The sequence below is a fragment of the Arthrobacter sp. ok362 genome (assembly GCF_900102785.1).
Classification (GTDB): Bacteria; Actinomycetota; Actinomycetes; order Actinomycetales; family Micrococcaceae; genus Arthrobacter.
Genome location: NZ_FNGC01000006.1, coordinates 197,477 through 254,061, shown reverse-complemented (window position 1 = coordinate 254,061; position 56,585 = coordinate 197,477). Strand labels below are relative to the sequence as shown.

At 63.8% G+C, this 56,585-nt stretch carries 52 protein-coding genes (1 of these 52 cut by a window edge); 15 read left to right on the top strand and 37 right to left on the bottom strand.

All coding sequences use genetic code 11. The features are described 5' to 3' along the window. The 7 genes from BLQ10_RS10370 to BLQ10_RS10340 all read right to left on the bottom strand — a co-directional run. A protein-coding gene (locus tag BLQ10_RS10370) for a helix-turn-helix domain-containing protein (RefSeq protein WP_091561472.1) crosses the window boundary here: on the bottom strand, positions 1-360 show its 5' portion. The gene continues 240 nt to the left of window position 1, outside the view; only the first 360 of its 600 coding nucleotides appear in the window; its start codon is at positions 358-360; its stop codon lies off the left edge, out of view. Positions 361-449: 89 nt separating this feature from the next. Next, positions 450-1,445 carry an ABC transporter permease gene (locus tag BLQ10_RS10365; protein ID WP_091561469.1) on the bottom strand — a complete coding sequence of 332 codons (996 nt, stop codon included), beginning with the start codon at positions 1,443-1,445 and terminating at the stop codon, positions 450-452. A 35-nt stretch (positions 1,446-1,480) separates the two neighbouring features. Further along, the gene (locus BLQ10_RS10360; RefSeq protein WP_091561466.1) at positions 1,481-2,980 is read right to left on the bottom strand and encodes a sugar ABC transporter ATP-binding protein; all 1,500 of its coding nucleotides are present in this window, start codon (positions 2,978-2,980) and stop codon (positions 1,481-1,483) included. After that, a complete protein-coding gene (locus tag BLQ10_RS10355; protein ID WP_091561464.1) occupies positions 2,977-4,632 on the bottom strand; it encodes an amidohydrolase in 1,656 nt (551 codons plus the stop codon). Before BLQ10_RS10355 ends, BLQ10_RS10360 begins: the two co-directional genes overlap by 4 nt. Then, positions 4,632-5,780, bottom strand: a complete 1,149-nt coding sequence (gene torT, locus BLQ10_RS10350) for a TMAO reductase system periplasmic protein TorT (RefSeq protein ID WP_091561460.1) — start codon at positions 5,778-5,780, stop codon at positions 4,632-4,634. The genes BLQ10_RS10355 and torT overlap by 1 nt, the downstream gene beginning before the upstream one ends. After that, positions 5,777-6,988 (bottom strand): FAD-dependent oxidoreductase, encoded by a 1,212-nt coding sequence (locus tag BLQ10_RS10345; protein ID WP_254785498.1) that lies wholly within the window; start codon positions 6,986-6,988, stop codon positions 5,777-5,779. The genes torT and BLQ10_RS10345 overlap by 4 nt, the downstream gene beginning before the upstream one ends. 1,028 nt (positions 6,989-8,016) lie before the next feature. Beyond that, a complete protein-coding gene (locus BLQ10_RS10340) occupies positions 8,017-8,238 on the bottom strand; it encodes a hypothetical protein (protein WP_091561459.1) in 222 nt (73 codons plus the stop codon). Between the two features lie 419 nt (positions 8,239-8,657). Here BLQ10_RS10340 and BLQ10_RS10335 point away from each other — a divergent pair, with 419 nt between their 5' ends. Together BLQ10_RS10335 and BLQ10_RS10330 are read left to right on the top strand one after the other, a co-directional pair. Further along, complete coding sequence (locus BLQ10_RS10335) at positions 8,658-9,182, top strand: WxL domain-containing protein (protein ID WP_091561456.1); 525 nt, start codon at positions 8,658-8,660, stop codon at positions 9,180-9,182. A gap of 121 nt (positions 9,183-9,303) precedes the next feature. After that, positions 9,304-10,362 carry a hypothetical protein gene (locus tag BLQ10_RS10330; RefSeq protein ID WP_091561453.1) on the top strand — a complete coding sequence of 353 codons (1,059 nt, stop codon included), beginning with the start codon at positions 9,304-9,306 and terminating at the stop codon, positions 10,360-10,362. A 649-nt stretch (positions 10,363-11,011) separates the two neighbouring features. On the opposite strand, the gene BLQ10_RS10325 is transcribed toward BLQ10_RS10330, so the two are convergent. After that, the gene (locus tag BLQ10_RS10325) at positions 11,012-11,914 is read right to left on the bottom strand and encodes an amidohydrolase family protein (protein ID WP_254785497.1); all 903 of its coding nucleotides are present in this window, start codon (positions 11,912-11,914) and stop codon (positions 11,012-11,014) included. Between the two features lie 597 nt (positions 11,915-12,511). Between BLQ10_RS10325 and BLQ10_RS22030 the strand changes: the two genes are divergently transcribed. Both BLQ10_RS22030 and BLQ10_RS10320 read left to right on the top strand, forming a co-directional pair. After that, on the top strand, positions 12,512-12,706 hold the full coding sequence (locus tag BLQ10_RS22030) for a hypothetical protein (RefSeq protein ID WP_139164214.1): 195 nt from the start codon (positions 12,512-12,514) through the stop codon (positions 12,704-12,706). A 476-nt stretch (positions 12,707-13,182) separates the two neighbouring features. Beyond that, positions 13,183-15,765 (top strand): ATP-dependent Clp protease ATP-binding subunit, encoded by a 2,583-nt coding sequence (locus BLQ10_RS10320; protein WP_091561448.1) that lies wholly within the window; start codon positions 13,183-13,185, stop codon positions 15,763-15,765. A gap of 545 nt (positions 15,766-16,310) precedes the next feature. Here the strand turns inward: BLQ10_RS10320 and BLQ10_RS10315 are convergent. The 12 genes from BLQ10_RS10315 to BLQ10_RS10260 form a co-directional block, all read right to left on the bottom strand. Then, positions 16,311-16,970 carry an SDR family oxidoreductase gene (locus BLQ10_RS10315; protein WP_091561446.1) on the bottom strand — a complete coding sequence of 220 codons (660 nt, stop codon included), beginning with the start codon at positions 16,968-16,970 and terminating at the stop codon, positions 16,311-16,313. A gap of 102 nt (positions 16,971-17,072) precedes the next feature. After that, positions 17,073-17,414: a hypothetical protein gene (locus tag BLQ10_RS22025; RefSeq protein WP_139164213.1), complete on the bottom strand. Its 342-nt coding sequence runs from the start codon at positions 17,412-17,414 to the stop codon at positions 17,073-17,075. 1,075 nt (positions 17,415-18,489) lie between these two features. Beyond that, the gene (locus BLQ10_RS10305) at positions 18,490-19,200 is read right to left on the bottom strand and encodes a GntR family transcriptional regulator (protein ID WP_091561441.1); all 711 of its coding nucleotides are present in this window, start codon (positions 19,198-19,200) and stop codon (positions 18,490-18,492) included. A gap of 457 nt (positions 19,201-19,657) precedes the next feature. Then, entirely contained in the window at positions 19,658-20,932 is a 1,275-nt protein-coding gene (locus BLQ10_RS10300; protein ID WP_091561440.1) for an NAD(P)/FAD-dependent oxidoreductase, read from the bottom strand. After that, a complete protein-coding gene (locus tag BLQ10_RS10295; protein WP_091561437.1) occupies positions 20,929-21,261 on the bottom strand; it encodes a 2Fe-2S iron-sulfur cluster-binding protein in 333 nt (110 codons plus the stop codon). Before BLQ10_RS10295 ends, BLQ10_RS10300 begins: the two co-directional genes overlap by 4 nt. A gap of 36 nt (positions 21,262-21,297) precedes the next feature. Next, positions 21,298-22,272 carry a phosphotriesterase family protein gene (locus tag BLQ10_RS10290; protein WP_091561435.1) on the bottom strand — a complete coding sequence of 325 codons (975 nt, stop codon included), beginning with the start codon at positions 22,270-22,272 and terminating at the stop codon, positions 21,298-21,300. A 33-nt stretch (positions 22,273-22,305) separates the two neighbouring features. Continuing rightward, positions 22,306-23,079 carry an HpcH/HpaI aldolase family protein gene (locus BLQ10_RS10285; RefSeq protein ID WP_091561433.1) on the bottom strand — a complete coding sequence of 258 codons (774 nt, stop codon included), beginning with the start codon at positions 23,077-23,079 and terminating at the stop codon, positions 22,306-22,308. Continuing rightward, positions 23,076-24,164: an amidohydrolase family protein gene (locus BLQ10_RS10280; RefSeq protein ID WP_091561430.1), complete on the bottom strand. Its 1,089-nt coding sequence runs from the start codon at positions 24,162-24,164 to the stop codon at positions 23,076-23,078. The genes BLQ10_RS10285 and BLQ10_RS10280 overlap by 4 nt, the downstream gene beginning before the upstream one ends. After that, positions 24,161-24,727 carry a Rieske (2Fe-2S) protein gene (locus tag BLQ10_RS10275; protein ID WP_091561426.1) on the bottom strand — a complete coding sequence of 189 codons (567 nt, stop codon included), beginning with the start codon at positions 24,725-24,727 and terminating at the stop codon, positions 24,161-24,163. The genes BLQ10_RS10280 and BLQ10_RS10275 overlap by 4 nt, the downstream gene beginning before the upstream one ends. Positions 24,728-24,745: 18 nt before the next feature. Continuing rightward, positions 24,746-25,954: an alpha-hydroxy acid oxidase gene (locus BLQ10_RS10270; RefSeq protein ID WP_175558566.1), complete on the bottom strand. Its 1,209-nt coding sequence runs from the start codon at positions 25,952-25,954 to the stop codon at positions 24,746-24,748. A gap of 5 nt (positions 25,955-25,959) precedes the next feature. After that, positions 25,960-27,120, bottom strand: a complete 1,161-nt coding sequence (locus BLQ10_RS10265; protein ID WP_091561421.1) for an amidohydrolase family protein — start codon at positions 27,118-27,120, stop codon at positions 25,960-25,962. 36 nt (positions 27,121-27,156) lie between these two features. Next, positions 27,157-28,506, bottom strand: a complete 1,350-nt coding sequence (locus tag BLQ10_RS10260; RefSeq protein ID WP_091561418.1) for an MFS transporter — start codon at positions 28,504-28,506, stop codon at positions 27,157-27,159. A gap of 319 nt (positions 28,507-28,825) precedes the next feature. On the opposite strand from BLQ10_RS10260, the gene BLQ10_RS23060 reads away from it, so the two are divergent. Together BLQ10_RS23060 and BLQ10_RS10250 are read left to right on the top strand one after the other, a co-directional pair. Further along, complete coding sequence (locus BLQ10_RS23060) at positions 28,826-29,029, top strand: hypothetical protein (protein WP_091561416.1); 204 nt, start codon at positions 28,826-28,828, stop codon at positions 29,027-29,029. Between the two features lie 221 nt (positions 29,030-29,250). Then, positions 29,251-29,955 (top strand): DUF6994 family protein, encoded by a 705-nt coding sequence (locus BLQ10_RS10250; RefSeq protein ID WP_091561414.1) that lies wholly within the window; start codon positions 29,251-29,253, stop codon positions 29,953-29,955. Positions 29,956-30,060: 105 nt separating this feature from the next. Here the strand turns inward: BLQ10_RS10250 and BLQ10_RS22015 are convergent, their stop codons facing one another. Beyond that, positions 30,061-30,258, bottom strand: coding sequence for a hypothetical protein (locus BLQ10_RS22015; protein WP_139164212.1), 198 nt, complete (start codon positions 30,256-30,258; stop codon positions 30,061-30,063). 4 nt (positions 30,259-30,262) lie between these two features. On the opposite strand from BLQ10_RS22015, the gene BLQ10_RS10245 reads away from it, so the two are divergent. Further along, the gene (locus BLQ10_RS10245; protein ID WP_175558565.1) at positions 30,263-30,715 is read left to right on the top strand and encodes an MFS transporter; all 453 of its coding nucleotides are present in this window, start codon (positions 30,263-30,265) and stop codon (positions 30,713-30,715) included. Between the two features lie 41 nt (positions 30,716-30,756). Here BLQ10_RS10245 and BLQ10_RS10240 read toward each other — a convergent pair whose 3' ends face one another. Together BLQ10_RS10240 and BLQ10_RS10235 are read right to left on the bottom strand one after the other, a co-directional pair. Then, on the bottom strand, positions 30,757-30,957 hold the full coding sequence (locus tag BLQ10_RS10240) for a hypothetical protein (RefSeq protein ID WP_091561411.1): 201 nt from the start codon (positions 30,955-30,957) through the stop codon (positions 30,757-30,759). Positions 30,958-31,185: 228 nt separating this feature from the next. After that, positions 31,186-31,566, bottom strand: a complete 381-nt coding sequence (locus tag BLQ10_RS10235) for a nucleoside 2-deoxyribosyltransferase domain-containing protein (RefSeq protein ID WP_139164211.1) — start codon at positions 31,564-31,566, stop codon at positions 31,186-31,188. 327 nt (positions 31,567-31,893) lie between these two features. On the opposite strand from BLQ10_RS10235, the gene BLQ10_RS10230 reads away from it, so the two are divergent. After that, entirely contained in the window at positions 31,894-32,481 is a 588-nt protein-coding gene (locus tag BLQ10_RS10230) for a hypothetical protein (protein ID WP_175558563.1), read from the top strand. Between the two features lie 268 nt (positions 32,482-32,749). After that, positions 32,750-33,301, top strand: coding sequence for an HNH endonuclease (locus BLQ10_RS22545; RefSeq protein ID WP_217635805.1), 552 nt, complete (start codon positions 32,750-32,752; stop codon positions 33,299-33,301). A 58-nt stretch (positions 33,302-33,359) separates the two neighbouring features. Here the strand turns inward: BLQ10_RS22545 and BLQ10_RS10220 are convergent, their stop codons facing one another. Beyond that, positions 33,360-33,725: an HIRAN domain-containing protein gene (locus BLQ10_RS10220; RefSeq protein WP_091561404.1), complete on the bottom strand. Its 366-nt coding sequence runs from the start codon at positions 33,723-33,725 to the stop codon at positions 33,360-33,362. 925 nt (positions 33,726-34,650) lie between these two features. Between BLQ10_RS10220 and BLQ10_RS23055 the strand changes: the two genes are divergently transcribed. Both BLQ10_RS23055 and BLQ10_RS10210 read left to right on the top strand, forming a co-directional pair. Then, positions 34,651-35,787: an HNH endonuclease gene (locus BLQ10_RS23055; protein WP_091561403.1), complete on the top strand. Its 1,137-nt coding sequence runs from the start codon at positions 34,651-34,653 to the stop codon at positions 35,785-35,787. Between the two features lie 632 nt (positions 35,788-36,419). Next, positions 36,420-37,100 carry a hypothetical protein gene (locus BLQ10_RS10210; protein WP_091561400.1) on the top strand — a complete coding sequence of 227 codons (681 nt, stop codon included), beginning with the start codon at positions 36,420-36,422 and terminating at the stop codon, positions 37,098-37,100. Positions 37,101-37,597: 497 nt separating this feature from the next. On the opposite strand, the gene nrdF is transcribed toward BLQ10_RS10210, so the two are convergent. The 7 genes from nrdF to BLQ10_RS10175 form a co-directional block, all read right to left on the bottom strand. Then, positions 37,598-38,572, bottom strand: coding sequence for a class 1b ribonucleoside-diphosphate reductase subunit beta (gene nrdF, locus BLQ10_RS10205; RefSeq protein ID WP_091561398.1), 975 nt, complete (start codon positions 38,570-38,572; stop codon positions 37,598-37,600). Positions 38,573-38,661: 89 nt separating this feature from the next. Next, complete coding sequence (nrdE, locus tag BLQ10_RS10200) at positions 38,662-40,782, bottom strand: class 1b ribonucleoside-diphosphate reductase subunit alpha (RefSeq protein ID WP_091561542.1); 2,121 nt, start codon at positions 40,780-40,782, stop codon at positions 38,662-38,664. Positions 40,783-40,859: 77 nt separating this feature from the next. After that, complete coding sequence (nrdI, locus tag BLQ10_RS10195) at positions 40,860-41,264, bottom strand: class Ib ribonucleoside-diphosphate reductase assembly flavoprotein NrdI (RefSeq protein ID WP_254785504.1); 405 nt, start codon at positions 41,262-41,264, stop codon at positions 40,860-40,862. A gap of 164 nt (positions 41,265-41,428) precedes the next feature. Next, positions 41,429-41,674, bottom strand: a complete 246-nt coding sequence (gene nrdH / locus BLQ10_RS10190; protein ID WP_018773329.1) for a glutaredoxin-like protein NrdH — start codon at positions 41,672-41,674, stop codon at positions 41,429-41,431. A gap of 395 nt (positions 41,675-42,069) precedes the next feature. Further along, entirely contained in the window at positions 42,070-43,494 is a 1,425-nt protein-coding gene (locus BLQ10_RS10185; RefSeq protein WP_217635806.1) for a class I SAM-dependent methyltransferase, read from the bottom strand. A gap of 2 nt (positions 43,495-43,496) precedes the next feature. Next, positions 43,497-44,273 (bottom strand): DUF1365 domain-containing protein, encoded by a 777-nt coding sequence (locus BLQ10_RS10180; protein WP_091561394.1) that lies wholly within the window; start codon positions 44,271-44,273, stop codon positions 43,497-43,499. After that, complete coding sequence (locus tag BLQ10_RS10175; RefSeq protein WP_091561392.1) at positions 44,270-45,736, bottom strand: NAD(P)/FAD-dependent oxidoreductase; 1,467 nt, start codon at positions 45,734-45,736, stop codon at positions 44,270-44,272. The genes BLQ10_RS10180 and BLQ10_RS10175 overlap by 4 nt, the downstream gene beginning before the upstream one ends. 254 nt (positions 45,737-45,990) lie before the next feature. Here BLQ10_RS10175 and BLQ10_RS10170 point away from each other — a divergent pair, with 254 nt between their 5' ends. Together BLQ10_RS10170 and BLQ10_RS10165 are read left to right on the top strand one after the other, a co-directional pair. After that, on the top strand, positions 45,991-46,911 hold the full coding sequence (locus tag BLQ10_RS10170) for a LysR family transcriptional regulator (protein WP_091561390.1): 921 nt from the start codon (positions 45,991-45,993) through the stop codon (positions 46,909-46,911). 96 nt (positions 46,912-47,007) lie between these two features. Then, positions 47,008-47,229: a hypothetical protein gene (locus BLQ10_RS10165; RefSeq protein WP_091561388.1), complete on the top strand. Its 222-nt coding sequence runs from the start codon at positions 47,008-47,010 to the stop codon at positions 47,227-47,229. 15 nt (positions 47,230-47,244) lie between these two features. On the opposite strand, the gene BLQ10_RS10160 is transcribed toward BLQ10_RS10165, so the two are convergent. Further along, positions 47,245-48,642: an aldehyde dehydrogenase family protein gene (locus tag BLQ10_RS10160; protein ID WP_091561385.1), complete on the bottom strand. Its 1,398-nt coding sequence runs from the start codon at positions 48,640-48,642 to the stop codon at positions 47,245-47,247. Between the two features lie 113 nt (positions 48,643-48,755). Here BLQ10_RS10160 and BLQ10_RS10155 point away from each other — a divergent pair, with 113 nt between their 5' ends. Continuing rightward, positions 48,756-49,262: a DUF2004 domain-containing protein gene (locus BLQ10_RS10155; RefSeq protein WP_026537142.1), complete on the top strand. Its 507-nt coding sequence runs from the start codon at positions 48,756-48,758 to the stop codon at positions 49,260-49,262. Positions 49,263-49,425: 163 nt separating this feature from the next. Here the strand turns inward: BLQ10_RS10155 and metE are convergent, their stop codons facing one another. Both metE and BLQ10_RS10145 read right to left on the bottom strand, forming a co-directional pair. Next, positions 49,426-51,789: a 5-methyltetrahydropteroyltriglutamate--homocysteine S-methyltransferase gene (gene metE, locus BLQ10_RS10150; protein ID WP_091561538.1), complete on the bottom strand. Its 2,364-nt coding sequence runs from the start codon at positions 51,787-51,789 to the stop codon at positions 49,426-49,428. Positions 51,790-51,868: 79 nt separating this feature from the next. Then, positions 51,869-52,870, bottom strand: coding sequence for a methylenetetrahydrofolate reductase (locus tag BLQ10_RS10145; RefSeq protein WP_091561383.1), 1,002 nt, complete (start codon positions 52,868-52,870; stop codon positions 51,869-51,871). A gap of 424 nt (positions 52,871-53,294) precedes the next feature. Here BLQ10_RS10145 and BLQ10_RS10140 point away from each other — a divergent pair, with 424 nt between their 5' ends. After that, on the top strand, positions 53,295-53,492 hold the full coding sequence (locus BLQ10_RS10140; RefSeq protein ID WP_091561380.1) for a hypothetical protein: 198 nt from the start codon (positions 53,295-53,297) through the stop codon (positions 53,490-53,492). A 25-nt stretch (positions 53,493-53,517) separates the two neighbouring features. On the opposite strand, the gene BLQ10_RS10135 is transcribed toward BLQ10_RS10140, so the two are convergent. The 3 genes from BLQ10_RS10135 to BLQ10_RS22345 all read right to left on the bottom strand — a co-directional run. Then, entirely contained in the window at positions 53,518-54,720 is a 1,203-nt protein-coding gene (locus tag BLQ10_RS10135; protein ID WP_091561377.1) for an ROK family transcriptional regulator, read from the bottom strand. Between the two features lie 156 nt (positions 54,721-54,876). Beyond that, on the bottom strand, positions 54,877-56,022 hold the full coding sequence (locus BLQ10_RS10130; protein ID WP_091561375.1) for a class I SAM-dependent methyltransferase: 1,146 nt from the start codon (positions 56,020-56,022) through the stop codon (positions 54,877-54,879). A gap of 265 nt (positions 56,023-56,287) precedes the next feature. Then, a partial coding sequence (locus tag BLQ10_RS22345; RefSeq protein WP_368086507.1) for an LGFP repeat-containing protein occupies positions 56,288-56,585 on the bottom strand: 298 nt, incomplete at its 5' end.

Here is a 56,585-nt window from a genome sequence, read left to right as displayed (position 1 = left end):
TTCTATGACCTGGATCGTTTTCGCGTTCGCAGGTGTGACCAGCCGGTCCCGGTAAACGCCGGACGGGTGGTTCACGAGGGTCCGGGGTGCGGGATTTGCTGCCAAATTTGTTTCATCAGATTCGGCGAGCAGCAGCGACATGGGAACATTTAGCGCCCCTGCTATCCGCAGCAGTGACGAGAAGGATGGGTTGGCCTTTTGCCGTTCGACCTGGGAGATAAACCCTTCCGAAAGCCCTGTCTGACGCGCCAGCTCGAGAAGGGTCATGTCCTTGGATCTGCGGATTTTACGGATACTCGGGCCCGGGGATGTGGTGGCGGGGGTGCCTCCGGAGTTGACGGTAGGCTCCGCGTCTTCCATGCCGAATGCTCCTTCGCGGATTGTGCCTGCCGGATGGCGGCTGGTCAGTACATGACCATATCAGTGGGATTGTGCTGGAACGGAGACCCTCACGCCACTCTCTTGAGTCTTTCGGCTGCCACGGCCGCGATCAGGACGATTCCAATGACAAGTTCCTGAATGTAGCTGGAGACGTGGAGCAGGTTCATGCCGTTGCTCAGCACGCCCAGGAAGAGGACGCCGAGTACGACGCGCCACAGGACGCCTTCGCCGCCGAAGAGCGACGTGCCGCCGAGCACCGCAGCGGCTATGGACAGCATCACGAAGCTCGCACCCAGCGACGCTTCTCCCGAGCCCACGCGGGCTGTGAGGAGGATGCCGGCCAGGGAAGCGAGGACCGAGCACAGGACGAAGGCCAGTATGACCGTTTTCTTCACGTTGATTCCCGCCACCAGCGCCGCCGTCCGGTTGCCTCCGACGGCGTACATGTTGCGTCCCGGCACGGTGCGGGACATGAAGACTCCCATTCCCACGGCGATAACGACGCCCAGGAGCACCGGCACTGGAATCCCCAGAACGGAGGACGTGGCCAGCACGTCGGAAAAGATCATCGGGAGCCCGATGATGGGGGCGCCCTTGGAAATGATCAGTGCCAGGCCTGTCAGCACAGAGGTGGAACCGAGCGTGGCCATGAAGGATGGAACCTTCCAGAAAGCGACGATGCAGCCGTTCAACAGTCCAATCACGACGCCGAGCAGGAGCCCGGCTCCCAATCCCAGCAGGACGCTTTCGGGTCCGCCGGAGCTTGCCGCGGTCACGGAGGCCACGACCACGCTTGTCAGTGCGACCGTTGCGCCCACTGACAGATCTAGTTGGGCATTGATCAGGACGATCATCTGCCCCATCGCGATGAGGAGGAGGAAAACGGATTGGCGGGCAACATTGAGCAGGTTTGGGCCGTCCACAAAGCGCGGTTCCACGATGGCAAAGACAACGCACATCAGGATCAGCAGGGCGGGCAGGAGGCCGGTGGTCAGGATGAACTGCATGCTGCGCCGGGCGGTGGCCGGGCCTGCTGTGCGTTCTGGACTTAGTGTTGTGGTCAAGGGTTTCGCTCCTTAAGAGGTAGGGAAGTGAGGGCTCACGCCGGGGCTGCGGCGAAGAATGACCTGGCAATGTTTTCTTCGGTGATGTCGCTGCCGGCCAGGTGGGCGGCAATGCGGCCTTCGCGCATCACGTAGACCCTGTCGCTGATGCCGATGATCTCCGTCAGGTCGGAGGAGATCACCACCACGCCGTGGCCGGCATCGGCATAGTTGTCGATCAGACGGTAGACATCCGCCTTCGCTCCGACGTCGATTCCCACCGTCGGTTCATCGAACAGGTGGACTTTCGCCAGGCGCAGCCGGCCCCTGGCCAGAACGGCTTTTTGCTGGTTGCCACCCGAGAACTTCCCGGACACCCGGTCAAGCTGCATGGGCCGCAGGTCCAACTCCTCGGCGATGCTGTGGGCCAGCTCAGATTCCTTCTGCGTCCTCAGGAAGCCTTTCCGGGAGATCTGCGCGGGCCCGTGGGAACCCATGGTCATGGATTCGAAGAGCGGCCGGCCCAAAACGAGGCCCTCGGTCCTGCGGTCTGAAGGATAATAGACGAGCCCGCGCTCCAGCATTCCTGACGGTGATGGCTTGGCGATCTGCTCGCCGTCGAGCTCAATGCCACCGTCCTGAATCGCGTGAAGCCCGAAACACGCCCGGGCGAGGTCTGATTTCCCGCACCCTAGCAGGCCGGCGACGCCGACGACCTCACCCGCGCGCACGCTCATTGAAACATCGCGCAGCGTTGCGCTGTCGAGCCCGGAAACCGTGAGGAGTTCGCGGCCAGGATCCCGTCTCGAGTGCTGGTAGAGCGAGCTCGCCGGTCGCCCGATCATCCTCTCGACGATGACGGCTTCGTCCATCGGGGCATCGAGGGTCTCGATGAACTTTCCATCTCTGAGGACCGAGACGCGGTCAGCAATTGCCTCCACTTCATGCATGCGGTGCGTGACATAGAGAATGGCGACACCTCGCCGGGCCAGCCCGGTCACGATGTTCATCAGCTGCCGGCTCTCGTTCTCCCCCAGCGAAGCCGTGGGTTCATCTAGGATCAGGAGCCGCGCTTCACCCATCAGTGCCCGGGCGATCTCGATCAGCTGCTGGGAGGAACGCGGCAGGTCACCGGCACGGGCTTCTAGCGGCAGGTGTGCCCCCAACCCGGACAGGGCGTCGGCGGCGCGCTTGAGCATCTTCTTTCGGTCAACCAGTCCGGATTTAAGGGGCAGCGAACCGAGGGAGATGTTCTCGGCCACCGAAAGCTGCGGAACGATGTTCAGTTCCTGGAACACCGTCCGGATCCCGCCCTTCTCGGCGTCCTGGGGGCGGTCGAAGACTGTCTCCGCACCGTCCAGTGCTACAGATCCTGTCGTAGCCTTGTGAACTCCGCAGAGAATCTTGATCAGCGTCGACTTGCCTGCGCCGTTCTCGCCCATGAGCGCATGGATTTCGCCGCGCTTGATCTCGAACGAGACATCGCTGAGTGCTGTGACACCGGGAAACTTCTTGCTCACATTACGGATGGCCACTAGCGGGTTGGCGGCGGTCATGCCTCCTCACCGCCTGAATACGCCAGAACTCCGTTGACATAGGTGCGTTCCACACGGATGTCCTTCAACTCTGCTTCGGGAACGGTATGCGGGTCCTTGGCCAGAACCACCATGTCTGCGGCCTTTCCGGACTCCAGGGAACCGGCCACATGGTCGAGCCCGATGACCTTCGCGGCTTCGATGGTGTGCAGCCTGAGAGCTTGTGCCACCGAGATCGATTCTTCCGGTTCGATATGGTTCCCCCAGTAGCTCCTTCGGGACACCGCCGACCAGATGGTATGCAAGGGATTCGTCGCTCCCGGCTCTCCGCCAAGGGTGATATCTGAGCTGATGACAGGCGATACGCCTTCGTGCAGCACGGTCCGCAGCGGAAGCCTTCCCGTGCTGCCCGTTGCGGGGAAAAGCATGGGCAGGTAGTCACCGATGAAGTTGTGCAGGAAGCCCGGCTGCATCACGGGGATCACGTTGGCCGCGCGCCATGCTGCGATCTCCTCCACCGAGTCCAGCACGTTGCCCAGATGCTCGATGCGCACCGGCGGGTGGCCGTGGGCGTCGCCTACGGCGAGAATGGCCTCGATCGCTTCGCGCTGCGCCCTGGTGCCGTTGGTATGGATGGCGATCTGCACGTTTTTGTGGCGTGCAGTTCTGATGGCTTCCATCAGTGCTCCGCGGGAAAGATTGAGTTTGCCCCTGTATCCCGGACGGGGGCTGTGGTCACGGGAGTAGTCGTCGAGGCTGGCCGCATTCCGTGCGGAGTATCCCCCGTCTGCGAACACCTTGACGCCCCGGGCCCAGACCCGCTCGGGCCCGCTGCGTGAGGAAAAACCGGCTGCCCAGTCGCACGCCGCCGCGACAGGGAGCAGCGACGGCGCCATCGCATAGAGCGCGATCCGCCCGTCGAGACTGCCATCCGCGACCGCCGCATCCAGCGCCTCCACGCTGCGTGCTGATTCGGCCATTTCGCCGATTGACGTAACGCCATGCGCGAGGAAGTCGCTGCGGAAGGTGCCGGAATAGAAGCGCGTCAGTTCCTCGACGCTGCTTTCCGGAATCGGCAGCAGGCCGTCAATCTCCGCAACAACGCCGGTCGGCTGGCCGGCGTCGTCAAGGTGGACCACAGGACTGCCCCACAGGCCTTCACCGCCGGTGATGAAGCGCTCCACCCCGGCCAAGGCCAAGGCGGGTGTGTTGAGCACGGACACGTGGCCGCCGCAGTGCAGGACAATTGGAGTCGTCCTGCTGACCGAATCCAGTTCCAGGCGGGTCGGCAGCCTGCGTTCGGCGATTTTTTGATCGAAGAACAAGTTGCCGTATCCGATAAGCCAGTCACCCACGGTCCGGCCCTCGTTCAGCCCCGTCCGCAGGGCATCGAGAACGTCCGCGATGGTTTTGCACGCCGGCACGCGGCAGTCGATGCCCCGGTGCGTTCCTGCCGCGTACTGGGCGAAATGCACGTGAGGGTCAATGAATCCCGGAAGGATCGTCCGCCCGCCCAGGTCGTGGATGGTGACGCCGTTCCGCTGCAGTTCGGCAGCGTAGGCGTCGTCACCGACGCCGGCGATTTTGCCGTTTTCGACGTAAACGACGCGTGCGTTGGGCGCCGCGGTCATGGTGACGACGTTGCCGGTCAGCGCAAAGGTAGTTGCACCCATCAATTGCCCGCTTCCACGTTGAAAGCGGGTGACCATCCCTGAGGGGCGAAGCTTCCGGCGGCATCGAATTTCGAGGTGTTATCGTAACCGTCTTCCTTGGGTCCGCAGATCAAGAGGGGCTCCGGGGCGTAGCGCTGGATTTCCTTGTCCAGCGGTTTATGCTCGAGCGTGCGCACCGCGAGGTCCACGGAGATCTTGCCGATCTGGCTGGACTGTTCCGACGGAGCGCATTTCGCCTGCCCGCGCTTGATGAGTTCAACTGCCTGCGGGGTCACGTACGTGCCGTACAGTCCGATGTCCTCGGCCTTACCCTGCTCGGCCAGGAGCGTTGCCGCGACTTCCATGGTGATCGCTGTGCCGACGATTGCATCGATGCCAGGGTTGGCGGACAGGGTGTCCTCCACGAGCTTCAGCTGAACCTCCTTGCCTGTGTCGCCGTACTTGACATCCACGACCTCGACGGCCGAGCCTGCGACGGCTGCCTCGAATCCCTTCCGGGACCGCTCCGTCCACCCTGCCCCGGCCGGTCCCGGCAGGAGCGCCACCTTCAGCGGCTTCTTCAGTGATGCCAGATGGGTGCCGATCATCTTGCCCATGTCCACGTAGTCCTGCAGAACGCGGGCGTCCACCTCTGGCGAGGAGACTCCGTTCCCGACGTCGACCACTGCTACACCCTGCTTCTTCGCCTTGGCGATGGCAGGGTTCAGCGACTCGTTGCTCACCGCGCTCAGCAGCACCGCGTTCACGCCGGAGCTGACACAGTCCTCCACCTGCGTCACCTGCTGGGCAACGTTCTCGTAGCCCCCTGCATCCGTGGTGGTCAGGGAGACGCCCAGCTGCCGCGCCTGCGTGGCCTGACCATAGTTCATTCCCACCCAGGTCGGGTCCTTCAGATGGGGCAACACGGAGCAGATGCGCCAGGGCTTGGTGATCTCACCCCGGCTCAGGGACGTGTAGGTCCCGGGGGTGTTCGGCCCTGTGCAGCCACGGGGGTCCACTTTGGGGGACTTGCAGTTCGTGAGCAGCGCGGGCACGGACCAGGATTCGCCGCTGACGGGCTCGGCCTCGGCGCTTGCCGTTGCGCACCCGGAGAGCAGGAGAAGACCGACGGTGGCCAGGGCGAGTGTTTTCAGCTTCCGGGGCTTCATGCGAGCACGTCCTCACGGACGACGCCGACGGGGGTGTCGATGCGCTGGATCTGGCCGGCGGGAAAACGTTCGGCCGCGAAGTTGATGGATCCCTGCACTCGGCGGGACGCTGTGAGCTTCCTGACCAGGGCGGACCGTGCGTCCAGCAAACCCTTGGGCCACATGGTGCCGACCTTGCCATAGACGCGGGAGTAGCGCTGGACTCCTTCGCTCATCTCGCGCTGGCCTTCCTGCCACGATCCAAGGGCGAAATCGATGCTGCTGCTGTTTGTGACCGAGATAGCAAGGGCCACGGCATTGGTCATGGCAACACAGGCCGCCTGACCTAGGTTCGGTGACATAGCGTGGGCGGCGTCCCCCACCAGCACCGTCCGCCCGCTGTACCACTGGCTGACGTGTACATCGTGGAAGGGCGCCCAGCGTCCTTCGGTGTCGAAGGGGATCCGCTCCAGCTGGGAGCGGAACTCCGGGAAGCTTTCGATCCACGTGGCAGCGTTGAACGGATTCTGTTTGCGGCCCTCAATGTCGTTTGCAGGGCAGCAGAGGAAGACGTATGTTTCGTCCGGTGAGCACGGGATGATGCCGATGCGGCGGCCACCATTCCACTGCTCGATGGTCTGGTGGACCGGATCGTCGCCCGTTCGTGGGATAAGGTGCCGGCCGCCGCCGTCGCGCAGATCCACAAGTTTCTGGCGAAGGCCGAGGGAATCCCGGACCTTGGAGAATACGCCATCGGCCCCGATGGCCAGGTCAGCCCGGTACTCCCGGCCGTCGGCCGTGGTCAGCGTTCCGTTCGGGGTGGCCCCGGTGACCGACGAATCGGTGACAATCTCCACACCCTGGCGGTGGGCCGCGTTGAGAAGACTCTGGTAAAGGTGCCGCCGTCCGACAGTGTAAAGGCGGTGGTTCCGCAGCCACTCGTCCTGGAGGGTGCTGCCGTCGTGGTCCCGCAGGAATGGAACTTCAACCTTCTCGGCCCGGGAGACGACTTCGTCGTAAGCCCCAATTGCTTCGAGGGCCCGAAGGCCGTTTTCCCACAGGTAGATTCCGGCCCCGATCTCCCGGAGGTTGGAACCTTTTTCGTGTACCCGGACCGAACACCCGGCCGCGCCGAACGCTGCCGCCGCGGTCAGCCCCGCCAGCCCGGCACCGGCGATTTCGATATGCATGTAGATGGCTCCTTTGCCGTCGCTGATTTGGATCTGCACTTCAGATCTCTTGGCGATGCTATTTCCAAAAACTGTGATCCGCAATACTTTTCTTAGATCTGATCAAAGTTTTTTAATTCAGACATCATCTTCTTTGAGTGATTGCCTCTCCGGGAAACAAGTCATCCCGGCAAGTCGCGCCACGGAACGTCGGTTCAAAGCGTCCTCTCCGCCGGTTCGTAGGTCGTGCAGGCCAGGGAAACGCCATTCCCAAGCACCATTCCTTGCTGACCGGGGCGACTGACCAGTTGAGGGCACTGCTGGGACCATCCGCTAACCCGGAATCGAAGGTCGGAAATGGCTGCCTCGCCGGCAAGGGCAGGTGCCGTGCGGCCGTAGATTTGGAGGGCCGCGGCCGACGGCCTCGACCGGGATTGGGCGCTGGCGCGGCAGTACCGGCAATGAAGCACGTCCACCTACTCCGGGGTCTCCGGGAGGCAGCTGCGGCACCGAACCGCCGGACCGCGGCTATTCAAAGACCTTGAGCGTGAGGCCGGGACTATGCGACTACCTCGACGCCGTCGTCCTCATGGATAAGACGCCGCCCTGCTCCATCATCCAGCCAGATCCAGAAAGCGGAGCCGTCGGGCATCCACTCATCCAGGAACCGCTAAGCGCCGACCGACCCCAGCTTTGCAGACGCACGCGACTTCCGGCCGGGACAGTTGCCAGCCCCGCGGCCAATACCCCGCCTCCCTGGATGGTTTCGCCATCATCGGAGGTGGACGCGGCGTGATCGGGAGAGCTCGCACGAAGTGCCGGAAATCTTTGTCGTTCTGCCAACAGCTTGTCCTTCCCCGGGATCGATCAGGACCGGATATGCAAGCCAGTCCACTAGCACTGTCTTTCGCGACTTGTCAGATTCATCAATCATGGGTTCGTTCGCCGACTTTCTTGGGTGCGCGCCCACGACGGGGCTGCGTCAGTAGCCGGGTATCCGGATCCATTTGGGGCAACCGGACTCCCCCGGTTTTCTCCACCGTTGCTATCCTCGGCGATCTGGGCGGTCATTGATGTCCAGAGATGTGTCAGGGGTGCTCGCGTTCCTGGGTGATTCCGTAGGGAACATAGCCGCGCACAGCCACAGTGAAGGACGCGGGCCCATGCCGCTCGACGAGGACACCGTGCTTGCCCTCCCCCATGGCGGGTTGTTGGGCCAACTCGACGGCCGCATTCAAGCCGGCGCCAACGATATGTGGGCTGTCGCCCGTGACGCGATAAATACGCCCGGTCTCATTGGTCGTGATCATTTTGCCGTTCCTGCTCTCTATGTTCGTCGGGATCCAGCCGACATGCCGCTCTCTCGGGTGGATCAGGGCGCCATGTGAGGTTTCAATGACTTCCGTGTGGTTTCGAAGGCTCTCCGTATCCGGGACGGTGCTGCCCGGACGTACTGAGGAACCAGCAGTTGCTGGGTCTGTCCTGAATTCAAAATCTTACGGCTGGCCACGTTGGGAGACGACGGCGTGGAGGTCGATTTCGTGCAGACGTGGATGATAAATCGGCCAGTCTGTGCACAAAGGAGCGTGCGGCCGTTCCGGGCAGGAGCAGCCTTGTTAGCTTTGACAGAGACCGTGGGGGACAAATCAGATCGCGCGCCCCGCGGGCAAGGCCGTTGTCCGAATAGTGCCTTGGCGGTCACTCACTTTTATTTGCAAAGGTCTCAACTATGCGCACCATCTCCCGTGTATCCCTTATTGCTGCCGTATCGGCAGCCCTCGTCGGCTCCGTCACCCTGCCGGCGTCTGCCGCGCCGACGGCGGACAGCACAGTCACCGTCGAGGTCCCCGTCGGCACCCTCTCCATCTCGGCGCCTGCGACCGCCGCTCTCGGAACTGTGACGCCTGGTGCCAGCGCCTCCGTCGGCCTTGCCGGCGTACAGATCACCGACGACCGGGCAGGCGTGGCCGGTTGGTCGGCCCAGGTTGCCCTGACCGACTTTGTAGGCATTAACGCGGCAAACGTCATCCCTGCCACGGCAGCCACCTACACCCCCGAAGCGGCCACCGTTACCGGTACCGCGACGGTGGTGGAAACCCCCGCGTCGAACCTGTCCACGGCCAAGACGGTCCAAACGGCGACTGCAGTGTCCGGGAACAACACCGCGACCTGGAACGCCAGCCTGAGCGTCCTCGCCCCGGCCGACGCGCTGGCTGACACGTACACGGCCACGCTGACCCACTCTTCGCTCTAAGCGACTCGGTCGAACAAGCGCCTTCCCGGGTCGGAAAGCTGCCGGTACCCGGGAAGGCGACGCCCACAGGCACAACACCCTGAGCCCCACAATCAAGCAGAGGCAATTCTTGCGTTCCCTGATGTTCTTGTTCGCGATGACCCTGCTGGCTTCCCCGGTGACTCCCACCACGGCGGCCAGCCCTGACACTACCGCGCCTTCGCCGACTCAGCCGGACGGCATCGGGATACGCCTGCTGGACATCCCCGCCAGCGTCCAGAACGATCCCCGGGCACGCACTTACATCGTCGATAGACTCGCGCCCGGCTCCGAGATCAATCGCCGGGTCCGGGTGGAGAACAACACCCGCACCCCGCAGACCATCCGCATCTACCCCGGGGCGGCACACATCGACAACGGTGCCTTCATCGGCGATAACGCCTCGGTCAAGAATGACCTCACCCCTTGGACCCAGATAGCCCAGCCACAGGTCGACCTAGCCCCCGGCGGCCAAGCGGAGGTCATGGCCTCGATCAAGGTCCCGACAGACGCGCCGGAAAGTGAACAGTACGGCGCCATCTGGGCCGAGGTACGCAGCCCAGCAGACAGGGGCGGCGTCGTGCAGGCCAACAGGGTCGGCGTGCGCGTCTACCTCTCCGTCGGACCCGGCAACGGCAAACCCGCCGATTTCACCCTCACCTCCGTGACGGCCGGACGCAGCAAGGACGGATCCCCCCAGCTAAGCGCCCTGATCACGAACACCGGCGGCCGGGCCCTCGACATCACTGGAGAACTCAGCCTAACCGCCGGACCCGGAGGCCTTTCCGCCGGACCTTTCAACGTCCCGAAAGCAGCGACCGTCGCACCCGGCTATGCCCAGACCGTCGTCTTCACCCCTCCGGGAATACTCCCCAACGGCCCCTGGACGGCTCAGATCAAACTCAAGAGCGGCCTTCTCGAACGCGAAGCCACCGCGACGGTCGCGTTCCCCGAAGTGGGCCCGGGTGAACCTGTCGCTCCGATCAACGACGACGGCCCGCAATGGGTGCTCCTGGTCGCCATAGCGGCCGGACTCTTCATAGCACTCCTCGTAGCATTCTGGCTGGTACTGCACCGGCGGCGTCGCAGCCCTGCTGCGGCTGCGTTGCCTCGCACCCGGGGCAGCAATCGCGATCGCGATCGCTCAAGCCTGGCCGAGTGAGCCCCCAGTTCAGATAGGGCTTCTGCTCCTCCGCCGGCCTTTCGACAGGTTTTTCTGATTCGCTGGTGATGGGAGCTGTCCCAAAACGTCCGATGTCATTGGCCATCTCAGAGCCTCCTGCGTCGTGACCCGGGGGGTTAGCCACTGGCTCCGCTGCATACAGTGCGGCTGGTTCCTCGGGGCGGGGCTGTAGGACTTGAGGAATGCTTCCAAAGTTTCCGGGTGGGGTCCGGTGTACCAGGGCAGGGTCCGGACCAGCATGGCCAGGGAACCGTGAGCCCGGACCGAGGCACCGGTGGTGGCGGACCCCTGGGCTGGCATGGACCTGAAGATAGGCCAACACCCAGGCCAGTGGCGCCGCGACCACCAGGGAAACTCCGAAGCCATAAAGAATCGTCATGCCCAAAAGGCCCCATACGTGTCCGGCGTCGGTGCGGTCCCGCGAGGCGGGTACGCCGTAGCCTGCCGCCACCAGGAGAAGTAGCACGCCCACCCAGAGCGAGGTGGCGATGAGCCAGCCCTTGATGAACGCGTACGCATCCAAGACCACTCTGTGTGACCGAACTGTCTGCGGCTGCGCCGCATCCCCCAATGCCATGCGCCTGGCCTACCGATGCGCAAAAGGTACCCGCCCGTGCCGAGGGCGCGGCTAGGGCAGCCGGTCCAGCCTTAGGAGTGCCTGCGGGGTGTGCCAGAGGACATTTTTCATCCATTGGCTTCCGAGTCCCCAGCCTTCGAGTACCTGAATCTGGTGGCTGTAGGAGTAGGGAATCGAAGGAAAATCCGTGCCGAAGACGACTTTGTGTGACAGCCCGGCAAGGGTGTCCTGGTATCCGGGCGGGATCGGGGCGACCTGTTCCATGTAGGAGGTGCCGACCATGGTGGTGTCGAGGTAGACGTGAGGATTGTTTGCGGCAAGGTCGGCGTACTCCTGGTACTCCGGCAGGCCTGCGTGCGCGACGATGAGCGTCAACGAGGGGTACCTTTTGATGAGTTCGCGTATGGGTTCAGGCCCGGTGTATTCTCCGGGGTGCGGACCGTTGCCGCAGTGGATGACGACCGGTGTAGCGGAGTCCTGGATAAGCTCCCAGGCGGGTGCAAGCTGAGGATCCAAGGGTGAGAATCCTCCCACCTGGATGTGTACCTTAAAGATTCGAGCGCCTTGTTTCAAGCTGTGCGCGACGACGGTTTCCACCCCTGGCTCTGGGTAGAAAGTAGCAGAGTGGATGGCGTCAGCATGGGTCGAGGCGAATGCTGTTGAGTAGTCGTTGAGCCACTGCGCCATGCCGGGGCGGTGTGCATAGTTCAGCGTCGTGAATGCCTTCACTCCCATGTCTCGCAGCGTTCGCACCCGGTCCTCTTCGGCGTCCCGGTAGGTGATGGGCCAAGGGGGAGCCCCGCTGTCCGCAACACGGTCAAAGAACAGCCACACTTTCTCCAGCACCTTGAAAGGCATGAAATGCACATGCAGATCAATGATCCCCGGCAAGCCCAGCGAGTCGAGGTACGGGCGGACATCCGCGTCTAGACGCGGTACAGGTGCTACAGCCAAGACGAACCTCCTGCGTTCCATATCCCATCAGCCCCAGAGCATTGTCAACCCGATGAAGCTCGCTAGGGCGGGAGGCCTCCTGCGCAGGCGTGACAGGGCCATTGCCCTGCTAAGTATATGTAGAGAGACACTGCTATCGCTCGGCGCCATCGTCCCACCGCGACACCTTCCGCCCGCACCGGCGCTGCGAGAAATCCGAAACAGCTACAGGAAACCTGGCTTCGCGTACACCCCGCCCGCAAACTGTCCCGCCAAGGGTGGTCAATCGCGCAACGGTTCCACCCGCCCGCGCAGATCAGTGGCTGCGTCCGGATCTGCAGCAAACGAACAGGACCCGGCAGCGCCGTGCAAGGCGCTTACGGCTCTGGGCGCCCCCAAAGGACCTGATCAATGACCTGAGCGAAGCCCGAGCGCCCGTCCGGGCCAGCGGCACACATTCAGCGGCCCGAAGGCCGCTGAACTGCGGAAACATTGTGCCTGAGGTGCGACTCGAGCCGGGTTCCTCCTCTTGAAATTCCGTCACTCCCCCGAAATTCTCACCAAACCGGCGCAGTCCGGCACGAAGTACAACCGAATCCGAAGCCCCAGGCGTGCACATTGTGCACACCCGGCGGTGGCCAGGACAGCACCGATCCAGCTCCCCTGCCGCTTGCCCCCGGCGTGGATCCCGCCCTCGGCTGCGCCGTCGCACTCGCGGTGTTCCTGCTGGTTATTCCCGCGGGCGTGAATATCTGGCTGCCCACGGCAGTCGCCGAATCATCGATTCGGTCGGCACCGCCCTCGCCGCCCTGAAGGCCGCCGCGGCCACAACAGCCGCGCTCAGAACCGCACGAACGCAGCTCCAGCGGCAAGTCCTGCAGCAAATGACCGTCCGCGAACCACCTTTTGCAGGGGGCCGCCTGACCGGCATGGTGTTCCGTGGCCCGTGTCCCGGACCTATGTGCCCTCCCCAGGGTTCACGGTACGTGTCGACCGCATGGCAGCGGTCCGATACGCGTGTCACGACCCCGGGGTAGAACCCGGACGGCCAAACCGGCGCGCTCAAGGCTGCCGACTGCGAGTACGATCCGTCGAACACGCCTCCGCTATGCTGGCGAGCTCGCTCTGCCAAGCGTCCTCGCTCGGGGTTGCGCCCTGAACCTCAGCAGCGTCCAGGCACCGGGGCAACCCGAGTCCCCCGGGTCCGCACCCTGCCCGATGATGCCCCGGGAATAAATCCGTTTTTCCAACGTTGAGTCAAGTACACTCAACTCTCTTACGGAGGTTTCATGGCTGAATTTTTTAGGCCGGCGGAGTCCGGCCACGGCTCGTTCGACGAATTCCTTGCCCGTTACCTGCAGGGCCAGCGTGCGGCCGGCCCCGGGCATCCGATGGACATCACCCGGCTGCTGAGCCGGCGCACCCATGACGTGCTCGCGCGTGCCGCACAGTTCGCCGCGCAGCACGGTCACATCCATGTGGACGCGCTGCACGTCCTGCGTGTCATGGTCGAGAGGGAACCGGCCGCCGACTACATCCGCCGCGCAGGCGCGGAACCTGCTGCCATCGCCACGGCGGCCGAGGAGCGTCTCCCGGAGCAGGCAACCGCCAGGGCGGAAACGACGCCGGCCCTGACGCCGTCGGCCCAGCGAGCCCTACTCGACGCCTACCAGGTTGCCCGGGCATTCGGCTCAACCTACATCGATCCCGAACACGTGTTCTTCGCGCTCGTCGTCAACCAGGAGGCCCCGGCCGGGCAGGTGCTCGCCGCGGCCGGGGTGACGCCGGAGTCCCTGCAGTCCGGTCCGCGCGAGCAGTCGGCTCGGCGTGGGGCCACGCCGACCGGCGCGGAGCCCGGACTGTCGCAGGCGGGTGCCGCCGGGTCTGACACCCCGACCCTGGACACCTACGGCAGCGACCTCACGGCACATGCCCGTGAAGGCAGCCTGGATCCGGTGATCGGCCGGAGCGCCGAGATCGAGCAGACCATCGAGATCCTGGCCCGGCGCACCAAGAACAACCCTGTCCTAGTCGGGGAAGCCGGCGTGGGCAAGACCGCGATCATCGAAGGGCTGGCCCAGGCGATCATCGCAGGCGCCGTGCCCGAACAGCTCCGCGGCAAGCGCGTCATTGCCCTGGATCTGCCGGCCATGTTGGCCGGAACGCGGTACCGCGGTGACTTCGAGGAGCGCCTGACCAAGGCGATGGACGAGGTCGGTTCACACGCCGGGGAAATCATCCTGTTCATCGACGAACTTCACACGGTCGTCGGAGCCGGCGGCGCGGGGGAAGGCGGCATGGACGCAGGAAACATCCTGAAGCCGCGCCTGGCCCGTGGTGACCTTCATCTCGTCGGCGCCACCACCTTGAACGAATACCGAAAGGTGGAGAAGGATGCGGCACTGGAACGCCGCTTTCAGCCCGTACAGGTCGGCGAGCCGAGCATCGAGGAGGCCGTACAGATCCTCGATGGCCTGCGCGGACGGTACGAGGAACACCACGGCGTCCGCTACACCGACGAGGCGATCCGCGCCGCCGTTGAACTCTCCGCACGCTACGTGACGGACCGTTTCCTGCCCGACAAGGCCATTGACCTCATCGATCAGGCAGGTGCGCGGCTGAGCATCAAACTCGGCTCACAGACCGACGTGGCTGTTCTTCGCGAGCAGCTCGCAACCCTGGAAATGTCCAAGAACGACGCCGCCGCCGCGGAACGCTATGAAGAGGCCTCGCGGCTGCGGGATGAGATCGAAGCAGTGAACGGGAAGCTCTCCGCTGCGATTTCCAGTGCACCTGAGGCTTCCGAAGGCGCCGAGGCCGTTGTCAGCGAAGCGGAGATCGCAGGGATCATCTCCCGGTCCACCGGAATCCCAACCAGCCGGCTCACAGAAGACGACCGGGAACGCCTGGCCAGGCTCGAGGAGGAACTGCATCAGCGGATCGTCGGGCAGGACGACGCCGTGACGCTGATCGCGAAGGCGGTCCGGCGTAGCCGCACCGGCATGGGGGACGCGGAAAGGCCTGTCGGCAGCTTCCTGTTCCTCGGCCCGACGGGTGTGGGCAAGACCGAACTCGCCAAGGCGCTGGCCGGGTCGTTGTTCGGGGATGAGAATGCAATGGTGCGCTTCGACATGAGCGAGTTCGGCGAACGGCACACCGTAAGCCGGCTGGTCGGAGCCCCTCCGGGCTATGTCGGCTACGGCGAAGCCGGGCAGTTGACCGAACGCGTCCGTCGTAAGCCGTACTCCGTGGTGTTGCTCGACGAAGTGGAGAAGGCCCACCCGGATGTGTTCAATCTGCTGCTCCAGGTGCTCGACGACGGGCGGCTGACCGACGGACAGGGCCGCATGGTGGACTTCCGCAACACCGTGATCATCATGACCTCCAACCTCGGCTCGGAGTTCCTGGCCAGCAAGGGCGGCGCGATGGGCTTTGTATCCAAGGCCGACGAGGGCAACGGCTTCGGCTCGGAGAAGGCGCTGCGGGACCGGGTGCTGGGCCGGCTGCGCGAGACGATGCGGCCGGAGTTCCTCAACCGGATCGACGAGATCGTCCTGTTCCGCAAGCTGGACCAGGCGCAGCTGCGCCGGATCGTTCGGCTGATGCTGAACCAGACGGAAGCCCGTCTGCAGTCCCAGGGCATCACTCTCGAGGTCAGCGAAACGGCTGTCGACTGGATCGCCGAACGCGGCTACGAGCCCGAATACGGAGCCCGGCCGATGCGCCGCGTGATCCAGCGCGAGTTGGACGACCGGATCGCGGATCTGTTCGTGGCGTCGGACCTTCAGTCTGGCGGCCAGGTGGCCGTTTCGGTCGACGGGCAGTCGCTAGTCGTCGAGGCCCGCCATGAGGAGATGCCGCTGGCGGCGTAAGCCACCTCCGGATCCGCCAGCGGGCGGATCCGGTACACGGCCGGGTACACAGGCCCACCCTGTGTGCTCGGCCGAAGCCGTCGGGTGTCGCCGAGGAGCTCGCCGGCTATGACCGGGCGGAGACATTTACGTGTTGCGGTGAGCCGGGGAGAATTGCCTCGCACGGTCCTTTTCTTCCGCGCCACCGCACGTCTCATCGTCGTGCCCTCCCTGTCGGGCGGGGATCCGGCAACGGCCGGCTGGACCCCCTCTCCTGCGGCATGGCTGAAACGGAAGGTGCTAGCGCCGCCGCAGAGTGCCGGTGCGGGTAGGGGGCGGAATGTGCCGGCCACGGCACGGTCCGGATGGGGCGTCAAGTATGCTGCCTCAGCGGTGAACTGCCGGCAATCCACCCTTAAGCCATGCGATATCCGCCCGAGGTGCCGTTCTCCGCGGACTCCTTGAGGTTGTGGTAGTTGACGGTGATGCTTTTCAGCGACCACCGTGGCGAGCAGCAGTCCATAATGAGTGCCAGCTGCTCCTTGCGCCCACTTTCCCCGAACGGGCTAGGCCACCGCCTCCAGGGCTGCAGCGATGGGCTGGCTGCCGTCGCGGAACCCGATAGTTCGGCCGATTGCGGCGGGCAGCTCCAGGACGGCCGCAGCGACGAGGGCGACGTTGGCGCGGGCGGTTTCGGCAGCCTGCCAGGGCTCGTTGACGTGGACGTCTATCAGGCCGCTGCCCGGCTTGTCCGTGAGCGCGCCGGGGCCGAGGATGGTCCAGTCCAGGCTGGTGCCGCGGAGGTAGGAGTCAGCGGCGGCCTTGGCCTCCGCGTAGTGGAAGAAAGGGTTGTCCCGGGGCACTCCGTGGTCCGGTCCGGCTCCAAGATAGGACACCATGACGTAGCGGCCGACGCCAGACTGAGCAGCAGCGTCCATCGAGCGGATCGCGGCGTCACGGTCCACGGCGTAGGTCCTCCCGGGGTTTCCACCGCCGGCACCGGCCGACCATACGACGGCGTCGTGACCCGAGAGCGCCTCGGCGATTTCCGCCGTCGTCGCATTCTCCACGTCCAGGACGACTGGGGTGGCGCCGGCTGCCGCGACGTCGGACTCGTGTTCGGGGTTGCGGAAGATGGCGGTGACCTCCTGCCCGTCCGTAGCCAGGACCTTGGAGAGTTCCCTAGCCACTTTTCCGTGGCCGCCGATGATTGCGATTCGGGTCATAGACCCATTCTGTCCCACGTCCCGGCATCCCGGCATCCCGGCACCCTTTGCGCTATCAGATTCGGCCGGCGGCCTGGCGTCCAAAGTGATAGCGCAACCGGGTTATGTGGCATTGATTACGACGTCGTCGATATAGCTGTCGCCCACCTGCCGAGGGTGCTCCGCGCCCAGTTGCACGAAGGTCGGGGTCGTGCACCCGGCCCCGACCCGCTGGCTGGAGTAGAGGAGCTTGCCGTCGAACCAGACCGGCACGTTGGAGGCGGCACCGTTGGCAGGTCCCCGGACAGGTCGAGGGCTTTCTGCAGCGCGCGGATGGTGGATGCGGCCAGGGCCGACGCTTAGCCATTGCCACCCCGATCGGATCGGCCAGGTTCCGCGGCCACGCCGGACAGAAGCCGCCAACAAGCCGCCCACGGTCATGCGCTTACCCGGGTAAGTAGCCATGAACAGTCGAGACATCAATGAGTGCAAACCAGCCAAGACTGCCCCACTCCCCCAGCCAGCATCCGGTCATGCAGTTAGCGGCCTCCCCACCATGAACAGATAACCCGCGACACCGCTACCCGAAGACGAAAGGAGGTAACCGGCCACCAACAAAAATGGGCCCCCGCAGGGGCCCATAAAGGAGATTTGTACACATTCAGCGGCTCACAAGCCCCTGAACAGGGAAAACACGTGCCCGAGGTGGGACTCGAACTGCATTCCCTCCCCCGCCAACCCTGGACTCCCGGAAACATGCGAAATCCCGCCCGATCCGATCCACATACGACCCGATCCGCAGCCCGAAATGTGCACAATGTACACACGCCCAAATTTGCCAGTCAAAGGCATGCAGCCATCAGCCGCCTCTACGTCGCAGAGGTGAGGCTCGTCTGATTCATACATCAGGTGCCTTACGGAAAAGGAGTTCCGGTCAGCCGCAGCATCAGGCGCCCTCAGCCGCTGGAGACAGAAGGTCCATTATCGGCGTTACGAGCATCGTCGGAGAAGACGGAACGGCGCACCGTTGACGCCGCTCCTTCCAACGCGACTTCCTTGGTCCGGCGAATCCGCCGTGCCATACCGTAGATTTGATGGATATGACGACCGCTATCGATGCGCCACTGCCGCACATATCAGAACCCGAAGCTGCGCGGGTCCATCGTGCGCTCTTCTCGGACCCGTACGTTGTCAAGGAATCGACTGTGAGTGAATGTCACACTTCTCGAGTGGTCACTCAGGCCCCTTTTTTCTCCAACCTCGAATGACACCAGGGCAGCGGGTGTCGTGACGCTCTTGCCTATTAATTGGCGAAGCTCCGATCAAATACGGCTGACCGGAGCTTCGGTCCATTATGGGTACGTGAACCTTGGTGCTTGCCGGGAAGCTCAGCAGGCGAAGACCTGTCTCGCCCTCAGGCCACTCTCCGGGCTCCTATAGCCGCTGCCCGATAGCAGTGACTACGTCAAGCCGGCCCTCGATAGGGCCCAGCAGGAGGCGGCCAATATCTTCACCCTTTGGCGTTCCCGGCCTCGCTGAGTCAGCCGTCTCCGATGACCTGGTGCGACTGTGGTTCTGACTCCGGTTCCCAAAAATCCAAGCCATCCAGCCACGTCACCAGCAAGTTGCAGGTGCTGTCAAAATGATCAAACATGAGTTTTCTGGCACCTGGGGAGTCACCAGACTCGATCCGATCGATGACTGCTGTGTGGCCGAATCGGTTGATCTCGGCCCATCCCGGGACGGAGTGGAAGGATGAGTCGAACTGCAGGGGCACAAGCCGCCGAGCTGCCTCGGCAAACCAAAGCAATTTGGGGGCGTCCGCCATGGTGTGGATGGCGGTGTGTAGTTCGGAGTTGAGGTCCAGGGCGTATTTGCTGTGATGGTCGTCGAGTTTGTGTAGCTCAGAATCGATCTTGCGTAGAACTTGGATGCTCTCCGGGTTGGACCGGGACGCCGCTCGCGCTGCGAGCTCGCCTTCAGCCGTGGCCCACATGAAGTACGTATCGATCACGTTGTCCCGGCGTATGGGCACTACGCGGAAGCCTCGGTTTGGCTGATGTACCACCCAGCCGTCTCGCGCTAGCTGCAGTAGGGCCTCACGTACCGGCGTGATGCTCACGTCTAGTTTTTCAGCAAGGGGGGCGAGCCGCAGCGCGTCACCGTGCTTGACTTCGCCGCTGAGGATTTGTTCGCGGATTAGGGCTGCGACCGCCTGACCCATCAATTCAAGCTTGAGGCCCTTTTGCATAAAATATATTTTATCATGCCGTCAGTTTGGGTTATCGGGGCTGCCTGTAGAAAAGCTCACCCGGCTGCTATCTGCGTTGGTTCGTCGTGCCACCAGCCCTCCCATGCTAGAGACGTGAGCTCACCGGATGGGAAACACTTTTTGTCTTCGGTGGGGACGGGCGGCGCGGGTTCCTGCACGACAATCCTCTCGGCCGAGCGTGCATGGTCCTCCGTGGCGTGTAACGCCTGGAGGAATGCGCCGGATTGGGCGGTGAGGCCGCCGGCGGGAAGTGGTCTATGGGTGGGGCGTCGAAAGTTCATAACCGGCATCCTTTTCGATCATCATTCTTGATTCAATCCCGTCAGCCGCTATCCAGGCGGTGGTTCCGGACGCAGCGGCAATTTCAACTACCCCGGTCCTGAGGAATGCGCCGCCCTTCCAGACATTTACCCTTACCCCGATGAGCCTGTGCCATTCAGACCGTCGCGGGTCGTTCAAGGCCTTCCTTGTCATTCGGGTTGAGGAAGGCCGACTGCCTCGAAAAACTCTTCGGGTCGAAATCAGCATCCATCACGAGTTCGGGTGTAAGTGGAAGCCGTTGTTCGAGGACCTTCCGGGCGGCCATATGCTCGGAAGGGCTGTTGACCGACTCCACACCGGTGAGGCGTCCGTCCCTGAAGCAGTAGACCGAAAATTTGCCGGACGCCGGTTCGCCACGCACGATCGATTCGTCGTCGCAGTGGATAATCCCTGCTATCTGAAGTTTTACTGCTCCCTGCTGGGACCAGAACCACGGAAGGGCTTCGTAGGGTGTGGGTTTTCCGGTCAGAGTCTTGGCCAGGATTCTGGCCTGGTCAGTGGCGTTCTGGACCGATTCCAAACGGATCCGTGCCCCGGTGTGCACGTTGGGATAGCTGCTGCAGTCACCCAGGGCGAAGATGTGCGGGTCGCTGGTTTGGAGGCACGCATCTACGACGATTCCGTTGTCCACTTCCAGGCAAGCCTGTACCGCGAGCTCGCTGTTGGGAAGGACCCCGATTCCGACTACGACGAGATCGGCGGGGTACTCCGTGCCGCTGGTGCTGACGGCTCCGCTGACCTTTCCTTCGACCCCGGTCAGCGAGGCGATACCTTCGCCCAATTTCAGATTGATACCGCTATCTGTGTGCACATCGGCGAAGTAGCCTGACATGAACTGGGAAAGGACGCGGCCCATGGGACGAGGCCCAAATTCGAGAACGGTAACATCAAGCCCCCGTTTCCGGGCCGCCGCTGCGAACTCCAGGCCAATGAACCCCGCACCGATGACGACAACGTGCTTGGCGCTGCCGAGTTCGGCCTGCAGCGCCTTCGCGTCATCGAGCGTTCGGAGGTAGCGAATTCCAACCAACTCGGAGCCCGGGACGGATATTTCACGGTTGCGGGCTCCCGTGGCGAAAACAAGCTTCGTGTAGGAGAGGGTGGAGCCGTCACTGGCGACTACGGTTTGTCCGACGGGATCGACGGAAGTGACCTCGACTCCCTGGTGGAAATCTACTGCTCGATCGCCGAAGAAAGTACCGGCCCTGAGAGGCAGCGGGCTCGCACCGTCCTCCTCGGACATAAAGTCCTTGGACAGTGGGGGGCGTTGGTAGGGCAGGTGAGGTTCATCGGCGAACAAGTCAATGGCGCCTTGGTAACCTTCCGATCGGAGTGAGTCGGCCAATTGCACGCCGGCCTGTCCGCCTCCGATGATGACGATGCGGCTCATGGTTCCACCTGGGTGAGGGGAAGATCGATGGCGATCTCCTGGAGGGACGGTCCGACTTTTATTTGGCACGCGAGGCGTGAACGTTCATCGTCACGGGGGGATGAGGTGACATCCAGCATTTCGTCCTCGTCCTCATTCATGGCCGGCAGCGCACCGATGTAGTCTTCGCGCACATAGATGTGGCAGGTCGCGCACATCGCCTGGCCCCCGCATTCGCCAATGATTCCGTCAACCCCGTTGGTGATGGCGGCCCGCATGACGGAGGTGCCGGGGACAGCGTCGATGACGTCTGTGGCGCCGCCCGGGTGGTGGTAGAAGATTTTTGGCATCGTTTCGTTCCTAATTGATAGTGCGGGAATTGGGGGTCAGACCCTGCGGCCGACCATGACCCGGGCCGCGTTGGTGACCATGATCTGGTGGATTGTTTCTTCGGACACTCCTTTTTCTCGTATGGCGGGGAGGATCCGGTCCGAGATGTTGGCGTGGTGCCAGTTCGGTGCGTGTTTGGCCCGCCAGGACGGGGGCGTGTTGATGCTGAAGAACCCGGCGTCGTGCGAGAGGGTCAGCCTGTCGGCGTAGCCCAGTTCGCAGAGTTTGACGAGCATGTCGATCCGTTGTTCGTCCGGCAGGACTTGCTCCATTCCGAACCGGTCGAGGCCGAGCGTTGATCCGTTATCCATGAGCTCGCGGAGGTAGCTTAGGTCCGTGCTGTCCCCGCAGTGACCGATGACGAGGTGTTCCATCGGCACGCCGAGGGATTCGAAGAATTTTTGCTGGTCCCTGCCGGTGAAGTCCTCGGCGTGTGTGTGGGTAGTGATGGTCGCGCCGGTTTCCTGGTGGGCTACGGCTGCGGCACGCATGATCCGGTCAACGTCCGGGGTGATCCCGTATTCGTCGGTGGCGATCTTGATCATGGCGGCCTTCACCCCGGTGTCCGCAATGCCGGTCGTGAGGTCTTTAATGAAGAACTCTTCGAGCGGCTCGGCCCGGTCCACCATGAGGCCGGGGCCGTTGATCTTGTAGAACATGGGGAGGTCTTTGAAGGAGTAGAAGCCTGTGGCGACCACGATGTTGATGTCCGTTTCGGCCGCCACCCGCTGGACTCTGGGGATGTAGCGGCCCAGCCCCGGAACGGTCAGATCAACTACCGTCCGGATGCCCTTGGCGCTGAGGGCGTTGAGGCCATCTATAGCGGTGCGGATCAGTCTCTCTTCGTCCCACTCCGGATGTGGGTAGTCCTGCTCCAGTTCGGGGTTTTTGGTGAACAGGTGCTCGTGCGTCAGAGTCGTGCCCAGGTCCTCCACAGCAACGGGACCGCGGACGGTTTCGACAGTAGTCATAGCTTGCCTTTCAAAAGGATTGGAGGCTTTTTCTTAGCGGCCTGCAGCGACGGTGGCCGGGCGGCGCACTTCGCTGATGGCTTTGCGGATCATGGCGAAGTCCAGGGCGGCGGTGATCATGTTGAAGCCTTGGGCGGCGAGATGCTCGGGGTCACCGCTGAGCCCGACGATCCTGCCTCTTTTGGCACACGCTTGGCGGATCCTGTCGATGGCTTCGATCTGTAGTGGGTCACTGGACTGTTCGAAGCTATGGGGTTGGCCGCCGAGGCTCACTCCCAAATCGGCGGGGCCGATGTAGACGCCGTCGACGCCTGGGGTGTCGAGGATCTCCTCGAGGTTCATGAGGCCTTCCCTGGTCTCAATCATGACCAGGCAGAGCACTTCCTGATTGACGGTTTGAGGATCCGGTCCGAGGCCGTAGCGCGCCCGGATCGGACCCCAACTCCTGATGCCCCGGGGATGGTAGCGGCAGGCCTGCGCCGCGCGCCTGGCCTCGTCCGCGTTGTTGATCATGGGCACGATGACGCCTTCCGCGCCCGCGTCGAGGGCGGTCCCAATGAGTGCCGGGTCATTGGCGGCGACCCGCACCAGAGGGGTCGTTTCACTGCGTGCGACGGCCCTGAGCATCTCGATCAGGGTTTCCTGGGATGTCAGCCCGTGCTGTTGATCGATGTAGATGAAGTCGAATCCGGCCATGGCGAATTCTTCGGCAATCTGCGCGCTGCCCAGAGCGCAGGAGAAGCCCACCGCCGTCTCGCCGCCGGCCAGGATGGCTTTGAGCCTGTTGGGATGGCTGTAGACGGTCACAGTTTGTACCAGGCCCGGGCAGTTTCGGACATCAGCTTGGGTTTCATCGTGGCGGGGATGATGGCGAGGAGTTCGTCGATGTCGTCGTCGTGACGGTGTGGATAGTCTGTTGCAAACATGAGCAGGTCTTCGGAGCCGAGCCACTCAATGATCCGCTGGGAATGTTCCGGCGAGCCGAGATCTGCGGGGGCCACTGAGAACCGTACGTGGTCCCTGATGATCTCAAGGGGGAGGCGGTCGACCCACGGTGTTTCGCGACGCAGGCCCTTCCACTTCTTGTTCATGCTCCAACCCCAGGTGGGGACCCAGCTGAATCCGCCTTCCATGACTGCGACTCTCAGGGCGGGGAACTTTTGGAATGTCCCTTCGAAGACCATGCTGGTGAGCTGGGCAATGTAGACCTGGGTTTCGGCCGCGTACTGCTCGGCGTACCACGAGGCATACCCGGTCGGGGAGGGTGCGTCCTCTGTAGTGCCGCCCCAGTGGAGCCCGATCACGAGGTCATTGCGGGTGGCAGCTTCGTAGATGGGGTTGAAGATCCGCTGACCGTACAGGCGTTCTGACCGTACTGGGAGCATGACCTGGACAAAGCCCGGGTGGGATCCTACGCGGTCTATTTCTGCTGCCGCTGCGATCGGGTCTCGTGCCGGGATCACGAGTGATGCCACGAGGCGGGGGTCCTTGTCCAGCCATTCGGCGATGATCCAGTTGTTCACGGCGGAGGCCAGTGCGGCCGCCCAGTCGGGGTGACGCAGGGAGTCAATGCCGTAGTAGCAGTTGAGGACGGCGCGGTCGACCTGCCAGGGATCAAGGATGTCGTTTTGGAGCATTGACAGCTTTGACGCGGGCATCAGGCCGTCGTGGCGCCATTCGTCCCGCGCGGTGGTGGCGGCCCCGGGCGGGTAGCTCAGGCGCGGGCCGGTGGGTCCGTGCCAGCCGCGTTCCTGGGTCCCCTGGACCCATACGGGATCCATGTAGTCGAAGAGTGTCTCGATGGAGGGCACGTTGGCATGGACGTCGCAGTCGATGACAGTGCCGGTCCACAGGGTGCTGCGTTTCATGCCGGCGAGAAGGGGTGTGGTCATGGCCTGACCTCTACTTTCATTTCGGTGGTCGCAGTGGGCGGGGGTGCGCAGGCGCCGGGTTTGGCGGCGGTTCCGGGGCGTTGGGGCCGCATCGACAGAACGACGTAGTCGGATTCGATTGACACTTCGATCGTTTCGGCCTGGTAGGGGCCTTTGATTCGCCCCACGCTTCCGCCGTCGACTTGTTCTGCCACGTCCGTGCCGGCTTCAACGTTCACGGTAAAGGGGCGGGCGCGCATGTGTTTGGGGTCCCAATAGGACTGCCCGGTTTTGATGTCGAACTCCCAGTTGTGCCAGGGGCAGGTGAGCAGATCCTGTGATTCGTCCAGGGTGATTTTTCCGGGGACTGTGGCCGTTACGGAGTTGACGAGTTGTCCCTGGCTCAGGGGTCCGCCGACGTGGGGGCAGCGGTTGAGCATGCCGTAGTAGGAGCCTTTGATATTGAAGATGCCCACTTCGCGGCCGCCGACGTCGACGATGAGGCGGCTACCCGGTGGTATCTCTTCTGCCCTGGCCACCACAAACTTCTGGGGTTTCTTGACGGAAGCTGTTGCTTCGTTCATTTCGTGTTCGCTTTCTGCTTACGGGGCAACGGCGCCGGCGAGGGGTTGTTTGCTGAGCCAGGAAGGATTCAGTTCGTGGGTTGATGAGCATCCAAGGAGGCGCATGGTGCGAATCATTTCCGTGCGGGTTATTTCCAGCACGTGGGACACGCCCGCTTGTCCGTCGACCGCCAGCCCCCAGGCGGGGAGCCGGCCTACCATTACTGCCTTTGCGCCGAGAGCGAGAGCCTTCAGGACGTCGCTTCCGCGCCGTATTCCGCTGTCGAGGATGACGGTCACGTCGTCGCCGACGGCCTCGACGATCTGGGGAAGTACGGCTATGGAGGCGGGAGCGCCGTCGAGTTGGCGGCCGCCGTGGTTTGAGACGATGATTCCGTCCACGCCGAGCTGGGCCGCTGTGCGGGCATCCGCGGTGCTGAGGATGCCTTTGATGATCAGCGGCCCGTCCCAGTTCGCCCTCATCCAGGCAATGTCTTCCCAAGAGGGGGAATGAGATTCTCTTCCTGTGCGGATCATTTCGGTGAGTTCCATGGGTTTGCCGTCTGCCGTGAGGTCGGCGGTGTTGGGCAGTACAAACGGCATTCCGTCTCGCATGAACCGGTATACCCAACCCGGCCGGCTGATCATCTTGGGAGCCATCCGGAACACGTTGGAGGGATTGATGCTCATGTTGTAGCTGAAGCCATTGCGGAAGTCTTTTTCGCGGTTACCGGACACACTGGTGTCGATGGTTGCGACGAGCCCTTCATAGCCCGCCGTTTTGGCGCGGCCGATGAGGGACCTCATGGCGTCCTGGCTGGCGAATTTGTATGCCTGGAACCACTGAGGACCGGGCGTCTCCGCGATTTCTTCCAGGGTGTATCCGGACGCCGAGGTCGCCACGTGGGCGATGCCGGCCTTTGAAGCCGCGGCTGCGATGCCGAGATCCCCGTCCGGATGCACGAGGCGCATGCCCCCGCAGGGTGCTGTGAGGATCGGCATCGAGAGGTCAAGCCCCAGCAGGTTAGTTCGCAGGTCCGGTTTCTCAACCCAGGTCGCCCCACGGGGTTCGAAAGCAAGGTCCCGGAACCCCTGGACATTTCTCCGCAGGGTGACTTCGTCTTCGGCGCCGCCGTCGACGTAGTCGAAGATGGCCAGTGGGAGCTGTTTTCTGGCGCGCTCCCGGGCGTCGTCATAGTTGAGGACTGTTGCCCGTCGGCGCCGGCCGAGTGCGTCGTTGATTGGCACGGCTGTCACTCCCCTGTCGGGGAGGGCAGGCCGCTGTTTTCACGGAGCGGGATACCGTAAAGCTTGCTGGCGTTCTCACCGAGGATGCGGCGGCGGCGATCTTCGGGGAAGCTCTCCGGCACGGACTCGTAAGGCGAGTCGTAGTCCCAGTGGGGGTAGTCCGAGGAGAACATCAGCCTGTCAGCGAACCCTGAGTCTTCGAACATGCCGAATACGCCTTCGAGCATGTCGGGCCGTTCAGGTTCCTCAAGAGGCTGGGTGCTGAACCAGAAGTGTTCCTTGAGGTACTCCGAGGGCTTGCGCTGCAGATGCGGAAGTTCGTGGCGGAGCTTCTCCCAAGTTGCGTCCAAGCGCCAGCTGTACGGGGCTACCCAGTCCCATCCCATCTCGAGCATGGCGATCTTGAGCTTCGGGAAGCGGTCGAATACGCCCTCGAAAATGAGGCTGGGAACCAAAGCAAGGGGCAGGACTCCGAAGGCCGCGTGGGTTTCAGCGTAGAAGTTCTGGCGCCCGGCCCCCGTGGGCTGCCGTCCCATACCCGGGACGTGGAAGGACAGCGGGATGTCGTAGTTTTCGCAGGCCTCGAAGATGGGCCAGTAGCGGCGCTTTCCCAACGGGTCCTGGCCGGAAGGAGACATCAGTACCTGCACAAACTTGTCTCCGAATTTACCCTCCTTGCAGCGCTGGATCTCCCGCTCGCCGCCGGGCAGGTCACGGGCCACCGTGACTGAGGCCCTGAACCGGTCATCCGCTGCGCACCAGGTCTCGGCCAACGCGTTGTTGTAGGCGCGGTAGAGGCTGGTAGCCAGCTTGTGGGGCATGTTGGCCCCGCCGTTGGTGATGATGTAGGTCTGCGGGCAGGTCAGGACAGCAGCCGTCATATCGAAGGGGGCAAGCACTTGTTCGACCGCCAGATGCGGATCCAGACCAACCCGTCCGTTGTCATCCACGGCGTCGAGCCGGTGGGTGAATTCCCGCTGGGAGGGGTAGACGCCGCCACCCATGGCACCCAGACCATACCGGCTGATGTATTCCTTCCACTGCTGCGGGAGATGATCGGCCACCTGCGGGTCCGTGGGCAGGGGCATTGGGTGGAAATCTACGTCAATAACCCCGAGTTTGGAGCCGGTGGCCACCGGGGCAGCACTCAAGTCTGTGATAGTCATTGTTTTCCTTTTTGGACTCTGGTTTGGGCGGAGTCCCTAGAGCTTTGCTTTGTAGGTTTCCTTGGCCATCAGCACCCCAACTAGTGACAGCAGGCTCGCGGCCGCGGCAAAGATGACGACGAGTTCGGAATGGGGGGCACCGCCCGCGGTGATGAGCAGCCAGGTACAGACGGCCGGGGTCAGCCCGCCGCCCAAGGTGCCCGCGATCTGGTAGCCCATCGAGGAACCGGTGTAACGGAGATGCGTGGGAAACAGTTCGCCCAACCATGCCGCCAGGGGTGCGTAGCAAATCGCATGGGCGATAGCGATGAGGGAGATGGACCAGTAAAGTCCCGCGACGCTTCCGGCGTTCATCTGGGCAAAGAAGATCACACCCGTGACTGCCTGCAGAATAAGGCCGAGGCCCACGACTTTCTTACGGCCAATGTAGTCGGACCAGGTCGCGAAGATTGGCTGGCCGATTACGCCGACGGCCGCTGCGACGATGGAGGCTGTCAGCAAATCGGACCGGGAAAAGCCCACCTGCAGACCGTAGGATGCGGCGAACGTCAGATACACGGCGCTGACTGCAAAGGGCCCAATGACCAGCAGAATGGTGACGATCAGAGTCCGGGGGTGCCTGAACACCTCCACCAGCGGCGCCTTCCTCTGGGAGGGCGCCTGCGCCTGTTTTCTCTGTTCGGCGAGGAAGACCGGACTTTCACTGACACCGAGGCGGATCCACAAACCGATCATGACGAGAACGGCCGAAAGCAGGAAAGGAATCCGCCATCCCCAGGCCAGCAGCTGATCCTCGGGCATCATCCCGGCGACCAGAGCGAACACGCCATTGGCAACGAGGATTCCGCCGGTCAGCCCCATCTGCGGGAAGCTGCTGGAGAAGCCGCGGCGCTTGGGTGAGTGTTCCATGGCCATCAGAACTGCTCCGCCCCATTCGCCGCCGGCAGCGATGCCCTGAACGAGGCGGAGGACCAGCAACAAAACCGGCGCTGCGACGCCAATTTGGGCGTACGTGGGAAGCAAACCCATGGCCGTGGTGCAGACACCCATAGCCAGGATGGACAGAACGAGCATTTGTTTCCGGCCAACTTTGTCGCCGTAATGGCCCCAAATGGCGCCACCCAGTGGCCGAGCGAAGAACCCAACAGCCAGTGTGATGAAGGCCAGCAGCGTACCCACCAGCGGATCAAACTGCGGGAAGAACAGGACGTTAAACACCATCGCGGACGCGATACCGAACAGGTAGAAGTCGTACCACTCGATCAAAGCCCCGACCAGGCTCGAAAGGAGAACTCTCCGCTGCTGCCGGGGAGTAGAGACATACAAATCGGGATCTATGGCCAGCGCGTTTGGCGGGATAGATGTGCTCGTCGTTGAGTCGTCCATAAGGGCCTCCGTTTTACCACCGGGCACTTCCCGGGTTGCAGATGACTGTAGCTTTTATATTTTATAAAATCAACGATTCATATGAAATGAGACACGTAAACTTGGGATAGCCGCTCGGGTCTTCGGCCGGCGATGGCCGGTGCCAATGCGGGCTCGTCCACGGGTGGGCCCGATGCCTTGCTCGAAACAAACCGGGGCATCATCCGGCGCTAGTCGGTCGAGGGTCCCTGCCCCTGCCCCTGCTAAGACTTGGGGCAGTGCTGCCTTATCTTGGATGGGGAGGTGAGCCCGTCGCAGGCGCAATTCTTGAAGCCGGTCCATGATCTTGGTCATTGGCCTGGCGGAGCACATCAAAGACGAACGCGACGTAGAAATTGAGCTTGCCGGCGTATTCGGTCGAGAACTTGCCCGTCTTGAGCTCGATGCCGATGTAGCGCGCTGTCCGCACCAACGGCGGCGTGGAACGCCACTCCCCCACCCGCAGGTCCTGCTGACAGCGAAGGCCATGACAGACGTCGCATGATGGTGCCGCGTGTCTGCTCCGACCGCCTCACGCCTTACTCGTATCGTCAAGACATGGCGCCGAGGCCGTGTCGCACTCCGTAATCACCCGCATTCCCCTCGGACCACAGAGATAATCAATGCAGTGCAGGAGAGCATTCCGGCCACCGGCTACGCTGGTTCAGCCCGCCGCTTCTGCCATGCGGAGCCACACGAGCAGGGGGACACCTTATGGAACTCGAGATGACCGAATACATTGACACGTCCTTTGACTTCAACTCCGATTCACAAGGGAGAGATCCCGATTCTGACAGTAAGACTCTGAAGGACTACCACCGGAAGCTGTGGAGCAAGAAGCTGCCCTGCGGAAGCGGGCGTTTTGATCTGGCACCGGAACCCGATGCGTACCTTGTGCACAGGTCCTCGAATGGTGTCCATTTCATGGCCAGCGACGCCATCACAACCCGACTTCAAAAACGGGCGGGACGGATCATCAGGAACATCCCGCCGGAGGACCTGCCAGCGTGGCCCGGCTACACGATTGGAAGCTCCATCGTGTTCCCGGGCAACAAGGTCGACGGGAAGATGACCATCAACGGGGCCCGCGGCTTCAGCCGCAAGATCGCTGACCGTTTCGACCTGACCCTGGAATGCATCCGCCGCTACTACGACGGCCGCCAGGAGTGGAGTCCACTTGAAGACGTCCTGCTCAGGTACAAGGAATTCTTCGCCCTGTTCTGCGACTTCAACGGGTACGTCGACTTTTTCCTGCTGCAGGACCTCTTGAAGGATGACGGGGAAATCGACTTCTTCCACGACTTCGATAACTTCAACACCCCGGCAGTTCCGCAAAACGAGACCGAATACCTGAACTACTTGGCCAAGAGCAATAGTTTTATCAGCGCACGCAACGCCAGGATCGATGGAGAGATGCAGAACCGTGCCTGACTCGAATCTAAGCAGCCGTACGCGCAGAGGTTGCGGGACTAAATGGCCGGCAGCACGCCTGACTGCCCTACAGGTCGAGGACTTTCAAGGCCTGGAGCGGCCTACCTAGGAAGAAGCCAGCTTGAGTCCGTCGAGCCAGGCCGAAACCTCGTCCATGGTCCTCTGTGGCCGGGGAGCCGCGGAATAGACCCTGACCTCGTGATAGCGGGGGTCATCGATCTCCAGCGAGGGCGAGTCGTCCTCCCTAAGCCGCACTACGAGGTAGCCGGCGGCCAAGGCGGTCAATGTTGGAGTTGACGTCATAACAGTGGGCTGGCTGCTCGCCCTGCGGGCCGCAGTCACCGCCGCAAGCAGGATCGGCATGAACCGCATGTTGCTGCGTTTCGGCCGTAAACCACTGCTCGTGGCCTCCATGGCGGCCGCCGCAGCGGCCTTAGCAATACTTCCCCTCGCAGGACCCACCGGCGCTGTTTTCGTGATGATCCTTCTCGGCGTTGGCCTGAGTCTGCCACAGCCACTCACCATGGCATGGGTGATCTCTCACACTGCACCAGACCTGCACGGGTCCGCCCTCGGCATGCGCCTGACCGCCAACCGGTTCGGACAAACCCTCATCCCGATGGTCATAGGCGGCGTGGCAGTGCCCCTTGGCATCGGCGCGATCTTCTGGGCAAACGCCGCGCTGCTCGCCCTCTCAGGAGCCGTAGTATTCAACGCCCCGCACCTCGATCGGCCTCAAGAAGCCACAGATGAGAGCTAGCCGGTCAAAGCAACCCACGCAGCTGCCAGACATCAGGGGTCTCACCGTTCCCCGGCTGGACCGCCACGACTGTCGGTGGGGTGTGCGATTATTGCTTCACGCCATCCTTGGGCGTCACTTTCGTCCCGGTAGACGCTGTACTGGACCATGGAATCGACGGCGTTAGTGACCCCGATCCGGCCGGCCGGCATGTAGAGCGGCTCGAGCTTCTTGATGCTGAAGGACCGGTCCGAGATCCGCACCGACCCCTTCACTGTCTAGTACAGGTCGAACATCACCCCGGTCTCGACGAGCTCCTCTACCTCGGCCGCCATGACGCCATGACGCCGAGCGGCTTGGCCAGCTTCCGCTGCGCGCCCACCTTGTACGGGGCGTAGTGGTAGATGTGCAGGTCAGGGTACGCTCTCTATCACCCCATATGTGGGGCGGCCGATGCAACTCTCACCGGACCGCCCCGCGGCAGCGGATTCCTAGGCGTTGAGGAGCGCGTGCGGCGACTCCAGCAACGGCAACGCCATGTCCCAGGCGGCTTTTGCGTCAGGTGCGGCGATCTCGACGTCGGCGATGGAGTAGGCGAACCACATGTCGTCGCGCTCCTCCAGATCCCCACCGGTCTCGTCGGTGCGGATCAGCGTCTGGGGCGGATGGGCTACGATGATGCGCTTTCCAAGAGCCTTCGCGTAACCCAGTTCGACCAACGTGCCGTAGGCGTCAGGAGCGTCCAGCCAGACGAACACGACGTCTGATTCTTCGAGGGCCTGGGTGCAAAGCCGAACGGTTTCCTTCTGAGTTGTGGGTGACAATGCAGCCTCCCGTGATGCCGTGCGCCTGGGGATTGTGGCCGCAGCCATGATCGCAGCCCACGAAGAAGGGTCCCGTGAGATGGACGCCGTCGCTGAGAGCGTCCAAAGCGGTCTCCCATTTCGGCCGGATCGTGTCGCTCATGGCCTCCATTGCCCAATCGGACTGACCGATGTCCGATGCCCGGGAGACGATGTCGTTTCGCCAGCCGTTTTGGGTGATCTTGCCGGCCAGATACACAGCTACAGATTTGGTCATGATCCTTCTTCCCCGTTGTCCGCCGAAGGGAACGACGGAATGTAATCCTTGCATTGTTATTTCGCGTCGCTACGCTTCACTTCCCGCTCCTTTTGGGCGGCGATTCAAGAACTCCTGCTTTGGTTGTTTACTATCGGGTATCACTCACACCTGCAGGGGGAAATATCTTGAAGAAAACGTGTGCCGTTTTGGCATTGGCGGCACTGGCTCTGGCCGGCTGCAGCGGCGGAGGACAAGCAACCGCTGCCGCGACCGAATCGGCAACAACCACGGCGAGCCCGACGCCGGCGCCATCGCCGACCATCATGGCCAATGACGAGGCCGGGAAAAAGTACATGTCCATCGTCTGCCCGACAAATACCGCTATTGACCAACTCAACAAGGCTGTAGAAGCCCAGCCCTTCAACGTCAAGGCGTCAACGACTGCGGCGGCAGCTGCCCGTGACAGCTACCGGAAGCAAATCGAAGCCTTTTCAGATGAGAAAGTCTTGTGGCCCGCCACCGTTAAGGCCGATATAGCCAAGATGGCCGAGGAAACGTACTCGGACTTGACCGGCGCCGCCAATCTCGCAAGTCAGACGACGGAGTCGAACTTCAATGCGGCTTGGAACGCGTGGACCAGCTCGACGGCTACCGTTACGGCCCAGAAGGTTCGGTTAAAGCTGGGACTCTCGTCCGACGCCATGGGGAGCTGCAAGACGAAGTAGGCAGACAACGGGCGCAACCTCCGCGGAGGTTGCGAGATCTGCACGCTATTGAAGGCCGCGCTTTTCGAACGTGTCCCGGGGCGGGCCGACGTCGCATGTACCGTGCAGAAAAGCGGGAGCCCAAATAGCGTTGACCCACAGCACAAAGCTCCATCTGTTGTTCCCGCCGCGCACGCGATCCCAATGGACAGGGAACAGTAGAATCGACTGAAACTAAACACCGGCGGCGGCCTCGGTCCGCTTCGCGAGATCAGGTAGGTATTTGGGGATGCTGCACAAGGCCGAAAACGTCCGGCTTGAATACCGTCGGCGCTTCTGGACTAGTAACGTCGACGTCATTATCGCCGTCGGCAGGAAACGATACTTGTTGGGAAAGGTCAAGGAACAGGTCTTCTTCGAGCGCCTTGAGGCGCAGAGGCATTACCCCAACCTGGTTACAAAAGTCAGTGGCCGACACTATTGGCAGTTTCAGAACAAGTTCTACTGGGAGTCTGACGGCCTCAGGTCCGGTGAGGTCCACGCGCTCCTGGCTATGCGCGAACAGCGCAAGAGGCGGCAAATCGACACGGCTCAGGCAACTTTTGCTATGGGTTCCGCCCCACGGACGGCCTCAGGCCGCCGGGCCATTCCTGACGACGTAAAGGTGTACGTCATGAGGCGCGACGCGGGCTCCTGCCGCGCCTGCGGTTCTACAACGGAACTGCAGTTTGACCACATCATCCCTCTGGCCATGGGCGGCAGTAATGAGGCGGAGAACCTTCAGATTTTGTGCGGTCCGTGCAATCGCTCCAAGTCGGCGGGGTTAACGGTTCGCCGCTGAGGCGGGTCTGTACGCCCTTAAGACCTGGGGCCCGCCTAGCAGGCAACGTGTCAGACCTTCACTTGACTCCCAGCGCCTTTCTTAGCGCCGCTGGGGCTGGCAGGTCGAGCCATAGCCGGGAGCCATCCACACGGCAGGAGATCTGCAAGGATTCCAGCCCGTCCAAGATGGGCGCAAATGTCCGGGCTTGCGCTTCCGAGAGATACCCCACTTTCCGAAAGTCATCACGTACAACGGCGACCGCATTGGGATCAACGGTGTTGAGCTTTTCCCTGACCAGGAACGCCAGATGCATCTGAAGTTCACGCCGTTCCCGCTCGCTCAGATAATAACCTTGTCCGACGCAGCGGCGTGGCGTCGTCATAAGCTCCGGGAACAGCGCCGGCTTCCCATAGTTCACCTTATGACGCTTGATCGTCTCCATGACGCAGAGCCTACCGCCGTTATTTAACGGCTCGTAGTCGAGGGCCGTGACGCCACAGCTGGCAGCCCGAACATTGCTCAGACGAATGTCAAGGCGGCCACTGCAGACCCCTAAAGTCCGTCCCCGGAGAGGGGTCCCTAACGTCGTCGCACTTCAGTCACGAGGATCAGCAAGGCCTCGGCTCCGTCGCTTGACGATCACAAACCATAGGGAACCAAAACCGTGAGCGAAATGACAAACACCGCACGACTCCGCGCCTGATGAGCGATGTGGAAGGCCCCGTTGTCAATCACTAAAACTTTCGGGAAGACATCACGCCGTCCATCATCACAGGTGAGGGCATCTTGGCCATGTGTGGTTTCATTGGGCGGGTCCAGGGGCGCGGGAATCGCACCGTTGCCCAGACGACACGGAGCGTCTACATCGTCTGCGAGCCCCGAGGACGCGGCCAAGGTTGGCCCAGTGGGTGTACCGCCAACCGACCGCGACGGACCCCGGCAGGACACGTAGATCAACACCTCCCGCCACAAACACAGTCGGATGGTTACGCATGGCACAGCGCTCACCCACCCGTTAGGGCTCAGGCCAAGGGATGCTCCACTAGGGCTACGCGGCCTACCAATCCAAACCGGAATGAACACATACAGGGGAACATCACTGAATCACGTGGCACAACAAGGGCGGATGGAGTGTTTCACTTCGTAACCGGACGGAAGGAGACTGCACTTCGTAACCGAACGGAAAGGAGGTTGCACCTCGTAACTCGTGTGTAGCTTATACACTACGTAACTAAGTAAGTAAAGAGTTTGAGATGTCTTTTTTCAGATTCTGTGCTATTTTTTCTTCAACCCGCTGCACGTGGGGCATCACAAGGGAGCGCTGCAGCTGAGCCTCCCGTCGGATCTTGGTAGCAGAAGGAACGCACATGGGCGGCAGGTACGAGCGAAAGACACCGAAAATGAGCGTTGAGGAGCGATTCTTCTCTCGAACGCGTTGGGATGAATCCGGTTGCCTCATCTGGACCGGAGGCCTCTACGACGAGATCGACGGGTACGGAGGATTCTCCATCGGCGGGAGACACATGAGGGCCCACCGGGCGGTGTGGCTACTGACCTACGGAGAGGACCTGACCCGAGATCAGCACCTGCTGCACTCGTGCGACACGAGACTGTGCGTCAATGTCGAACATCTCCGGGTGGGAACTCCATCCGAGAACTCATTGGACAAAGAGTCTCGTGGCCGGGGTAACCAGCCCCGGGGAACGGCGAACTGGCGCACGAAGTACTCCGACGAAACAGTGGCAGACGTTCTCCGGTGGCATGAAGAAGGTGCCTCGGTCCAGGAGATCATGGACCGCGTCGGTTGTTCTCGGCGGTGGGTCGAACATGTGGTCGCCGGCCGCGTCAGGACACGGCCCGCCGGCGAAGCCTCCCGTTACGGAGCCGCTCGAGCCGCGGGTCGCGCCAGGGCAGCCGCACTGGCGGATCAGCTCCATAGCCAAAGTGGCAGCATCATTCACTCCGACGATTTTCTTTCGGACGACGAAGAATGGCGGGCCACCGCATACGACGGCTACTTCGTCAGTTCCTTTGGAAGAGTCCGCGGTAGGCGGGGGCGCATCCTGAAACCGATACTGAAGGAGACGGGAAGCGGAGGGTACTGGGTGGTCGCCTGCGGGGCGGGCAACCAGCGGGCTATCCACACTTTGGTTTGCGCCGCCTGGCATGGGGAACAACCTGTCGGTAAAGAGGTTGCCCACCAGGATGGCGATCACCTGAACAACGTCCCCGGCAACCTCCGATGGGCCACGCGAGCCGAGAACATGGCCGACAAGGTCAAACATGGTCGGGCAAGCGGGGGGAGCATGCCGGGTGAAAAACACCCATCGTCGAAGTTGACTTGGGAAATGGCTCGGGAAATACGGTCCACACCCATAGGCCCGAGAGGAAGCCTCAAGCTCCTCGCTCAGCAGTACGGAGTATCGCGAACGACCATCCGATATATCCAGACGGGAAAAAACTGGATAGAACCAGTCCCGCAGAATGGGGCAATCGGCCACTAGCAGAACCAGGACGAGTCGTCACGTCGCCCTGGCCTCGCCTCGCCTGAGGCGATCGCAATCCGGGCCGCACGGTCAGCTGCGCACACTCACGCCGTTGAGCTTCGGCGCAGATAGGTCCCGCCGCTCGAACGACTCGCCGCTGGTCCAGGAGCTGAAAGGTTCTCCTGGCCGGTAAGGACAGATGTCATTCCAGACGACCGAGCGCGCGTAAGCCGGTCCGCCAACGCACAGCCGCGTTCGACTGATCATGAGTGTGGCAAGGTCCTCCGAGTCGATTTCCGTATGTCCCGGCCGATGAACTTATCCGCGAGGTCGCCTTATCTGCGACCTGCTGCCGTCTCGTATCGCGCTGGCGAACTCCTCGGGTGAAATGACCGACATAGATCCATTCGCCCAGCTCAAGCGCGGACCCTTCTTGGATGCCCCGATGCCGCGTCGATAAGCTGTGGCATGCGACTGCCCAATTTCCAATCAGAGTTTGCGCCACACAAAGTTCCGGACCTGGTCGGAGCGCGCGTGACAACGGCGAATTGGTCGAGCATCCGCACCTCCGCACCGCTCCAGAGCGAGAGCGTGCAGAAGGAAGTCGATCACTTTTTCGAGACGCTCTCGACGTCGGTGGACTAGATCCGATGGCACCGGAGATTCGCCCTGAGATGATGCTCGCCGAATGGCTCTTCGTCGAGACGGTCGCTGATGTGCGACGACGAAGCCAGGATCCGGGCGCGCGGGGCCGCTACGAGCTGCTCGGGATCGCGCCGCTTCTGCGCAAGCTCCTCATCGACGCCCGTCCTCTCCTCAACACTGTTCGGGCCGCTCGCCCAGATGTATCAACAGACTTCCGCATCAGGCAGTGGAGCGCTCCTGTCGACAGCCGCGACGACGCGGGTCTGCCGTATCTCCTCCGGCTCGGCGGACCGGAGGTGGTCGGCGGCCCTGAGGACCCGGCGCTGCCCAAGCTGAAGCACTTCATCGGCGCGAGGGTGGGGCTGGTCCAAGGGCGGTCCCTGACCGTTAGCGAGGTGGTGAAGTACTACGCCAACGTGGAAGGCGGGGTCCATTTCGGCCTGCCCAAGGAGAAAGCCGACCACGTCCTGAGCGAAATGGCTCCCGTGCTCCTAGGGAGGACGACTGGGCAGATCGAGATCCTCGCCCACCTCGGCGCGATCGTGGTTGACGCGCTGACGCCGCTGTGCGAGTCGATCCTCGCCTCGCCCGTGATCGACGCGCGCATGCACCGGCGCAACGACCGGGGCTTCTTCGACGGCCACTGGACCGCGGACCACTCCGAGAAGTCCAGCCAAGGGTATTAGCCGATGTTGGCTCAGTCATCGTCGGGGTCAGACTGTCGTCGGCGACAGGGACAATGATGCCGTGTGCGATTTCAACTTCTTCGAGGCGATTCTCGCCGCCTCCCCAAGGCACCAACCAAAGTGTCGTCGCGCCTGAGAGGGCTAAGAACGGCCTGACCCGATAACTTGGGACCGCGTACCCAGGCAAAAGAGGGAGACGCTAACGGGCGGGCGTCTCCCTCTTTTCAGTGGGGTGAAACGCAAAGTTGCTTACATGCTGGACGGCTTGGTTCTCGCCCCGGATAACGTTAGAGCGGCAACGTGGCGGGCGGCTCCAGTCGGTTCAACTAGAACGGGACGCTTGTTCATGTAAATCGGAACAGGTTCGAATAGCGTGGAATCTCACATGCAGGGTCCGCTTTAGTGACAGCTATTTGGAAGACTTCCAACTAGACGATGCGTTTCATCCAAATAGGGTGCCATTCTTCCAATTAGGTCGACATCTCACAAAGAAAGAACTAGAAGTCCCAGTCGTCATCCTCAGTGTTGACAGCCTTGCCAATCACATACGAAGAACCCGAACCCGAGAAGAAGTCGTGGTTCTCGTCCGCGTTCGGTGAGAGCGCGGACAGGATTGCCGGGTTCACGTCGGTGACGGAAGCCGGGAACATGGCCTCGTAGCCCAGGTTCATGAGCGCCTTGTTGGCGTTGTAGTGCAGGAACTTCTTGACGTCCTCGGCCAGGCCGACGGAGTCGTAGAGGTCGTGCGTGTACTGGACTTCGTTCTCGTAGAGCTCGAAGAGCAGCTCGAAGGTGTAGTCCTTGATCTCCTGCTTGCGTTCCTCGGAGAGGCCCTCCAGGCCCTTCTGGAACTTGTAGCCGATGTAGTAGCCGTGGACGGCCTCGTCGCGGATGATCAGGCGGATCAGGTCGGCCGTGTTCGTCAGCTTGGCCCGTGAGGACCAGTACATCGGCAGGTAGAAGCCCGAGTAGAACAGGAAGCTCTCCAGCAGCGTGGAGGCCACCTTGCGCTTGAGGGGGTCGTCGCCCTGGTAGTAGTCCATGACGATCTGGGCCTTCTTCTGAAGGTTCTCGTTCTCGGTGGACCAGCGGAATGCCTCGTCGATCTCCTTCGTGGAGGCCAGCGTGGAGAAGATGGAGGAGTAGCTCTTCGCGTGCACGGACTCCATGAACGCGATGTTCGTGTAGACAGCCTCTTCGTGCGGGGTGAGGGCGTCCGGAATCAGCGAGACGGCGCCGACGGTGCCCTGGATGGTGTCCAGCAGAGTCAGGCCCGTGAACACGCGCATGGTGAGCTGCTGCTCGTCCGGGGTCAGCGTTGCCCACGACTGCACGTCGTTGGACAGCGGGATCTTCTCCGGCAGCCAGAAATTGTTGACCAGGCGGTTCCAGACGTCAACGTCCTTCTCGTCCTGGATGCGGTTCCAGTTGATCGCCTCGACGTGGCTAAGCAGCTTGACCTTTTCGGTCATGTCATCCCCTAAATGTTGGGTTAGTTCTTAGTTAAAGCGTACGACGGCGGGCGGGCGCCCGCCGTCGTACTGTCACGATTTAGTTGAAGCTACAGCATGCAGCTGACGCAGCCCTCAACCTCGGTCCCTTCCAGCGCGAGCTGGCGGAGACGGATGTAGTAGATCGTCTTGATGCCCTTCTTCCAGGCGTAGATCTGGGCCTTGTTGATGTCACGCGTGGTGGCGGTGTCCTTGAAGAACAGCGTCAGGGACAGGCCCTGGTCCACGTGCTGCGTGGCGGCGGCGTAGGTGTCGATGACCTTCTCGTAGCCGATCTCGTACGCGTCCTGGTAGTACTCCAGGTTGTCGTTCGTCAGGTACGGCGCCGGGTAGTACACGCGGCCCAGCTTGCCTTCCTTGCGGATCTCGATCTTGGACGCCACCGGGTGGATCGAGGAGGTGGAGTTGTTGATGTAGGAGATCGAGCCGGTGGGCGGCACAGCCTGCAGGTTCTGGTTGTAGATGCCGTGCTCCATGACGGAAGCCTTCAGCTCGCGCCAGTCATCCTGGGTGGGGATGTGGATGTTCTTGAACAGCTCGGCAACCTTCTCGGTCTGCGGGACCCATTCCTGCTCGGTGTACTTGTCGAAGAACTCGCCGGAGGCGTACTTGGACTTCTCAAAGCCGCCGAAGGTCTGGCCGGTCTGGATGGCCAGCAGGTTCGAGGCGCGGACCGCGTGGTACACCACCGAGTAGAAGTAGATGTTGGTGAAGTCCAGGCCCTCTTCGGAGCCGTAGTGGACCCGCTCGCGGGCCAGGTATCCGTGCAGGTTCATCTGGCCGAGGCCGATCGCGTGGCTCTGGTCGTTGCCGCGCGCGATCGAGGGCACCGAGGTGATGTTGGACATGTCCGAGACGGCCGAGAGGGACCGGATGGCCGTCTCGATGGTCAGGCCGAAGTCCGGCGAGTCCATGGTCTTGGCGATGTTCAGCGAGCCCAGGTTGCAGGAGATGTCCTTGCCGGTCTGGTCATAGGACAGGTCATCGTGGTACGTGGTGGGCTGGGAGACCTGGAGGATCTCGGAGCACAGGTTGGACATGATGATCTTGCCGTCGATCGGGTTTTCCCGGTTCACGGTGTCCTCGAACATGATGTACGGGTAGCCGGATTCGAACTGGATCTCGGCGAGGGTCTGGAAGAACTCGCGCGCCTTGATCTTGGTCTTCTTGATCCGGGAATCGTCCACCATCTCGTAGTACTTCTCGGTGACCGAGACGTCGGAGAACGGCATGCCGTAGACCTTTTCGACGTCGTACGGGGAGAACAGGTACATGTCCTCGTCCCGCTTGGCGAGTTCGAAGGTGATGTCCGGGATGACGACGCCGAGCGAGAGGGTCTTGATGCGGATCTTCTCGTCCGCGTTCTCCCGCTTGGTGTCCAGGAAGCGGTAGATGTCCGGGTGGTGCGCGTGCAGGTACACCGCGCCGGCACCCTGGCGGGCACCGAGCTGGTTGGCGTAGGAGAAGCTGTCTTCGAGGAGCTTCATCACGGGGATGACGCCGGAGGACTGGTTCTCGATCTGCTTGATCGGCGCGCCGACCTCGCGGATGTTGGTCAGCGCGAAGGCCACGCCGCCGCCGCGCTTGGAGAGCTGCAGCGCGGAGTTGATGGACCGGCCGATCGACTCCATGTTGTCTTCGATGCGGAGCAAGAAGCAGGAGACCAGCTCGCCGCGCTGCTTCTTGCCGGCGTTCAGGAACGTCGGGGTGGCCGGCTGGAAGCGGCCCTCGATGATCTCGTCCACCATCTGGGTGGCGAGCTTCTCGTCGCCGCGGGCCAGGTGCAGGGCCACCATGCAGACGCGGTCCTCGTAGCGCTCCAGGAAACGCTTTCCGTCGAACGTCTTCAGCGTGTAGGAGGTGTAGAACTTGAACGCGCCGAGGAAGGTCTCGAAGCGGAACTTCTTCTTGTACGCGCGGTTGTAGAGCTCGCGGATGAAGTTCATCGTGTACTGGTCGAGGGTTTCGCGCTCGTAGTACTCGTTCTTGACGAGGTAGTCGAGCTTTTCCTCGAGGTCGTGGAAGAACACGGTGTTGTTGTTCACGTGCTGGAGGAAGTACTGGTGCGCGGCCTCGCGGTCGGCCTCGAACTGGATCTCTCCGTTGGGGCCGTAGAGGTTCAGCATGGCGTTGAGCTCGTGGTAGCCCAGGCCCTTGTAGGCGGCAGGCATCTCGGGCTTTTCCTGCTTCTCCTGCTTCTCAACGGCGGTGCCGGTGCCGGTGCCTACGGCGGCCCCTGCGCCCTCAGTTACTGCTGTGTCTGCGACAGTCGTGTCCAAAACTCTTCCAATCCTTGTTGTACGCGGTTGACGTCTTCCGGCGTCCCCATGAGTTCGAAGCGATATAGGTGCGGGACCTGGCATTTGGCGGCGATGATGTCGCCGGCCATGCAGTAGTTGTCCCCGAAATTGGTGTTCCCTGCGCCGATCACTCCGCGGATCAGCTTCCGGTTGCCCGGGTCGTTCAAAAACCTGATGACCTGCTTTGGAACAGATCCCTCTCCCCCGGTGCCGCCATAGGTCGGCACCACCAGCACGTAGGGCTCCCGGGCCGCCAGCGGAGCGTCCCTCGGGTAGAGGGGGATCCTGGCGGCGTCGACGCCCAGCTTCGCAACGAAGCGTGCCGTGTTTTCGGAGGTGGAGGAAAAGTAGATGAGGCGGCAGTGCGTTAGCTCGGGAGCCGCTGTGCTGACCGCTTCCCCGCTGTCAGCCGCGGCAGCCACCCGATCATCAGTTGTTACAACCACGGTGGTCACCTCATCTACCGTGAATTCTTGCGTGGTAGCGACGCCCCTTGCGTTTCAGGCTTCTGGGCGTTTCAGGCTACAGCGACGGCGGCGGCCTGCGCCAGTTCTTCGATCTTGTCCGGGCGGAAACCAGACCAGTGATCCTGGTCGGTGACGACAACGGGGGCCTGCATGTAGCCCAGGGACTTCAGGCGCTCAAGGGCCTCCGCATCCTGGGAGATGTCGACGCTCTGGTAGGCGATGCCCTTCTTGTCCAGCGCGCGGTAGGTCGCGTTGCACTGAACGCAGGCCGGCTTCGTGTAAACCGTAACGGTCATGGTCCTGTCCCCTTTGTTGAAGTCTTCTGTGGAGCGCAATCCCGGCTCCGGCTGTCCCGCGCTGATGCTCTGCTGGAACTGTATGTCGATACTACATGTAGTGCAAGAGCCTCACGCGGACCCCAAGATGATGTATTACAAGTATGTCATTTAACCCACCGTTAATCCACAGGAGGGGGCCCTCCAAATGTCCGGATTTCAGCCATTTTCGCGGACGAAATCCACACCCTGTGCAGTAGTTACCCACATTAATCACCCCCGCGTGTCGCACCGCAGACGGCGTGTCGCGCCCCTGCGCCGGTAGGCGCCACGGTGGCGCCGGCCACTACATCTGGTGTCCGGGCACACGAAAGAGGCGGGCACCGTGGTGCCCGCCTCTTAGGGTCGTGATTGTCCTAACACTGGTCGAGCACGATCTGCTGCACGTCGAGGTAGCCCGTTTCAAACCCGGCCCGGGAGTAGCACAGGTAGAACAGCCACATCCGCTGGAACACCGTGTCGAAGCCCATGGCACCCACCTCGTCCGCGCGGGCCATGAACCGCTCCTCCCAGAGACGCAGGGTCTGGGCATAATGTTCGCCCATGGCGAGGCGTTCGCGGACCCGCAGTCCGGTCTGCTTCTCGGTGATGTCTTCGATGGCGCGGACCGACGGAATGACCCCGCCGGGGAAGATGTACTTGTGCACCCAGGTGTAGCTGGTGCGGGTGGCCATAAGCCGGTCGTGGGCGATCGTGATGGCCTGGATGGCCACCTTGCCGCCGGGGGCCAGGACCCGCTCGATCGTCTGGAAGTATGTGGCCCAGTATTCGAAGCCGACGGCCTCGATCATTTCAACCGAGACGACGGCGTCGTACTCGCCCTCCACGGCACGGTAGTCCTTGAGCTCGATAGTGACGGCGTCGGCGTAACCGGCTTCGGCCACGCGCTGGCGGGCCAGTTCCTGCTGTTCGGAAGAGAGGGTGACGGAGTAGACGGTGGCGCCGCGGGAGGCGGCGCGCAGGGCCAGCTCTCCCCAGCCGGTGCCGATCTCCAGGACGCGGGTGCCTTCCTTCACGCCGGCCTTGTCCAGCAGGCGGTCAATCTTGGCCTGCTGCGCGGTGGCCAGCCCGTCCCACGGCACGCTCCGCAGGGCGTCGCCGCTTTCCGGGAAGAGGGCGCTGGAGTACGTCATGGTGCTGTCCAGGAACGAGGCGAAGAGCTCGTTGGAGAGGTCGTAGTGCCGCGAGATGTTGGAGCGGGTGTTCTTCTCCGTGTTCCGTTCCCTCCGCGGCTGGTGCGGAAGGTACAGGCCGCGCAGCTTCTGCAGCGGTTCGGGCACGAGCGTGCCGACGCGGGAGGCAAACACCTCCATGACGGCGGTGAGGTCATCGGCGTCCCAGTCGCCGGCCATGAACGACTCGCCCAGGCCGATCAGGCCGCCGTCGCCGAGCCGGGTGGCGAAAGCTTCCGGCCGGTTGATGGTCATGACGGGGTACGCGGTGCCGGCGGGCGCCGGGTCTGAGGGCCCCTCGCCCAGCGCCGCCTCGCCCAGCGCCGCCTTTCCCAACGCCGCCTTGCCCAACACTGTGCCGTCCGGGTACCGGACTTCCAGCGGCAGCCTGCGCACGGCCGCCTTGAAGATGGCATCCGCAGCGCGTCCGGCCACACGGGCCTTGAGGCTCGAGGGCACCGTGGCGATGCTGGGCCAGATGGCGGCGTCGATGGTGACGGGCGGCTGGGGAACGGTGTAAGGCACCCTATTTATGGCGCTGCCGGTTATGGCGCTGCTGCGCGCGGTGCCCTGTGTCCGTCCCGTACCGGAACCGGTCGCTTCGGTCATTGTCACTGAACTGCCTCCTGTGAAGGGTGGTGTGGTTTCTTGATGATGGGCAGGCGGCGCGCCCACAGCTTGATGCCTTGCCAGCGGATCTGCGCCGCGACACGCAGCGGGGCCAGGGGAACCGCGAGCGCCGCGGACGCGATGTTCCGCAGGGTCGCTTCGCGGCGGGCGCCGTCCATGGTGGCGATGAAGGGCTGCTGGCCCTCCCGTTCCAGGACGATCGATACGGCGAGCCGTTCGCCGGGTTCGGGGAGCTTCATGCGGTACTCGCCGTCGACGTCGTTGAACGGCGAGACGTAAAACGCTTTCGGGACGCTCGCCCGGCCTGCGCCGTCCGTTTCGAGGAGGTAGCAGTGCCGCTCCCCGTACGTGTTGTGCACCTCGACGACGACGCAGCGCAGCTCGCCGGCGCCGTCTCGGCACCAAAACACGCTCAGCGGGTTGAAGACGTGCCCGAACACCCGGGCGCTGGCAAGCATGGTGATGCGTCCGCCGTCGAGCTTGATCCCCTGGGTGGCAAGGTAGTGTTCCACGTTGCCGCGCAGCGTGCCGTCCGGATCGCCCAGGTGGTCCTCCACCCGGAAGCCGGCCAGCGGCCGGAGCAGGCGCGGCAGCTGCGGAAGATGGTCGACGTCGACATACCAGCTGTAGCTGCGGTAGGTGAAGGCGTTGCGCAGCGGGGTGCGCCGCACATGCGAGATGACGGTGCGGTAGATGGCTCCGCGGTAGATGGCCGCCTGGTCAGTGGCAGTGCGGTGGATGGAGACCCGGGCGCTCATGGCGCCTCCACTGTGGCCGGCTGAACTGTGGCCGGCTGAAGAGTGGCCGGCTGGAGGTCCGGGTCCACGGCCACAGGGTCCATGGACGCAGTGCCGATGTTGACAGTGCCGATGTTGACCGGGTCCCAGTCGCGGCCCAGCCGGGCGGCGGCCTTGAGGCCGGACAAGGCGCCGTCCTCGTGGAATCCCCACCCGTGGTAGGCGCCGGCGAACGCCAGGCGCTCGTCGCCGAGTCCGAGGATCCGCTGCTGCGCCTGCAGCGATTCCGGGGTGTACTGCGGGTGCTCGTAGACCATCCGGTCCAGGACCGCGGCGTCGTCGACCAGTTCGGATTCGCCGAGGCTGACGATGTACCGGCCGCCGTCCGCGGGCTCCAGCCGCTGCAGCCGGGTCATGTCGTAGCTGACCAGGACCTTGTCCGGCCGGGCGTCGCAGGACGGGAGCCGGTAGTTCCAGGAGGTCTGGGCGTTGGGGCTGGCCGGCAGCACGGCTTCGTCGCGGTGGAAGATGGTCTGGTTCACCGAGTACGGCATGCCGCCAAGGGCGTCCCTCTCGGCGGCGGAGGCATCGGTGAGCATGCGCAGGGCCTGTGCGGGGTGGGTGGCGATCACGACGGCGTCAAAGGTCTCGCGCACGGTCCCGGCACCGAGCGCGGAGGTGATGTCCACGCCGTCGTCGTGCCGGTGCACCGCGGTGACGGGGCTGGCGAGCCGGATGTCCGGCAGGGTCGCTGCCACCTTGTCGACGTAGCTGCGCGAGCCGCCGGTGACTGTCCGCCACTGCGGCGAGCCCTTGACGCCGAGCAGGCCGTGGTGGCCCAGGAAGGTGAACAGGTAGCGGGCCGGGTAGGCCAGCGCGGTGGTGGGGTCACAGGACCAGACGGCGCTGACCACCGGGGTCATGAAGTGCGAGATGAAGTAGCTGCTGAACTTCTCCCGGGCCAGGAACTCGCCCAACGTGAGTTCTGTGCCGGTTCCGGTGCCGGTGCCTGAGACCGTGTCCGGGCCCGCCGCGGGTTCGGCCAGCAGGGCGCGGGCGCGGCGGTGGAACCGGGTGACTTCCAGCAGCATCCGCAGGTAGCGGCCGCGCAGCAGGGTGGACGGCCGGGGAATGATGCCGCTCCCGTTGGGCCGTGCGCCGGCGTATTCCAGTCCGCAGCCGTCGCAGCGGACGGACATGCTCATTTCCGAGTCCTGGGTTTTGACGCCGAGCTCGGCGAACAGGCGCAGGAGCGTGGGGTACGTCCGCTCGTTGTGGACGATGAAGCCGGTGTCCACGCCCAGGGTGGGCCCGTTCTGCTGCGGCACATCGTGGGTGTGGGCGTGGCCGCCGAGCCGGGCGTCCGCCTCGAAGAGGGTAACCCGGTCCTGCCCCTTCAGCACGTACGCGGCGGTCAGCCCCGCCACTCCGCTGCCGATGACGGCGACGCGCCGGCCTGCCGGAATCCCTGCTGCTTGCGACACTGGTCTGCTCCTGTTGTTTAGCCCGAAATGTTGTCTTGCCCGAAGTCTCTTGTGGGCAATTCGTCGCCGTCGGGCGGCCGGATGAGTATGACTTCCGGAATTTTTCAGTTCGGCTTTCACTCCGTCTTTTACGCCGGCGCCTGTGGCGCCGGCATCCGGGGCCTGGGTGGGGCCCGGGGAAGGCCGATGTGCCAGAATGAAGCGGGAATTCCGGTCCCGTCTCCGTGGACCCGCTACCAGGCGAAGGGCAGCCCTTGATCAATCCCGTCCATCTGCGGACCCTTGTGGAAGTGATCCGGCTTGGATCGTTTGCGGCCGCCGCGGCCCGGCTCGGCTACACGGCCTCGGCCGTCTCCCAGCAAATGTCTGCGCTGGAGCGCGACACCGGCGTCACCTTGTTCCAGCGGGCGGCCCGCAGCATCCAGCCGACGGAAGCCGCCGTCGTGATGACACGGCACGCTGCCAAGGTTCTAACGGACATCGAGACACTCATGGCCGCCGCCTCCCGGGCGAAGGAGAGCCCCAGCCAGGAGCTGCGGCTGGGCATATTCCCGAGCCTCGCCACCTATGTGCTGCCGCCGATCCTGCAGAACCCGGCCTGGAAGAAGCTCGGCATCGACCTGCGGGTCTCGGTCGCGGAACCGGCCCAGACCATCCAGGGGCTGCGGACAGGCGGCGAACTCGACGTTGCCCTGGTGTATCAGGTGGGACAGTCCGGCCTCGCGTGGCCGCACACCGTGGACCGGCAGTGGATCGGCGACGACGACTTCCGGGTGGTGCTGCCGGCAGCCTGGGGCATCGGCACGGATTCCAAGGTGGCAGCCCCGCATCTGTCGGACATGCCCTGGATCATGCACCACCCGGGCACGTCCGACGCCACGGTGATCGAACGCCTCTTCGCGAGCTGCAACCTGCACCCCCGTGTGGTGGCCTACAGCGATGACTTCCACGCCAGCCTGGAGATGGCGGCCGCCGGGCTCGGCGCCGCGCTGGTCCCCGAACTCGCCCTGCGGCACCGGCCGGCCGGCGTGGTGGTCCTCGATGTTCCGGAGATCCGGCTGGCCCGGAATGTTTTCGCGCTGCTGATCAACGAGAAGCGGACCGCCCAGGTCCAGTTGTTCGTGGAGCTGCTGGCCGAGACGATGCACAGGCTCGGCACCGCACGAAAGGACTGAGCTGAAGGGCCGGGCTGAAGGCCTGCGTTGAAGGCCTGCGTTGAATGGCCTGAGGTGGGGTTTCCATGCGGAGCCCGATCGAGAAGGATTGGGTCCATGAACAAAAGCTATTCAGCCTCCCGTCCCGTCTCCTCCGACAACCCCGAAGTAATCGCCGCGGCCGTCCGGGCCGCCACCGAGGAACTCCGGGACACCCTGAAGCGCCATGGCATCGAGGCGAGCTTCGAGGACATCGCTTTGCTGGGCCACTCGGAGTCCTGGGACGACGAGGGGCAGCGGTGGGTCGAGGTCGAATGGGACGGCGAGCAAGCGGGGTAGCCCGGCGGCGGGCGCTCAGCGCTTCCGAATCCGCTTTCCCACCGGCGCCACCAGCGCGTCGATGAGCCGGTGCTTGGTCCGGGTGTACGGCGGGTAGAGGAGTTCCAGCGTGTCCGGCCTCAGCGGCTTGTCCAGGGTGGGGCGCTCGTGCGAGAACGTCCGCACCGAATGTTCCCCGTGGTATGCCCCCATGCCGCTGCCGCCGACCCCGCCGAAGGGAAGCCCGGGGACGGACAGGTGGGCCGCCGGAACGTCGAAGCACAGCGCCCCGGACGAGGTCCGCTCGGCGAAGGCACGGCGCGTGGCCCGATCCTTGCTGAAGACGTAGAGGGCCAGCGGTTTGGCCCGTCCGTTGACCTCCTCGATAGCCGCGTCGAGCCCGCGCACGGGCACCAGTGGCAGCAGCGGCCCGAAGATCTCTTCCGCCATGACGGCGTCGCCGGGGGCAGGGCGCAGCAGGGTCGGCGCAAAGTAGCGGCTGGCGGCGTCGCGCTGTCCGCCGTGCACCACCGTGCTGGCGTCGGCCAGGGCAGCGAGCCGCGCGAAATGGCGGTCATCGACAATCCGGCCGTACGACAGGCTCGCCGCCGGGTCCGTTCCGAAGAGCGCCGCGACGGCCTTGATCAGCTCGGCCTGCAGCGGCTCCAGGATCTCCTCGCGGGCCAGGACGTAGTCCGGGGCGACGCACGTCTGCCCTGCGTTCATGAACCGGCCCCAGGCGATCCGTTTGGCCGCCGTGGCCAGGTCCGTGGACGCATCGACATAGGCCGGGGACTTGCCGCCGAGCTCCAGCGTCACGGGGGTCAGGTGCTCGGCCGCCGCGCGCATCACCACCTTGGCTGCGGCCTCTCCCCCGGTGAAGAAGATGTGGTCGAAGCGTTCGGCCAGGAGCGCTGTGGTCTCCGGGATGCCGCCCTCGACCACCTCGGCGGCGCCGGCCAGGTATTCGGGAACCCAGCGCGCCAGCGCGGCCGAGGTGGCCGGGGCGTGTTCGCTCGGCTTGAGCACCACCGTGTTCCCCGCTGCCAGGGCTCCGGCCAGCGGGGCAAGCAGCAGTTGCAGGGGGTAATTCCACGGCCCGATCACCAACACCACGCCCAGCGGAGTGAGTTCGGTCCAGGCGCGGGCCGGCTGCGCTACGAGCGGCACCGGCACGCGGCGGGGCCGCAGCCAGCCTTCGAGGTGCCGCTCAAGGTGTGCCGCCTCGGCGTCAACGAACCCGATCTCCGCCAGCTGCGCCTCGGTGCGGTGCTTGCCCACATCCTTGGCCAGGGCCTCGGCGAACTCCGCGTGCCGCTCGGCCAGCATGCGCCGCAGCTGGCGCAGTTGATCCAGCCGCCAGGTGAGCGGCCGGGTGGTCCCGGCGTCGAACACGGCCCGGGCACGGACGACGGATGAGGCTACATGCTGCATCCGATCAATGTACAGTCATGCTGCCGTCCGCCGGCGGGGTACCGGATAAGACTCCGGGACCGGAAAACTCGCCAACGCTGGAATGGTCCGGTTTTCAGGACTATGTTGAAGATATGAACAAGGTAGCGAGCAAGCACTTCGGCGAGGTCGAGCTCAACCACGGAAGGGAACATAATCTCACCGCCACGCATGAGCTGGCGGGCCAGACCGTGGAGCTTGACCTGAATGTCAACGCGCATGACCATTTCGACGAAGCGGCCATGCATAAAGTTGACTACCGCTTGCGCTTCCTGCCCGAGCTCGTGGACCAGGTCCGCGAAATGATCGCCGAGGAACTGGACCAGGAAGGCACCAGCCCGCAGGAGTACCGCCACTTCCATTGCAACGCGATCAAGGACGAACACCTCAAAAAGGTCTTCGGCGTCGAGGACAAGAGCCAGCTGACCGACGAGGTCTTCCTCAAGGCGCTCAAGCTCGGCCACGTGGGCATCTACCCCGGCCAGCCAGAACGCTACTTCGTCCTCGATTTCACGCTGGGCCAGCACTTCACCGACGAGGTCCTGGTCGCCTCCGCAGATGAGGACGGCGTCGTCGACGACGAAATCCTCTGGGAATCCTGAATCGCTGGCATCCTGAACCGACTGCTCCGTAGGTGCCCTTTTGAGCGCTCAAAAGGGCGGCTACTCAGCAATCGATGACGAAGAACGTACGACGCCGGCCGGCCACCTTGCGAGGTGACCGGCCGGCGTCGTACTTGGGTGAAGCGGGTTACTCGGCGGCTTCTTACTTGGCGGCTTGAAGCAGTTCGGCGCGGACCGTCTTGGTGGCCGTGACGAGGTTGCGCAGGGACTCTTCGGTCTCGGCGTAGCCGCGGGTCTTCAGGCCGCAGTCCGGGTTGACCCAGAGCTGGCGGGACGGAACATGCTTGACCGCGGTGCTCAGCAGCTCGGTGACTTCCTGCTCGCCCGGGACCCGGGGCGAGTGGATGTCGTAGACGCCCGGGCCCACGCCGCGGCCGAAGCCGTGGGACTCGAGGTCGTGCACAACCTCCATGCGGGAGCGGGCGGCCTCGATCGAGGTGACGTCGGCGTCGAGGCCGTCGATCGCGTCGATGATGGCGCCGAACTCGGAGTAGCACAGGTGGGTGTGGACCTGGGTGGCGTCCGTTGCGCCGGCGGTGGCGAGGCGGAAGGACTTCACCGACCAGTCCAGGTACGCGGGCTGGTCGGCCTTGCGCAGGGGCAGGAGCTCACGCAGGGCGGGCTCGTCGACCTGGATGACCTTGATGCCGGCCGCTTCAAGGTCGGCGATCTCGTCGCGGAGGGCCAGCGCCACCTGGTTGGCGGTCTCGCCGAGCGGCTGGTCATCACGGACGAACGACCAGGCGAGGATGGTGACCGGGCCGGTGAGCATGCCCTTCATCGGCTTGTTGGTCAGGGACTGCGCGTACTTGGCCCATTCGACCGTGATCGGGGCGCTGCGGGTGACATCGCCCCACAGGATGGACGGGCGGGTGCAGCGCGAGCCGTAGGACTGGACCCAGCCGTGCACCGTGACGTCGAAGCCTTCGAGGTTCTCGGCGAAGTACTGGACCATGTCGTTGCGCTCAGGCTCGCCGTGGACCAGGACGTCGAAGCCGAGCTCTTCCTGCAGCTGAACGACGCGCTTGATCTCTTCCTTCATGAGCTGCTCGTACTGCTCCGTGGTGAGGTCGCCGCGGTTGGCGCGGGCCCGGGCGGTGCGGATTTCCGAGGTCTGCGGGAAGGAGCCGATGGTGGTGGTGGGCAGCGGCGGCAGGTGCAGCGCCTTCTCCTGGGCTGCCTCGCGGACTGCGTAGGCAGAGCGGTTGAAGTCGGCGTCGGTCAGTGCGGCGGTGCGGTCCCGGACGTCGCCGCGGCGGACGCCCTCGGCCTCGGCGCGGGAGGCGATGACGCGGGTGGCCTCGTCGATGGCGGGCTGGACATCCCTTGATTGAACACCAGTTGCTTCGTCGCTCAGCAGACCGGCGAGGGTCACCACCTCCACGGCCTTCTGGTCGGCGAAGGCCAGCCAGCTGCGCAGCTGCTCGGACAGCTGGAGTTCCTCGTCGACGTCGTGCGGGACGTGCTGGGTAGAGGTGGACGTGCTGATGGCCAGCTTGGCCACCGACTTCTTCAGTTCGGCGATCTTGTTCGCGGAGGCGGCGAGATCGTTGCGCCAGATGTTGTGGCCGTCCACGACGCCGGCGACGAGGGTCTTGTTGCCCAGCGCGGCCAGGGCCGCGGCGGACGGCACCTCGCCCTTGAAGACGTCCAGGTGCAGGGCGTCGATGCCGGTGGCGGCGAGGGTGCCGAGCTGGCCGTTTAGCGCGCCGTACGGAGTGGAGACGAAGAGCTGCGGGCGCTGGGCCGTGGCGGCAAGGGCCTCGTAGGAGCGGGCGACGGCGGCCTGGATTTCCACGGCCGGGGTGTCCTGGTCCACCACGAGGGCGGGCTCGTCGAGCTGGACCCAGCTGGCGCCGGCGGCGGCGAGCTTCCGGAGCAGTGCGGTGTAGACGGGGAGGATGTCCTCGAGCCGGGACAGCGGGCTGAAGCCGGCCGGGGCGTCGTCGGAGGCCTTGCTCAGCAGGAGGAAGGTGACCGGGCCGACGATGTACGGGCGGGTCTGGACCCCGTTGGCGAGAGCGTATTCGAATTCCTCGACGATCCGGTTGGAGGTCAGCGCGAAGTTGGTCTCCGGGCCGATTTCGGGGACGAGGTAGTGGTAGTTGGTGTCGAACCACTTGGTCATTTCCAGCGGCTGCTGTTCCTTGTTGCCGCGGGCCAGGGTGAAGTACCCGTCGATGTCGAGCTGTCCGTCAGCGTTGAGGAGGTTCCCGAAGCGGGCCGGCACGGCGCCGAGGTGGGCGGCGGCGTCGAGCACCTGGTCGTAGTAGGAGAAGGTGCCGGGGATGGCCGCTGCTTCGGTCAGGCCGAGGCCCTGGAGGCGCTTGGCGGTGCCGAGCTGGATTTCCTTGGCGGCGGCGTCCAGGGCTTCGGCGTCGATCTTGCCGGCCCAGTAGGCCTCGACGGCCTTCTTGAGTTCGCGGCGGCGGCCGATGCGCGGGTAGCCGAGGATCGAGGCGGACGGGAAGGCGCTGCTGCTGGGGGAAGTGCGCTGTTCAGTGATGGGAAGTTCAGTGATGGGAAGTTCAGTCATGGGAAGTCCTTGAAGTTGTCGTTGACAGATGACGAAGGTGGTGGGGTGCTCAGCTGGCGAGCTGGCCGCTGGCGGCACGCCGGGAGGCGTCGATGCGGCCGGCGCCGTGCCGGTTTCCGCCCTGCCGGTTGCTGCTTCGCGGGCGGGGCAGGGCGAGTTTGTCCAGCACGTCCAGGGCGGCGGCGTGCTCATTGAACGTGTAGAGGTGGATGCCGGGGGCCCCGGCGGCCAGGGCTGCGTTGGCGAGATCAACCGTGGCGCTGACGCCGATCCGGGTCCGTTCGGCGTCAGTGTCGGCGGCCGCGAGGCGTTCGATGAGTTCCGGGGCCGGTTCCACGCCGGTCAGTTCGCCGAGCCGGGCGAGCCGGCGGAGGCTGGTTAGCGGCATGACCCCGGGAATGATCGGGATGGTCACCCCGGCCCGGCGTGCCCGCGTCAGGAGGTCGGCGTACTGCTCGGTGTGGAAGAAGACCTGGGTGATGGCGAAGTCGGCGCCGGAGCGCTGCTTGGCCAGCAGGACCTCGACGTCGTGCGCCTCACTTGGGGATTCCGGGTGCCGGGTCGGGTAGGCAGCGACGCCGACCGCGACCTTGCCGGCGCACAGCAGCGCCGAGCGCCGCTGCTCCACCCGGCGGATGAGTTCGATCAGGTCTTGGGCGTACCGGAGCGATCCCGGCGGCGGGGTGGCGCCGTCCTTGGGCTGGTCTCCGCGCAGGGCGAGGATACCGCGGACGCCGACGTCGAGCAGGTCGCCGATGATCTCCGCCAGTTCCTGCGGGGAGTTCCCGACGCAGGTCAGGTGCGCCAGGGGCCGCAGCGTCGTTTCCTGCACCAGCCGGTTGATCAGTTCAACGGCGGTGCTGCGGTTGGAGCCGTTGGACCCGTAGGTCACGGACACATAGTCCGGGTCCGTGGCTTCCAGTTCGCCGATGGTGGTCCAGAGGGATTCCGCGGCTGCGGGCGACCGCGGCGGGAACAGCTCGTAGGACAGCGCAACCGGGGCCGCACCGGCAAGATTGGGATGGGTATCGATAAGGCTTGGTGGTGACATTTGCGTCCTTGGCTGTGAACACTGCCGTCAGGAGACCGGAACTCGGATGACCGGAAACGGAAACACTGCTGTCAGTGAATTGAGTTTGGGGAACACGGAGGGAACTTCAGCAGGGCGCAGCCGCGACTGTTACGCCTGATACGAAGTTGTCCGTGAGCAAATGTCAGGCCCACATGGGGGCACCCACACCCTCCTGGGCGGCCTTGGGGGCAGCCTTCAACGGAGAATCGCTGACACGTTACTGAGGTAACTTGTATAGAACTCTAAGGCCCGTGCCCCGGGGTCTTCAAGTCGGCGCCCGAATTAAGACGCACCTTTACGGCCATTTTGCGGTGCCCGGCAGAATAATGTTCGCCGAAGGGGCGGTTTCCGGCTAGTACGGGCCGCTCTCCCCAACGCGGCCGGTCAGGACTATCCTGTTGCCATGATTCAGCTTCCAGCCAGCTACAAGGAGTACCTCGACGGCAAGAGCGAGAGCTTCATCAACACCGTGCGGCCCGTCCTCATGCAGTCGGCCGCGGAGCGCTCGCACGGCGTCCGGGTGCTCGTGCTTCCGCATGGCCACCAGGCGCATCTGGATGACTCGATCCCGTATGGGACGGTGGTTGAGGACATCGACTGACGCCCGGCTAGTCCTCCAGAGACGTCTATCCCTCGAGGAGGAGCCGCTGGGAGCGCGGGGCCAGCGTGTGTTCCAGCACCAGGCAGGCGGCGCCGACGGCGCCGACGTCGTCGCCCACTCCCGTGCCGACCACTTCGATCCCGTGGATCTTCCGCGTGGCGCTGTTCGCGTCAACCAAGCCAGGGATTAGCTCCAGGTAAGCCGCTGACAGGCACGTCCAGAACGGGCCTCCGAACACCACGCGGTCCACGTCCAGTGCATTGGTGACGGCCGAGACCGCGCGGGCCACGAGCACAGCGGATCGTCGAATGATTTCTTTGGCCTCTTCGTTGCCGGCGTCGGCGATCGCGCACAATTCCGCGAAGCGCTCCTGGACCGCCGGCGCGCTCCTGTCCTGGAGCGAACCGTCCAGCACCCCGGCCGCCTCGGCCTGCGCCACGAGGACCTGCGGGATGGCGGAGGACTTCACGCAGCCGTGCTGTCCGCAGTCGCAGAGGGCGCCGCCCGGGTCCACGATGATGTGCCCGATTTCCCCGGCGTTGCCCGAGGTCCCGCGGACCACTTCGTCGTTGAGGACGATCCCGCAGCCGATTCCGGTCCCCATGTACATGAAGACAAAGCTGCCCTCGCCGCTGGGGCCGCCGGCCCAGGTTTCGGCCACGGCTGCGGCGGTCACGTCCTTGTCCATCAGCGTCGACAGGCCCGTGGCTTCGGCCATGGCATCCCGTAGCCCCACGTGGTCCCAGCCCGGCAGCAGCGGCGGGTCAACGACGGCGCCCTCGTTGAGGTCGATGGGGCCTGGCGTCGCCACCCCCAGCCCGGCGATCCGTTCCGGGTCCACCCCGGAGTCCATGATGAGCCGCTTGATTTCCTCCGAGACGGTGTCAATGACCGCCCGGGGGTCGGTGCCGGGCGGGGTGGTGATCCGTGAGTGCCTGACGACGGCGCCGAGCAGGTCCAGCACGACGAACGTGAGTACGGCCGGGTCCAGGTGGACGCCCACGGCATACATTCCTGCGGGATTCAGCCGGAGCATGGTCCTTGGCTTGCCCGGTCCGGTGCCTTCCTTGCCTGCCTCGACAATCAGGTGCTGGTCCAGCAGGCGGCGGGAGATGTTGGAGATGGTCTGCGGCGAGAGTCCGACGATCTGGGCGAGCTCCACCCGGCTCAAGCCGCCCGGCGCGCGGCGGATGGCGTCCAAGATGACCGTGAGGTTGAAGTCACCCATCTTCGGTAGGTTGGTCCCTCGCCTCGGAGAGGGTTGCCGGAACTCGGTCACTGATACCTCTAAACGTCTTTGGCCACGCACAGCAGTTGTCAGAATCGTACGTTACGTGCAGGCGTGCGCCCACACTTGTGCCTTTCAGACGCAAAGTTTCTCCCGCTACGGCCGCCGGGTGCTTGCCGTCACGGTGAACTTCGGATTCCTGCCGACCTCGCGAGTGGGTCCGATCAGGCGTTCGAGTGCCGGCCGGTAGTGCAGGTGGCTGTTGAATACGGTCCAGAGTTCCCCGCCCGGGGCGAGCACCCTGCCGGCCGCTTCGATCAGCTTGATCCCTGCGCCGGAGTGGACGGCCGCTTCCAGATGGAAGGGCGGGTTGAGCAGGACCAGGTCGGCGCTGGCGTCCGGTTGGGAGCTCATGGCGTCGTCCTGAAGCACGTCGATCCGGCCGTCCAGGCCGTTCGCGCGGGCGGTGGCGTGGGCCGAGTCGACGGCGGCCGCGGACCGGTCGGTGGCGGTGACGCGGGCTCCGGGGTTGGCGCGGGCGTACGTCGCGGCCAGGATCCCGGTGCCGCAGCCCAGGTCAACGGCATGGGTGGCATGCGGCATTCGGGGCAGGAAGTCCAGCAGGAACCTGGTCCCGATATCCAGCCCGGTGCCGGCAAAGACGGCGCCGCGTGCGCAGACCGTGAGGCCCAGTTCGTCATTGACTTCAGTGACCGGGAAGGGCAGCGCGGCCGGGACCGGCTTGGGGCGCCGGGCCAGCAGCAGCCGTGATTTCTGCCGGGCCAGTTGGGGCTGGACGTCCTCGAAGTGGCGCGCCAGCACGGCGTTCATGCCCAGGCTCATGTGTTTGACGCGGCCGCCCGCCAAAAGCACGACGTCGGGCGCCGCGTACCGGGCCACCGCGTCGGCGATTTCCTCAAGTTCTGCCAGGGACCGGGGCAATTGGAGCAGGACCAGGGAGGCGCCCTCCAGCAGGCCGGCGCCCAACGGAAAGTGTTCGAAGCCGGCGGAGAACGCCAGGGCCTCGGCGTTCGCCCGCAGCGCCCGTTCACCGGTGATGAGGTCCTGGTGGACCCGGACGGCGTGCGCCCCGAGCGTCAGGGCCCCGAGCGTCAGGGCCCCGTACCGGTCCCCCACCACCGCGAGCCGTGCCCCGGGCTGCAGCATTCCGGCCGCACGCATCTCAAGGGCAGTGTCCAGCAGGAGTCTGTCCGTGGCGTCCCAGGCCTGCAGGTTGGCGGCCTCGACGTCCGGGAATCTTCTCAGCCGGGCAAAGAGGGATTCGATGCTGTTGTCCGCCACGCGCGTTAGGCCGCCGTTTCTTCTCGGTCTTGGGTAATTAGCAGGGGGTGTGGGTCCGGTTGCAGGGCCGGTGGATCCGCCCTCCGCGTGCTGCCCTGCAACGCTTTACGTTATCCCGAACCGGCCAGCAGCGTGACGATTTCCGCCACGGCGGCCCGGCCGGCACGGTTGGCGCCGATGGTGGACGAGGCCGGCCCGCAGCCCATCGGATGGACCCTCACGCGGCCGGGTACCACTTATGGGCGCACTCCCCCGTGCCTGTGAATTACGTGATCTTAGTGCCGGTGACCGGGGACCAGGAGATCCGTCCTCCCTGATAGTTCTGGGCGACGCTGCCGCCGCCGATGGGGATCTCGTTGGTGGTGGGATAGCCGAGCCGTCCGTTTTCGTAGCCTTGAGCGGCCCACGCGGCCCGGATGCCGCCCCAGGTGGGGAATGCTCCGACGCCCGGGGCGTAGTGGATGGTGCCGCCCTGGAATCTCTGGTAGCAGCCGCCGTTGCGCAACCCGCAGATTTCCTTGCTGGCCGGGTAGCCGAGTTTGCCTTTTTCGTAGCCGACCGTG

Coding starts and splice junctions, on each gene's coding strand:
- BLQ10_RS10280 (WP_091561430.1), bottom strand. CDS start 24,164: ATGACCACACCCCTTCTCGCCGGCATGAAACGCAGCACCCTGTGGACC.
- BLQ10_RS10140 (WP_091561380.1), top strand. CDS start 53,295: ATGATTCAGCTTCCAGCCAGCTACAAGGAGTACCTCGACGGCAAGAGC.
- BLQ10_RS22545 (WP_217635805.1), top strand. CDS start 32,750: ATGCTGCACAAGGCCGAAAACGTCCGGCTTGAATACCGTCGGCGCTTC.
- BLQ10_RS10260 (WP_091561418.1), bottom strand. CDS start 28,506: ATGGACGACTCAACGACGAGCACATCTATCCCGCCAAACGCGCTGGCC.
- BLQ10_RS10220 (WP_091561404.1), bottom strand. CDS start 33,725: ATGGAGACGATCAAGCGTCATAAGGTGAACTATGGGAAGCCGGCGCTG.
- BLQ10_RS10160 (WP_091561385.1), bottom strand. CDS start 48,642: ATGCAGCATGTAGCCTCATCCGTCGTCCGTGCCCGGGCCGTGTTCGAC.
- BLQ10_RS10295 (WP_091561437.1), bottom strand. CDS start 21,261: ATGCCAAAAATCTTCTACCACCACCCGGGCGGCGCCACAGACGTCATC.
- BLQ10_RS23060 (WP_091561416.1), top strand. CDS start 28,826: ATGATCTTGGTCATTGGCCTGGCGGAGCACATCAAAGACGAACGCGAC.
- nrdH (WP_018773329.1), bottom strand. CDS start 41,674: ATGACCGTTACGGTTTACACGAAGCCGGCCTGCGTTCAGTGCAACGCG.
- torT (WP_091561460.1), bottom strand. CDS start 5,780: ATGAAGCCCCGGAAGCTGAAAACACTCGCCCTGGCCACCGTCGGTCTT.
- BLQ10_RS10290 (WP_091561435.1), bottom strand. CDS start 22,272: ATGACTACTGTCGAAACCGTCCGCGGTCCCGTTGCTGTGGAGGACCTG.
- BLQ10_RS10315 (WP_091561446.1), bottom strand. CDS start 16,970: ATGACCCGAATCGCAATCATCGGCGGCCACGGAAAAGTGGCTAGGGAA.
- BLQ10_RS10335 (WP_091561456.1), top strand. CDS start 8,658: ATGCGCACCATCTCCCGTGTATCCCTTATTGCTGCCGTATCGGCAGCC.
- BLQ10_RS10355 (WP_091561464.1), bottom strand. CDS start 4,632: ATGGGTGCAACTACCTTTGCGCTGACCGGCAACGTCGTCACCATGACC.
- BLQ10_RS10265 (WP_091561421.1), bottom strand. CDS start 27,120: ATGACTATCACAGACTTGAGTGCTGCCCCGGTGGCCACCGGCTCCAAA.
- BLQ10_RS10235 (WP_139164211.1), bottom strand. CDS start 31,566: ATGGCTGCGGCCACAATCCCCAGGCGCACGGCATCACGGGAGGCTGCA.
- BLQ10_RS10340 (WP_091561459.1), bottom strand. CDS start 8,238: ATGATCACGACCAATGAGACCGGGCGTATTTATCGCGTCACGGGCGAC.
- BLQ10_RS10305 (WP_091561441.1), bottom strand. CDS start 19,200: ATGCAAAAGGGCCTCAAGCTTGAATTGATGGGTCAGGCGGTCGCAGCC.
- BLQ10_RS10185 (WP_217635806.1), bottom strand. CDS start 43,494: ATGACCGAAGCGACCGGTTCCGGTACGGGACGGACACAGGGCACCGCG.
- BLQ10_RS10330 (WP_091561453.1), top strand. CDS start 9,304: ATGTTCTTGTTCGCGATGACCCTGCTGGCTTCCCCGGTGACTCCCACC.
- BLQ10_RS10250 (WP_091561414.1), top strand. CDS start 29,251: ATGACCGAATACATTGACACGTCCTTTGACTTCAACTCCGATTCACAA.
- BLQ10_RS10300 (WP_091561440.1), bottom strand. CDS start 20,932: ATGAGCCGCATCGTCATCATCGGAGGCGGACAGGCCGGCGTGCAATTG.
- BLQ10_RS22025 (WP_139164213.1), bottom strand. CDS start 17,414: ATGGCTACTTACCCGGGTAAGCGCATGACCGTGGGCGGCTTGTTGGCG.
- BLQ10_RS10145 (WP_091561383.1), bottom strand. CDS start 52,870: ATGTCACCACCAAGCCTTATCGATACCCATCCCAATCTTGCCGGTGCG.
- BLQ10_RS10155 (WP_026537142.1), top strand. CDS start 48,756: ATGAACAAGGTAGCGAGCAAGCACTTCGGCGAGGTCGAGCTCAACCAC.
- BLQ10_RS10135 (WP_091561377.1), bottom strand. CDS start 54,720: ATGGGTGACTTCAACCTCACGGTCATCTTGGACGCCATCCGCCGCGCG.
- BLQ10_RS10180 (WP_091561394.1), bottom strand. CDS start 44,273: ATGAGCGCCCGGGTCTCCATCCACCGCACTGCCACTGACCAGGCGGCC.
- BLQ10_RS23055 (WP_091561403.1), top strand. CDS start 34,651: ATGGGCGGCAGGTACGAGCGAAAGACACCGAAAATGAGCGTTGAGGAG.
- BLQ10_RS10320 (WP_091561448.1), top strand. CDS start 13,183: ATGGCTGAATTTTTTAGGCCGGCGGAGTCCGGCCACGGCTCGTTCGAC.
- BLQ10_RS10275 (WP_091561426.1), bottom strand. CDS start 24,727: ATGAACGAAGCAACAGCTTCCGTCAAGAAACCCCAGAAGTTTGTGGTG.
- nrdF (WP_091561398.1), bottom strand. CDS start 38,572: ATGACCGAAAAGGTCAAGCTGCTTAGCCACGTCGAGGCGATCAACTGG.
- BLQ10_RS10165 (WP_091561388.1), top strand. CDS start 47,008: ATGAACAAAAGCTATTCAGCCTCCCGTCCCGTCTCCTCCGACAACCCC.
- BLQ10_RS10210 (WP_091561400.1), top strand. CDS start 36,420: ATGGCACCGGAGATTCGCCCTGAGATGATGCTCGCCGAATGGCTCTTC.
- BLQ10_RS22015 (WP_139164212.1), bottom strand. CDS start 30,258: ATGACGTCAACTCCAACATTGACCGCCTTGGCCGCCGGCTACCTCGTA.
- BLQ10_RS10360 (WP_091561466.1), bottom strand. CDS start 2,980: ATGACCGCCGCCAACCCGCTAGTGGCCATCCGTAATGTGAGCAAGAAG.
- nrdE (WP_091561542.1), bottom strand. CDS start 40,782: ATGCCTGCCGCCTACAAGGGCCTGGGCTACCACGAGCTCAACGCCATG.